The sequence below is a fragment of the Microbispora triticiradicis genome, from assembly GCF_005864065.1.
Classification (GTDB): Bacteria; Actinomycetota; Actinomycetes; order Streptosporangiales; family Streptosporangiaceae; genus Microbispora; species Microbispora triticiradicis.
The window spans coordinates 459693-517363 of sequence record NZ_VANP01000006.1 but is presented as its reverse complement, the minus strand read 5'-3'; the positions used below and the strand labels follow the sequence as shown (position 1 = coordinate 517363).

The 57671-nt window shown below is 72.7% G+C and carries 50 protein-coding genes and 1 pseudogene (1 of these 51 only partly in view); 31 read left to right on the top strand and 20 right to left on the bottom strand.

What is annotated here, in order from left to right; all coding sequences use genetic code 11:
- Positions 1-30 precede the first annotated feature (30 nt).
- The gene (locus tag FED44_RS19015) at positions 31-894 is read right to left on the bottom strand and encodes a helix-turn-helix transcriptional regulator (RefSeq protein WP_117409828.1); all 864 of its coding nucleotides are present in this window, start codon (positions 892-894) and stop codon (positions 31-33) included.
- Positions 895-1076: 182 nt separating this feature from the next.
- Between FED44_RS19015 and FED44_RS19010 the strand changes: the two genes are divergently transcribed.
- On the top strand, positions 1077-1937 hold the full coding sequence (locus FED44_RS19010) for an SDR family NAD(P)-dependent oxidoreductase (protein WP_117409827.1): 861 nt from the start codon (positions 1077-1079) through the stop codon (positions 1935-1937).
- 73 nt (positions 1938-2010) lie between these two features.
- Here FED44_RS19010 and FED44_RS19005 read toward each other — a convergent pair whose 3' ends face one another.
- On the bottom strand, positions 2011-4617 hold the full coding sequence (locus tag FED44_RS19005; RefSeq protein WP_138461468.1) for a helix-turn-helix transcriptional regulator: 2607 nt from the start codon (positions 4615-4617) through the stop codon (positions 2011-2013).
- Between the two features lie 484 nt (positions 4618-5101).
- On the opposite strand from FED44_RS19005, the gene FED44_RS19000 reads away from it, so the two are divergent.
- Positions 5102-7357 (top strand): MMPL family transporter, encoded by a 2256-nt coding sequence (locus tag FED44_RS19000; protein ID WP_138461467.1) that lies wholly within the window; start codon positions 5102-5104, stop codon positions 7355-7357.
- 45 nt (positions 7358-7402) lie between these two features.
- Here the strand turns inward: FED44_RS19000 and FED44_RS18995 are convergent, their stop codons facing one another.
- The 4 genes from FED44_RS18995 to FED44_RS38130 form a co-directional block, all read right to left on the bottom strand.
- Positions 7403-8770: a cellulose binding domain-containing protein gene (locus FED44_RS18995; RefSeq protein ID WP_244302058.1), complete on the bottom strand. Its 1368-nt coding sequence runs from the start codon at positions 8768-8770 to the stop codon at positions 7403-7405.
- A gap of 325 nt (positions 8771-9095) precedes the next feature.
- Positions 9096-11093, bottom strand: a complete 1998-nt coding sequence (locus tag FED44_RS18990) for a serine/threonine-protein kinase (RefSeq protein WP_138461466.1) — start codon at positions 11091-11093, stop codon at positions 9096-9098.
- 69 nt (positions 11094-11162) lie between these two features.
- The gene (locus FED44_RS38135) at positions 11163-11744 is read right to left on the bottom strand and encodes an amidohydrolase family protein (RefSeq protein WP_208759049.1); all 582 of its coding nucleotides are present in this window, start codon (positions 11742-11744) and stop codon (positions 11163-11165) included.
- Positions 11702-12445 carry an amidohydrolase family protein gene (locus FED44_RS38130; RefSeq protein ID WP_208759048.1) on the bottom strand — a complete coding sequence of 248 codons (744 nt, stop codon included), beginning with the start codon at positions 12443-12445 and terminating at the stop codon, positions 11702-11704. Before FED44_RS38130 ends, FED44_RS38135 begins: the two co-directional genes overlap by 43 nt.
- A 76-nt stretch (positions 12446-12521) precedes the next feature.
- On the opposite strand from FED44_RS38130, the gene FED44_RS18980 reads away from it, so the two are divergent.
- Positions 12522-13028 carry a MarR family winged helix-turn-helix transcriptional regulator gene (locus FED44_RS18980; RefSeq protein ID WP_117409821.1) on the top strand — a complete coding sequence of 169 codons (507 nt, stop codon included), beginning with the start codon at positions 12522-12524 and terminating at the stop codon, positions 13026-13028.
- Positions 13029-13134: 106 nt separating this feature from the next.
- Here the strand turns inward: FED44_RS18980 and FED44_RS18975 are convergent, their stop codons facing one another.
- Together FED44_RS18975 and FED44_RS18970 are read right to left on the bottom strand one after the other, a co-directional pair.
- The gene (locus FED44_RS18975) at positions 13135-14085 is read right to left on the bottom strand and encodes an SIS domain-containing protein (protein ID WP_138461465.1); all 951 of its coding nucleotides are present in this window, start codon (positions 14083-14085) and stop codon (positions 13135-13137) included.
- 42 nt (positions 14086-14127) lie between these two features.
- Positions 14128-15216, bottom strand: a complete 1089-nt coding sequence (locus FED44_RS18970; protein WP_138461464.1) for a hypothetical protein — start codon at positions 15214-15216, stop codon at positions 14128-14130.
- A gap of 123 nt (positions 15217-15339) precedes the next feature.
- Between FED44_RS18970 and FED44_RS18965 the strand changes: the two genes are divergently transcribed.
- Genes FED44_RS18965 through FED44_RS18950 form a run of 4 tightly spaced genes read left to right on the top strand, consistent with a single transcriptional unit; the run spans position 15340 to position 19103 of the window.
- A complete protein-coding gene (locus FED44_RS18965; protein WP_138461463.1) occupies positions 15340-16428 on the top strand; it encodes a polyamine ABC transporter substrate-binding protein in 1089 nt (362 codons plus the stop codon).
- A complete protein-coding gene (locus FED44_RS18960) occupies positions 16425-17291 on the top strand; it encodes an ABC transporter permease (protein WP_138461462.1) in 867 nt (288 codons plus the stop codon). Before FED44_RS18965 ends, FED44_RS18960 begins: the two co-directional genes overlap by 4 nt.
- A complete protein-coding gene (locus tag FED44_RS18955) occupies positions 17284-18057 on the top strand; it encodes an ABC transporter permease (protein WP_208759047.1) in 774 nt (257 codons plus the stop codon). Before FED44_RS18960 ends, FED44_RS18955 begins: the two co-directional genes overlap by 8 nt.
- Entirely contained in the window at positions 18054-19103 is a 1050-nt protein-coding gene (locus FED44_RS18950; protein WP_117409817.1) for an ABC transporter ATP-binding protein, read from the top strand. The genes FED44_RS18955 and FED44_RS18950 overlap by 4 nt, the downstream gene beginning before the upstream one ends.
- 11 nt (positions 19104-19114) lie before the next feature.
- Here the strand turns inward: FED44_RS18950 and FED44_RS18945 are convergent, their stop codons facing one another.
- Positions 19115-19732, bottom strand: coding sequence for a TetR/AcrR family transcriptional regulator (locus FED44_RS18945; protein ID WP_117409816.1), 618 nt, complete (start codon positions 19730-19732; stop codon positions 19115-19117).
- Between the two features lie 117 nt (positions 19733-19849).
- On the opposite strand from FED44_RS18945, the gene FED44_RS18940 reads away from it, so the two are divergent.
- From FED44_RS18940 to FED44_RS18930, 3 genes are read left to right on the top strand one after another with little or no spacing between them, the layout of a single operon-like run.
- On the top strand, positions 19850-21124 hold the full coding sequence (locus tag FED44_RS18940) for a glycosyltransferase (RefSeq protein WP_117409815.1): 1275 nt from the start codon (positions 19850-19852) through the stop codon (positions 21122-21124).
- Positions 21125-21167: 43 nt separating this feature from the next.
- The gene (locus tag FED44_RS18935) at positions 21168-22541 is read left to right on the top strand and encodes an NAD(P)/FAD-dependent oxidoreductase (protein ID WP_138461461.1); all 1374 of its coding nucleotides are present in this window, start codon (positions 21168-21170) and stop codon (positions 22539-22541) included.
- 10 nt (positions 22542-22551) lie between these two features.
- On the top strand, positions 22552-23949 hold the full coding sequence (locus FED44_RS18930) for an aldehyde dehydrogenase family protein (protein ID WP_138461460.1): 1398 nt from the start codon (positions 22552-22554) through the stop codon (positions 23947-23949).
- 16 nt (positions 23950-23965) lie between these two features.
- On the opposite strand, the gene FED44_RS18925 is transcribed toward FED44_RS18930, so the two are convergent.
- The gene (locus FED44_RS18925) at positions 23966-24646 is read right to left on the bottom strand and encodes a DNA alkylation repair protein (protein ID WP_117409812.1); all 681 of its coding nucleotides are present in this window, start codon (positions 24644-24646) and stop codon (positions 23966-23968) included.
- Positions 24643-25323 (bottom strand): TetR/AcrR family transcriptional regulator, encoded by a 681-nt coding sequence (locus tag FED44_RS18920; RefSeq protein ID WP_117409811.1) that lies wholly within the window; start codon positions 25321-25323, stop codon positions 24643-24645. Before FED44_RS18920 ends, FED44_RS18925 begins: the two co-directional genes overlap by 4 nt.
- Before the next feature lie 87 nt (positions 25324-25410).
- Here FED44_RS18920 and FED44_RS18915 point away from each other — a divergent pair, with 87 nt between their 5' ends.
- From FED44_RS18915 to FED44_RS18905, 3 genes are all read left to right on the top strand, one after another.
- Positions 25411-26787 (top strand): alkaline phosphatase D family protein, encoded by a 1377-nt coding sequence (locus tag FED44_RS18915; protein ID WP_138461459.1) that lies wholly within the window; start codon positions 25411-25413, stop codon positions 26785-26787.
- 87 nt (positions 26788-26874) lie between these two features.
- A complete protein-coding gene (locus FED44_RS18910) occupies positions 26875-28395 on the top strand; it encodes a glycoside hydrolase family 3 protein (protein ID WP_138461458.1) in 1521 nt (506 codons plus the stop codon).
- Between the two features lie 96 nt (positions 28396-28491).
- Positions 28492-29319, top strand: a complete 828-nt coding sequence (locus FED44_RS18905) for an ATP-grasp domain-containing protein (protein WP_138461457.1) — start codon at positions 28492-28494, stop codon at positions 29317-29319.
- Between the two features lie 44 nt (positions 29320-29363).
- Here FED44_RS18905 and FED44_RS18900 read toward each other — a convergent pair whose 3' ends face one another.
- Both FED44_RS18900 and FED44_RS18895 read right to left on the bottom strand, forming a co-directional pair.
- Positions 29364-30125 carry an SDR family oxidoreductase gene (locus FED44_RS18900; RefSeq protein ID WP_138461456.1) on the bottom strand — a complete coding sequence of 254 codons (762 nt, stop codon included), beginning with the start codon at positions 30123-30125 and terminating at the stop codon, positions 29364-29366.
- Positions 30126-30373: 248 nt separating this feature from the next.
- Positions 30374-30631 carry a hypothetical protein gene (locus FED44_RS18895; protein WP_133306211.1) on the bottom strand — a complete coding sequence of 86 codons (258 nt, stop codon included), beginning with the start codon at positions 30629-30631 and terminating at the stop codon, positions 30374-30376.
- A gap of 199 nt (positions 30632-30830) precedes the next feature.
- On the opposite strand from FED44_RS18895, the gene FED44_RS18890 reads away from it, so the two are divergent.
- From FED44_RS18890 to FED44_RS18880, 3 genes are all read left to right on the top strand, one after another.
- The gene (locus tag FED44_RS18890; RefSeq protein WP_117410488.1) at positions 30831-31583 is read left to right on the top strand and encodes a GntR family transcriptional regulator; all 753 of its coding nucleotides are present in this window, start codon (positions 30831-30833) and stop codon (positions 31581-31583) included.
- Between the two features lie 320 nt (positions 31584-31903).
- Complete coding sequence (locus FED44_RS18885) at positions 31904-32629, top strand: GNAT family N-acetyltransferase (RefSeq protein WP_117410489.1); 726 nt, start codon at positions 31904-31906, stop codon at positions 32627-32629.
- A 51-nt stretch (positions 32630-32680) separates the two neighbouring features.
- Positions 32681-33361, top strand: a complete 681-nt coding sequence (locus FED44_RS18880) for a copper homeostasis protein CutC (RefSeq protein ID WP_117410490.1) — start codon at positions 32681-32683, stop codon at positions 33359-33361.
- A gap of 12 nt (positions 33362-33373) precedes the next feature.
- On the opposite strand, the gene FED44_RS18875 is transcribed toward FED44_RS18880, so the two are convergent.
- The 3 genes from FED44_RS18875 to FED44_RS18865 form a co-directional block, all read right to left on the bottom strand.
- A complete protein-coding gene (locus FED44_RS18875; protein WP_138461455.1) occupies positions 33374-34960 on the bottom strand; it encodes an SAM-dependent methyltransferase in 1587 nt (528 codons plus the stop codon).
- 91 nt (positions 34961-35051) lie between these two features.
- Entirely contained in the window at positions 35052-36233 is a 1182-nt protein-coding gene (locus FED44_RS18870; RefSeq protein WP_138461454.1) for a DUF6986 family protein, read from the bottom strand.
- A 142-nt stretch (positions 36234-36375) separates the two neighbouring features.
- Complete coding sequence (locus tag FED44_RS18865) at positions 36376-37698, bottom strand: FAD-dependent oxidoreductase (protein ID WP_117410493.1); 1323 nt, start codon at positions 37696-37698, stop codon at positions 36376-36378.
- 224 nt (positions 37699-37922) lie between these two features.
- On the opposite strand from FED44_RS18865, the gene FED44_RS18860 reads away from it, so the two are divergent.
- Positions 37923-38408 (top strand): hypothetical protein, encoded by a 486-nt coding sequence (locus FED44_RS18860; RefSeq protein ID WP_244302056.1) that lies wholly within the window; start codon positions 37923-37925, stop codon positions 38406-38408.
- A gap of 176 nt (positions 38409-38584) precedes the next feature.
- Positions 38585-40339, top strand: a complete 1755-nt coding sequence (locus tag FED44_RS18855; protein ID WP_117410494.1) for a proline--tRNA ligase — start codon at positions 38585-38587, stop codon at positions 40337-40339.
- 44 nt (positions 40340-40383) lie between these two features.
- Here the strand turns inward: FED44_RS18855 and FED44_RS18850 are convergent, their stop codons facing one another.
- Both FED44_RS18850 and FED44_RS18845 read right to left on the bottom strand, forming a co-directional pair.
- Positions 40384-40962 carry a ferritin-like domain-containing protein gene (locus tag FED44_RS18850; protein WP_244302055.1) on the bottom strand — a complete coding sequence of 193 codons (579 nt, stop codon included), beginning with the start codon at positions 40960-40962 and terminating at the stop codon, positions 40384-40386.
- Positions 40955-41488 (bottom strand): hypothetical protein, encoded by a 534-nt coding sequence (locus tag FED44_RS18845; protein WP_117410496.1) that lies wholly within the window; start codon positions 41486-41488, stop codon positions 40955-40957. The genes FED44_RS18850 and FED44_RS18845 overlap by 8 nt, the downstream gene beginning before the upstream one ends.
- A gap of 160 nt (positions 41489-41648) precedes the next feature.
- Here FED44_RS18845 and rimP point away from each other — a divergent pair.
- The 13 genes and pseudogenes from rimP to dapB form a co-directional block, all read left to right on the top strand.
- Positions 41649-42131: pseudogene (gene rimP / locus FED44_RS18840) on the top strand (ribosome maturation factor RimP); the annotation flags it as partial.
- A gap of 113 nt (positions 42132-42244) precedes the next feature.
- Entirely contained in the window at positions 42245-43234 is a 990-nt protein-coding gene (nusA, locus tag FED44_RS18835; RefSeq protein WP_204287092.1) for a transcription termination factor NusA, read from the top strand.
- Positions 43218-43520 (top strand): YlxR family protein, encoded by a 303-nt coding sequence (locus tag FED44_RS18830; RefSeq protein ID WP_117410499.1) that lies wholly within the window; start codon positions 43218-43220, stop codon positions 43518-43520. The genes nusA and FED44_RS18830 overlap by 17 nt, the downstream gene beginning before the upstream one ends.
- Before the next feature lie 187 nt (positions 43521-43707).
- Positions 43708-46818, top strand: a complete 3111-nt coding sequence (infB, locus tag FED44_RS18825; protein ID WP_138461451.1) for a translation initiation factor IF-2 — start codon at positions 43708-43710, stop codon at positions 46816-46818.
- 72 nt (positions 46819-46890) lie between these two features.
- Positions 46891-47190: a DUF503 domain-containing protein gene (locus FED44_RS18820; protein WP_167521514.1), complete on the top strand. Its 300-nt coding sequence runs from the start codon at positions 46891-46893 to the stop codon at positions 47188-47190.
- 47 nt (positions 47191-47237) lie between these two features.
- Complete coding sequence (gene rbfA, locus FED44_RS18815; protein WP_138461450.1) at positions 47238-47732, top strand: 30S ribosome-binding factor RbfA; 495 nt, start codon at positions 47238-47240, stop codon at positions 47730-47732.
- Positions 47729-48775 carry a DHH family phosphoesterase gene (locus FED44_RS18810; protein WP_138461449.1) on the top strand — a complete coding sequence of 349 codons (1047 nt, stop codon included), beginning with the start codon at positions 47729-47731 and terminating at the stop codon, positions 48773-48775. Before rbfA ends, FED44_RS18810 begins: the two co-directional genes overlap by 4 nt.
- On the top strand, positions 48772-49659 hold the full coding sequence (truB, locus tag FED44_RS18805; RefSeq protein ID WP_111699760.1) for a tRNA pseudouridine(55) synthase TruB: 888 nt from the start codon (positions 48772-48774) through the stop codon (positions 49657-49659). The genes FED44_RS18810 and truB overlap by 4 nt, the downstream gene beginning before the upstream one ends.
- A gap of 127 nt (positions 49660-49786) precedes the next feature.
- Positions 49787-50731 (top strand): bifunctional riboflavin kinase/FAD synthetase, encoded by a 945-nt coding sequence (locus tag FED44_RS18800; RefSeq protein ID WP_111699771.1) that lies wholly within the window; start codon positions 49787-49789, stop codon positions 50729-50731.
- Between the two features lie 161 nt (positions 50732-50892).
- Positions 50893-51162, top strand: coding sequence for a 30S ribosomal protein S15 (rpsO, locus tag FED44_RS18795; RefSeq protein WP_111699759.1), 270 nt, complete (start codon positions 50893-50895; stop codon positions 51160-51162).
- 283 nt (positions 51163-51445) lie between these two features.
- A complete protein-coding gene (locus tag FED44_RS18790) occupies positions 51446-53791 on the top strand; it encodes a polyribonucleotide nucleotidyltransferase (protein ID WP_138461448.1) in 2346 nt (781 codons plus the stop codon).
- Entirely contained in the window at positions 53788-55098 is a 1311-nt protein-coding gene (locus tag FED44_RS18785) for a M16 family metallopeptidase (RefSeq protein ID WP_111699758.1), read from the top strand. The genes FED44_RS18790 and FED44_RS18785 overlap by 4 nt, the downstream gene beginning before the upstream one ends.
- Before the next feature lie 222 nt (positions 55099-55320).
- Positions 55321-56058 carry a 4-hydroxy-tetrahydrodipicolinate reductase gene (gene dapB / locus FED44_RS18780; protein ID WP_111699757.1) on the top strand — a complete coding sequence of 246 codons (738 nt, stop codon included), beginning with the start codon at positions 55321-55323 and terminating at the stop codon, positions 56056-56058.
- A gap of 48 nt (positions 56059-56106) precedes the next feature.
- Here the strand turns inward: dapB and FED44_RS18775 are convergent, their stop codons facing one another.
- Together FED44_RS18775 and FED44_RS18770 are read right to left on the bottom strand one after the other, a co-directional pair.
- Complete coding sequence (locus tag FED44_RS18775; RefSeq protein WP_138461447.1) at positions 56107-56979, bottom strand: 1,4-dihydroxy-2-naphthoate polyprenyltransferase; 873 nt, start codon at positions 56977-56979, stop codon at positions 56107-56109.
- A gap of 134 nt (positions 56980-57113) precedes the next feature.
- Positions 57114-57671: the 3' portion of a GNAT family N-acetyltransferase gene (locus FED44_RS18770; RefSeq protein ID WP_111699755.1), read on the bottom strand. The gene runs 45 nt beyond the window's last position; the window shows 558 of its 603 coding nt (coding positions 46-603); its start codon lies beyond the right edge, outside the window; its stop codon occupies positions 57114-57116.

Below are 57671 nucleotides of genomic sequence, written 5' to 3'. Positions count from 1 at the left end.
CCGCGCGCGCGAGGCCCAGTAGGGAGATCCCTAATGTCCGCGGCGAACCGCCAGGGTCTCGGCGGTCCAGCTCGCGAGAAGGTCCAGGGCGCGTTTCGAGGACGAGCCGGGTTCGGCGGTGTAGACGAAGAGCGTCGTCTCCGGGTCTCCGGGCAGGGAGAGGGTCTCGTACTCGACGGTCAGCTCGCCGACGAGAGGGTGCCGCAGGCGTTTGGAGCCGTGGGTGCGCTGGTGGACGCGGTGCTGCTCCCACCAGTGGGCGAACTCACGGCTGTGCTCGCGCAGGTCTGCGATGAGCGCGACGGTGGCCTGGTCGTCCGGGTCGCGGCCCGCGTCGAGCCGCAGGCTCTCGACCACGGCGCGTGCCTGGACCTCCCAGTCCACGAACAGCGATCGGGCGTCGTCGAGGAACATCCATCGCGCGTAGTTGCGCCGCCTCGGCGGCATCCGGTCGAAGTCCGTGAACAGCGCTTTCCCCATCGCGTTGGCGGCGAGCACGTCGGTGCGGCGGCCGAGGACGAGGGCGGGCTCGCCGTCGAGGGCGTCGAGGAGCTGGTAGAGCCCGGGGCGCACGCGCTGGACGCCGCGAGTTCGGCGCCGGACGGGGGCCGCGGTCATCCCCATGAGGTCGTGCAGATGCGCGCGTCCGGCGTCGTCGAGCCCGAGAGCACGGCCGATGGCCTCGACGACGGTCGTCGAGGGGACGATGCGCCGGCCCTGTTCGAGGCGTGCGTAGTAGTCGGTCGAGACTCCGGCCAGGAGAGCGACTTCCTCGCGGCGCAGGCCCGGGACGCGTCGCACGCGGCCGTCGGGGGGCAGGCCCGCCCGCGAGGGGTCGACCTGGCCACGGGCGCGTCTGAGGAAGTCGGCGAGCTCACGATTGGTTCCGGCCACGAATCCAGTGTCCACGCTGCCGCGCGGTCCTGGGTGGTCCGGTGCGTCCTAGGTTGCCCGGTGCGCGGTTGCGCAGGGCGCGATATGGACGTCCACGGCGGGTCGCGGCGAAGGAAGCTGGTGCTGTGCCGGTCCTGGGGGCCTCCCGGCCGGCGCCACTCGCGACATTCGAGAGGAACACCATGAGCTTCCCAGCAGACCGGCCTGCCACGTGGTTCGTGACCGGCACCTCGCGCGGCCTCGGCCTCGAACTGGTCAGGCAGATACTGGAGCGCGGAGACCAGGTCGCCGCGACGACGCGGTCGCCGGAGCGGCTGCTCGCCGCACTCGGCGGCGGGATCGAGATGTCGCGCCTTCTCCCGCTCACCGTCGACCTGCGTGACGAGGAGGCGGTCAGCCGGGCGGTCCGGGAGACCACCGGACGCTTCGGCGGTCTGGACGTCGTCGTCAACAACGCGGGCTACGGATTCCTGGCCGCGGTGGAGGAGACCGGGGACCGCGAGGTCCGCGACATGCTCGACGTCCAGGTCGTGGGCGTGTGGAACGTGCTGCGCGCCGCCCTGCCGATCCTCCGCGGGCAACGAGGTGGCCATATCGTCAACGTGTCCTCGATCCTGGGCCTGACCGCCGTCCCGGGCTGGGCCCTCTACTGCGCCGGGAAGTTCGCGCTGGAGGGGTTGAGCGAGGCGCTCGCCGCCGAGGTGGCGGAGTTCGGCGTCGAGGTCACCATCGTCGAGCCCGGCTACTTCCGCACCGATTTCCTCACCACGGACAGCCTCGTCCTGCCCGCGGAGACGACCGCGCACTACCCGGCCATCCGCGAGATGATCCTCGATCACCTGAAACTCCAGGGCAGCCAGCTCGGCGACCCGGTCATGGGCGCCCGCGCGATCATCGGGCGGGTCCTGGCCGGGGAAGGCCCGCTGCGGCAGTTGCTCGGTTCGGACGCCCACTCCTACGCCGTGGCCAAGGTCGAGGCCCTGCGGGCGAACGTCGAGGCCACCGCTCTCAGCGCGCCCGCCACCGACTTCCCCGCCGCCTGATCACGGCCAGCGTGTGCGGCATCTCGCCGGCGTCGTCCAGCCGCCGGGGACACGCCCGTGGCCAAGGGGCCGTTCACAGCTCGCCGCGCGCGACGGCCAGGGCGAGCTCCACGCGGGACCGCAGCCCGGTCTTGGCGTAGACCCGGGTGAGGTACACCTCCACCGTCTTGCGGCTGTAGTGCAGCTCCTCGGCGATCTCGGGGTTGCTCAGGCCGCCCGCGACCAGTTCGATGACGCGGCGCTCGCCCGGGGTGAGGCGGCCCTCGGGTTCGGGGACCATCCCGGCCTCCCGCAGGCGGCGCCCGGACATCTCCGCCCAGGGAGCCGCGCCGAGCCGGGTGAAGATGGTGTGCGCGCGGGGGAGCTGAGCCGTGTCGCCCAGCGCGCCGAGGATCAGCCGGGCGCGCGCCTCCTCGAACGGCAGGCCGTCGGCCCGGGCCCGCTCCAGCGCCGCGCCCGCCCGGGCGGGCTTGCGGAACGCCCAGCCCACCGCCAGGTCGGCGGCCAGCAGGGTCCGGGGGCTGCCGTTCGCCGACCGCTCGTCCAGCCGGGCGGCCGCCGCCCGGCAGGCCGCGCCGTCACCCGCCGATCCCGTGATGAACACCTGTACGGCGAGGGCCCGGTGCACCACGTCCGGCACGTCGCAGGCGAGCGCCCGGCCGAGTTCGCGCCGCGCCGCGGCGAGGTCGCCCCGGGCGTGTGCGAGGCGCGCGCGGAACGTGCAGCGCAGGCCGTCCTGCATGGCGCAGCCGGGCGGCGGCTCGGCGAGGACCCGCTCGGCCTCCTCCAGCCTGCCCTGGTCGAGGAGGATGTCGATCTCCATGTTGCGCAGCAGGGCGAGGTTCTCCAGCAGGCCCGCCTCGGCCAGCCCCCGGGCCGCGACCGCGATCTCCTGGAGCGCGCGGTCCCAGTCGCCGCCGAGCCGCCGGATGACCGCGACGGTCCGCACGTGCTGCCCGGCGATGTCGTGCCAGCCGAGCCCGCGGTGGATCTGCTCGGCCTGCTCCAGCACCTCGGCGGCGCGGGCACGCTGCCCGGCCGCCGCCAGCACGTGTGCCGCCGACTCCAGGGACGCGAGGCGGGCGCCGGGCGGCAGCGCGGCGGCGAAGGCGAGCAGCTCGTCGACCGCCCGCTGGGTCTCGGCCCAGTCGCCCCGCACCAGCGCGTGGATCGCCAGGCAGCCCACCGCGATCGCGCGGTCCTGCGGAGGGCAGTCGGCGACGCTCTCCCAGGCGCGGCGGGCGATGTCGCGGCTGGGGCGGCCCAGTTCCGCGCTGACCAGCGCCTGCTGGGCGAGCAGCGCCGAGGCGTCGTCGGCCTTCGGGATCTGGCGGCGGGCCACGTCGAGCGCCACCTCGTACCACCCCATGGCGTGCGCCGCGCCGACGGCGGTGTACGCGGCCTGGGTGCGGCGCCGCCCGGCGGGCAGCACGGCGAGGGCACGCTGGGCCGAGTTGAGCGCCAGCGCGGGCCGCGAGCCCTTCCAGTAGGCCAGGGCCTGCCTGGCCAGCAGCTCGCCCGGCTCGGGGGACAGCTCGGCGGCCTTGCCGTACCAGTGCGCGGCCGACAGCGGCGCGGTCCAGCGGGTCAGGTCGGCCGCCCGCAGCACCGCCGGCAGGGCCCGCGCGGGCGGGCCGGCCTCGGCCATGTGCGTGGCCCACTCCAGCACGCGCCGGGTGCCGGTCAGCCCGTCGCCTTCGAGCATGTCGGCGATGCGGCGGTGCACGTCCCGCCGCCCCGCGGGGCCGAGGTCGTCGTACAGCGCCTCGGCGACCAGCGGGTGGGCCAGGGCGTAGCCGTCGCCGCTCCGGGCGACCACGCCGTCCCGCACCAGGGCCTCGAAGGCGCGTTCGGCCTGCTCCGGGCGCAGCCCGGCCAGCTCGGCGAGCGCCGCCAGGTCGGCGGCCTCCCTGGTCCGCGACAGCGCGGCCAGCACGCGGGCGAGGTCGCGGCCGCCCCGGTCGCGCTGGAACAGCCGGCTGAGGATCGCGCCGCGCCGGGCCCCCGGGTCCGCCGAGCGCACCGCGCCGCCCTGCACCAGCGTCAGCACCGCCTCCTGCGCGAACCACGGGTTGCCCCGGCTCACCGCGTGGATCCGCCGCAGGACGGCGTCGCTCGGCGTACGGCCGAGCAGCGTGGTGACCAGTTCCGCCACCTCGGGCATGGTCAGCGGCTGGAGCCGTACGGACAGGTCCACGTCGAGAGCGGGCGGATGCCGCGCGGTGCCGAGGATGGCGACGGAGTCGTGCCGGTGCGGCAGGGCCCGCAGCACGCTCAGCGTGTCGGCGTCGGCGAGGTGGATGTCGTCGATGGCGAGGAGGGTGGGGCCGGGCAGCGACTCCAGGAGCCGGGCGGCCATCGCGCCGGGCGCGGCGGCGGGCTCCCCGAGCGCTGCCTCGTCGATCGCCTCCAGCAGGTCGGACAGGACGCCGGCCACCTCGCCGCGCAGCGAGCCCAGGGCGTCGACCAGGGGAGCGTAGGCCCGTCCGCCGTCCAGTTCCCGCGCCCGGCCGCGCAGCACGCGGAAGCCCTCCAGCCGCGCCGCCGCCTCGCCGAGCAGGCGGGTCTTCCCGATTCCGGGCTCGCCGACGATGAGGACGGTCCGGGGGGTGCTCGACAGGGCCGAGACCACCTGGCCGAGCGCGCCCGCGCGGCCCTCCCCGACGGCCGGTACGTCCACGGCTGGCCGTCACCCCCTTCACATCGGGTCCGCTGGTGTTCCTAGGACGCGGCATAAAGGTTGAACGTTCACACGAAATGTGACGCGCCCCGGCGGTGATCGCAAGGGGATATGGATATCAGAATTCGAACGCCGCGACGGCGGCGGCGGAGTCTGCCCGATCACCTGCGGGGGTGCGTTCGTGGGCCGGACCGCCCTTGACCGCGCCACACCCTGGGCGGCCCGGCGCGCACGCGGGTCACGGGGGAGGTATCGGCCCGGCGAGCCGCATGAAATGTTCTTTTCCGAACTCCGCGACCGCCTCGCCGGGAGACCCGGGCGGGGGGTCGCCGGCCCCGCCGATGTCGCCTGCGGGTAACCGGACCACCACGGTCACGTAGGGCGAAGGTGGCGTCCGCCCCCCGATCTCCTGCCTCTACCCTCGTACTGTGCGGCCGTAGGGTACGGCCGTCGTGACGTGCTACCCGGGGACGGACGGTCGACGATGAGCGGGCTTCTTGGGCGGCTCGGCGAATGGTGCGCTCGGCACGGCCTGCTCGTGCTCGCGCTGTGGGTCCTCGCGGCGGGGCTGCTGACCGCGGGCACGGTGGTGTGGGGCCGGCCGGTCAACAACAACGTGGCGATCCCCGGCACCGACGCGCAGCGGGCGCACGAGCTCATGCGCGAGGGCTTCGGCCCCGGGTTCGACCCGGGCGGGACCGTGCAGCTCGTCCTGTACACCCCGAAGGGCACACTGAACGAGAAGGCCCGCAAGAAGGCCGTCGAGCGGTCGATGGACGCCCTGCGGCGGACCCCGCACGTCGCCCAGGTGGAGACGCCGTACCGGGTGGGCGGCATGTCGCCGAGCCTGCGCATCGGCGTCATCACCGTGCGGCTGCGGGGACAGGACACCACCAAGATCGCGCAGACCTCCGAACAGCTCGCCGCCGCCGCCGCTCCGGCGGCCCGCGCGGGCATCGAGGTCGTCCCCTCCGACAGCTCCACTCCCGCCGACAAGCAGATCAAGACCGGCGTCAGCGAGGTCATCGGAGTCGTCGTCGCGCTGCTGGTGCTGCTGTTCGCCTTCGGCACGCTGGTCGCCGCGATCGTGCCGATCTTCACCGCGATCGTCAGCATCGGCGTCGGGCTCGGCCTCATCGGGCTGCTCGGCCACATCGTGGACGTGCCCTCGACGGCGTCCATCCTGGCCACGATGATCGGCCTCGGCGTCGGCATCGACTACGCGCTGTTCCTGCTGTCCCGGCACCGGGCGCTGCTGGCCCGGGGGGTCGCGGTGCACGAGGCGGTCCGGCGCACGGCCGCCTCGTCCGGCGGCGCCGTGCTGTTCGCCGGCGGCACGGTCGTGATCGCCCTGAGCGCGCTGATGCTCGCCGGGTTCCCGCTGCTGGCCACGCTCGGCTGGATCACCGGCGTCTCGGTCGTGTGCGCCGTGCTCACGTCGATCACGCTGGTCCCGGCGCTGCTCGGCATCCTCGGCCAGCGGATCAACGCGCTGCGGCTGCCGTTCTTCGGGCGCGCCGCCCGCCGGGACGGCCCGGCGACGGGCTGGACGAGGCTCGGCCTGTGGGTGGCGCGCCGCCCCTGGCGGGTGCTCGCCGTCACCGTCGTCGTGCTCGTGGCGCTCGCCGCCCCAGCCGTCACGATGAAGCTGGGCCCCCTCGACGACGGGTACGGCGACAAGGGCACGTCGGCCCGGCGGGCGTACGAGCTGATCGAGGCCGGTTTCGGCCCGGGGGCCAACGCCGGGCTCATCGCGGTCGCCGAGACGGACGAGAGGATCGCGGACTCCACGCCGCCCGACCCGCTCGTCCAGGTGCTGCGGCAGCGGATCGAGCACATCGAGGGCGTCGCGTTCGTCGCCGCGCCGATGGTCAACGACGACGGCCGCTCGGTGCTGTTCCAGGTCGTCCCCGACTACGCGCCGAGCGACCCGCGGGCCCTCGACGTGGTGAAGCGGGTGCGGGCCGTCCAGGTGCCGGGGGCGCGCCTGCACGTGGGCGGCGAGGTGGCCGGCATGGCCGACGCGGGCGACCGCATGATGAGCAGGACTCCGCTGGTCGTCGGCGTCGTCGTGCTGCTCAGCGCCCTGCTCCTGCTGCTGGCCTTCCGCGCGCCCCTGGTCGCGGTCAAGGCCGCGGTGATGAACCTCGTCTCCCTCGGGGCCGCCTTCGGCGCGCTGGCCGTGGTGTTCTCTCAGGGCCTGGGCAGCCGCGTGGTCGGCATGGACCCGCCGGTCTCGGCCGACGGGTCCTACCTCGCGACGCTGTTCTTCTCCGTGCCCATCGACACCTACGTGCCGCTCATGCTGTTCGCCGTGCTGTTCGGGCTGTCGATGGACTACGAGGTCTTCCTGCTGACCTCCGTACGGCAGGCCTACACGCGCAGCGGGGACAACCGCGCCGCCGTGGCCGAGGGGCTCGGGTCGACCGGTCGGGTCATCACCTCCGCGGCGCTGATCATGGTGGCGGTGTTCACCGCGTTCATCGCCTATCCCGATCCCCTCGTCAAGGTGTTCGGGGTCGGGCTCGCGGTGGCCATCGCGGTCGACGCCACCCTGATCCGGGGCTTCCTCGTGCCCGCCACGATGGTGCTGCTCGGCCGGCTCAACTGGTGGATCCCGCGCTGGCTCGACCGCCTGCTGCCGAACCTGTCGGTCGAGGGCCACGAGGAGGACGCTCCGCCCGCCGGGCCGGCGGAGCCCCTGCTCGTGGACGCCGGCCGGCACGCCCGGCGCCCCTGACCCCCTCGCCGGGTCCGGCGAGGGGGCGGGGCGGGGATGCCGGCGTCAGAAGTTCTTGCTGCGCACCGTCCACTGCGCCTTGGCCGCCAGGCCCGAGGAGCCGAGGATGTACGAGCGCGCCGTGGCGTTGCCGTTGAGCGTCATGTCCAGGAACTGGACCACGGCGGTCATGCCCTCGGTCATCTGCGAGCCGAAGATGAACCCGGTGTGCCCGGCCTGCGACTGCTCGGCCAGCACGGCCGGCACCCTGACCAGGTCGTAGTTGGCCCGGGTGTTGTCGTAGGCGATGTCGGAGGGCCCGCCGTCCAGGAACATCACCGGCGTGTGCAGCTTGGACAGCTCCGAGCGCGAGTAGCCGAACGAGCCGTCGGCGAACAACCCGCTGTCGAGGGAGACCACGCCGTCGACCCGCTGGTCCTGCCCGGCGATCAGCGCCTCAAGCCCGCCGCAGGAGTGCCCGGCGGTGGCCACCCGGGACAGGTCGAGACGCTGGTAGAGCGGCGAGCCGTTCCGGGCGTTCTCCCGCTCGGCCCAGCCGATCGCGTCGGTCAGCAGCGACGGGATCGGCGACCCGCTGTTCACCCCGTTCGGCGAGCCGTCGACCGACGCCGTGTCCACCACGACGAACCCGCGGGCCGCGATGAACGTCAGCGCCTGGACGACCTCGCTCCCGTTCGTGTGCGCGCAGGCCCCGTTGCCGAAGACCAGCACGGGCATCGTGCGCCCGACGGCGGAGGGGTTCGACGGGCGGAACACGGTGTATCGGTTGGTGCCGTACGCCCCCTCACGCGTGACCGGGAAGTTGTTGTTGATCATCGGGCGGTCCGGCGGCGTGGCACTCGGCGTCGGACTCGGACTCGGGCTCGGGCTCGGACTCGGGCTCTGCGAAGGGCTCTGCGAGGGGGTCTGGCTGGGAGTCTGACTGGGCGTGACGGTGGGGGAGGCGGTGGGGGAGGCGGTGGGGGAGGCGGTGGGGGAGGCGACGCCGCCGGTGCAGGTCACGCCGTTGAGGGCGAAGCTCGCCGGCTTCGGGTTCGAGCCGGTGAAGCTTCCGTTGAACCCGAAGGAGACGCTGCCGCCGGTGGGGATGGCGCCGTTGTAGGAGGCGTTGGTGACCGTGACCTGGGAGCCCGACTGGGTGTGGGTGCCGTTCCACAGCTGGGTGATGGTCTGCCCGGCGGGGAACGACCAGGTCAGCCGCCAGCCGTTGACCGGGTCACCCAGGTTCTGGATGCCGACGCTCGCGCCGAAGCCGCCCGGCCATTCGCTGGTCACCGTGTAGGTGACCTGGCATCCGGCCGTCGCCGCCGACGCGACGTGGACGCCGGCCACCCCGGCGCCGGCCGTCAGCAGCGCGGCGACGGCGGCGGCCGTCAGGCTCGACCGCCGGCGAAAAGAGCTGTCATGTCGCACAGGCTTTTCCCATTCTCCGAGTGGTACGTTTCTCCGCTGCTGCGCGTACGCGCTGGTGGGGACCGCCGACGGCGGCACGAATGCCTCATGTGAGCGTTAACAACTCGGACCGCCGATGCCCCCGGAAGGTGGTCTGGTGCGCTGAGCGCGAGCCAACCCGGGCGGACCCGGACGCGTCAACGAGGCGGAGTGCCCGCCGTGCTCACACCGTGCTCAGGCCGCGCTTGTGAAGGGCCGTTGACCTGGCGCTTCGCGAGCGCGGGCGGCGGGAGTCACCGCAAGGGCGAGGGGCGGCCGGTGAATATTTCACCGGTCCCGGCGAAACTCAGTCAGCGGTCCGGGGTTCTCCGGCCTCCGCGTTCCCGGGCGCCTCGGGACTCCGCGACACCCCCTGCTGTACCCCCTGTCGCGCCGTAAGCGGCGCGGTCTCCGGGCTCTGTGCCGCGGTCTGTGTTGCGCTCCGTGGCGTGTCCTGTGGCCCGTCCTGCGGCACGCCGGGAGTGCGCGGCCTGTCGGGACTCTGCGGCGCTTCGGGAGTCCGCGGCGCTTCGGGAGTCTTCGGTGGATCGGGAGTCTTCGGTGCGTCGGGTGTCCTGGGCACTCCGGGAGTTCCGGCCGGCACGGGGCTCTCGCGCGGGCCGGGGCTGTTGCCCGGGACGACCGGAGACACGTCCGGCTTGGGGCACCGGGGACCGGCGACGGTCCTGGTCGCCACGCTCGTACCGGCGCCTCCCCGCGCGGCCGGGACCGTGGACACCTCGACCCTGCGGTGCACGGTCGTCCCGCACGCGGGGGAGGGGAAGGGCTGCTGGAAACCCATCCGGTAGGAGGTGGCGCCCCGTAGCGCGATCGTCTGCGGCGGAGCGGCGACGAGCGCGGCGGGCGACGGCCCGGAGGCGAACCGCGCGGTGAGCAGCACCCGTCCCGTCGTGCTCGCCCGCACGTCGACCAGCACCGCCTGGCCGTCGAACGAGGTGATGCCGAGCCCGGTCACCCGCGGCGGGGCGGGGCTGGGAGACGGCGCACGGCTCGGGGACGGCGCCTGGCTCGGGGACCTCGTCGCGCTCATGTGGGAGGGGACGGGCCCCGCCGTCCCGGGCGCCGCCGAGGACCCGCCGCCGGTGCCGGTGTCGCCGTCCGTGCCGCCTCCGGACGCGCCGCCGACGTCCTCGGGAGTGGGGTCCGCGGGGCCGGGGCCGTACGAGTCCGTGGCCCCGGGCGGAACCGGACCGGCCGTGTCCGGAGGCGGCGCGGCGGGAAGGCTGTGCGGCGGGGGCGGCGTGAGCAGGGTGCCCTGCGCGACCGGCATCTGCCGGTTGGCGGCGACCACCGCCGCGGTCACCACGGCCGCCAGCACGACCGCGCCGAGGGCGAAGCGCGGGGCGAAGCGGGTCAGCCGCTCGGCGAGCACGGTCCGGGCGAGCGACGTGGACACCTCGACCGGCACCGCCGGAGTGGCCAGGGGGAACGTCAGCGCGAGCAGGGTGGCCAGTTCCGCCAGGTGACGGCGGCCGCGCTGCTCCCAGTCGGGGCCGTAGGCCGAGGTCGCCGCCGTCTCCAGGTCGGCGACGAAGGCCCGGGCGGTCGGCGGCCGGTCGGCCGGGTTCTTGGCCATGCCCCGCACGACCAGGGCCCGCACCGGAGCCGGCACGTCCCCGGCCGGGACGGGCGCGCTGCGGTGCAGCATGCGCAGCACCGCCATGTCCTGCGCGCGGTACGGCCTGCGCCCGGTCAGGCACTCGTAGAACACGCAGGTGGCGGCGTAGACGTCGGTGGCCGGACCGGCGGGCCCGCCGTACCACTGCTCGGGCGCCATGTACGGCGGGGTGCCGGCGGGGGCCTCCGGCGTCCCGCTCGGCGTGGCGATGCCGAAGTCCGACAGCTTGCTCGCGCCGTCGGCCTGGACCAGCACGTTCTCCGGCTTGTAGTCCCGGTGGACGATGCCCGCGGCATGCGCGGCCGACAGGCCCGCCAGCGAGCCCTTCAGCACGACCAGCGCGGCCTCGGGACTGGTCGAGCCGTGCTCGGCGAGGATCCTGCGCAGGGAGACGCCGTCGACGAGCTCCATGACGATCGCCGCGCCGTCGCGCGCCTCGACGTACTCGTACAGGCGCACGACGTTGGGGTCGTTCAGCTCCACCATGACCCGGGCCTCGTGCCGGAACCCGGCCAGGAAGTGCGGATCCCGGCGCAGTTCCTCGCGCAGATACTTGATCGCGACGTAGGCGCCGGTGGTCGTGTAGGTCGCCAGCACGACCCGCCCGGCGCCGCCCGCGCCGAGTTCCCGTACCTCCCGGTAGCCCGGTACCGACCAGGCCCTCATGACGCCCCCTTGAATCCGCCCTGACTCAAGGTCTCACCCGAAAGGGCGGTTGTCACCGGAGCAAAAAAGTCACCTCGTGGATGTAGTCCCGGCCCGCGCGGTCACCTGCCGGGCCGCGCGTATGGCGAGATTCCGGGCGCGGTCCACGTCCACGCCCACCAGCCGGCCCCCGCGCTTGACGACCCGCCCGGCGACCAGCACGGTGTCGACGGCGGCGGTGTCGGCCGCCGTGACGATCGCGGCCACCGGGTCGTGCACGGGTGCGAGGCCAGGGGCCGAGGCGTCCAGGATCACGATGTCGGCCTGCTTGCCGGGGCGCAGCGAGCCGGTCCTGCCGTCCATGCCCAGTGCGGCCGCGCCCTCGATCGTGGCCATGCGCAGCATGTCCGCCGCCGTGAGAGCGGGCGCGCCGGGGCGGGCGCGTCCGGTCGCGAACCCGGCGCGCATCACCGAGAACATGTCGCCGGGGACGTCGGTCACCGTGTCCACGCCGAGTCCCGTGGTGATCCCGAACGACCGCAGCCTGCCGGTCTCGGGGTGACCGTGCCCCATCTGGGACTCCACCGCCGGGGCCACCGAGGCCGTGCCGCCGCTGCCGGCGACCAGCTTCAGCGACTCGTCCGGAACGCCGTTGCAGTGCACGAACAGCACGTCCGGGCCGAGCAGGCCGCGTCGTGCAGCCGCTCGACCGGGCCCTCGCCGGTGGCGTGCAGACTGAGGCGCAGGCCGAGGTCGCGGGCGAGCGCCCAGTCGGCACGCGCCGCCTCCACCGAGCCGTAGACCGGCCCCCAGGCCGCGAAGGCGGGGGTGACCAAGCCGTCGTCGGACGGCAGGAGCGCCGAGCGGACCCGCCGCACCTCGTCCTCGAAGCGGTCGGCGTCGCCGGTCCCCCGATGGGCGTACCCGAAGACCGCCCGCACGCCGGACTCGCGCAACGCCTCGACGGCCGCGTCCGTGTGGTCAGGGGTGAGCTGGATGTGCGACCAGTCGTACACGGTGGTGACGCCGGCGTTGAGCGCCTCGATCGCGCCCCAGAGATTGGCGGCGTACACGTCCTCCGCGCGGAACGCCGGGGTGAGGACGCCGACGACCAGGTCGAGGTACGCGCCGAGCGTCGCGTCGGCCGCGATGCCGCGCAGCACGCTCTGCCACACATGGCGATGGGTGTCCACGAAGCCCGGCAGCACGATGCCGCCGGCGGCATCGATGATCTCGGTGTGCTCCCCCCGGTCGTCCGGACGCGGGCCGACCGAGACGATGACGCCGTCCCTGACGACCACGGCCGCGTCCGGCACGACGTGCGGATGCGGGTCGGTGTCCACGACGGTGCCGTTGACGATGATCGTTCTCACGGAAGTCCCTCTTTCAAGAATGCTTTTCAGAAAGCTTTATGAAAAGCTATCACCGTGAGGGATTAGGCTCAACCTCATGCGACAGCGGGACCGGGTCGACGAGATGATCGAGGGATGGCGGGCCGAACTGCCGGAGGCGGCCACCGTCCAGTTGGAGATCGTCAAGCGCGTCGGCAGGCTCAAGGCCCGCGTCGAGGAGGTCACGCAGGCGGTGCTCGCCCGCTACGGCCTGACGTACGCGGAGTTCGACGTGCTCGCCACACTCCGCCGGGCCGGCCGGCCGTACCGGCTCAAGCCGGGCAGGCTCGCCTCCCACCTGATGCTCACGACCGGGGGAACGAGCAACATCCTGCAGCGGCTGGCCGGCGCGGGGCTGGTGGAGCGGGAGCCCGATCCGGCCGACGGACGCAGCTCATGGGTCCGGCTGACTCCGCTCGGGGTCGAACGGGCCGAGGAGCTGTCGCTGGCCACGACCGAGGCGCACCGGGAACTGCTGGCGGACGTGCCGGAACCGGCCGCACGCGCCCTGGCCGACCTGCTCAGGGACGTCCTGCTCGCCTTGGGCGACCGCGCCCGGTCCTGACCGCCACTGCCGCCTCGCGGCGTTCCGGCTCGCCGGCAGGCGATGCCGGTCCGGTGGCCGCGGTCCCGGGCGGCGCGGGGCGGAGAGCCCGCGGCGCCGAGGATTGTCACGTGGTCGCGCGCCCCCAGAGCGCGGCGGCGACGAGTTCGGGTACCAGCGTCTCGGTGAGCAGGGCGACGCCCGGGTCGTCGTCGTGCCGGTACCGCACCGCCGCCGCCTGCCCCTCGGCCTCGCCGCCGACCGTGAGCACCCGCGACCCACGCTGTCTGATCCACTCCATCGCCTGGTCGTCGTACCGCGAGCCGGGGAACAGGACGGCCCGGTAGTCACAGGTCTTGGTGAGGTAGACGTCCACGTGCGCCCAGTCGCCCGTCTCGCACGCGTCGGCCTGGCGGCGCGGGCCCTCGCGGAACATCAGCGCCGACTGCTCGGCCGACGACAGCCGCTCGGCGGGGGCGATCGTGTAGACGCCGTGCGGCCCGTCGAGCAGCGCCACGGCGTCCGCGAGCCACTCCGGCCGCCGTTCCAGGAGGTCGGCGGTGGCCTCCACGGCCCGGCGTACGAGGCCCGCCACGGCCGTGGGGCCCTCGGCGAGCGTGAGCAGGAGGGCGAGCGTGTGCTGGAATGTCCGGCAGGCGACGCCGCCCCGCTCCTCGCCCGCGAGCATCGGCACCACCAGGTCGGCGCCCTCGGTCACCGGGGAGCCGGGCCGGTTGGTCAGCGCCACGACGAACGACCTGCCCGTGTGCCGGGCCAGGGCGTCGAGGGTCTCCCGGCTGCCGCCCGACGCCGAGACGACGACGGCGGCCGTCCGAGGGCCGGGCGGGGTGGCGAGCGCGGCGGAGGCGTACTCGGCGACCGCGTCCACCCCGGCCGCCCGCAGCCGCGCCGCCGCCACTCCCGCCGCGTAGCGGGAACTGCCCATACCGAGGAAGACGATCCGGTCGAACCGCCGAGCCAGCCCCTCGAACGGGTCGCCGGCGTCCAGCAGCCGGGCCAGCGCGGCCAGCGCGGCCGGTTTGGCCTCCAGGTCCTCCCCGAACAACGTCGAGTTCACCGGCTCCACCCTCTCTTCACGCGGGCCGCTCACACGGGCCGCTCATGCGAACCAGGACCGCAGCACGCCCATCGGGGCGTACCGCCAGCGCGGCAGGTGCCGGGCGGCGTAGATCAGCTCCCGGCACTCCTGCTCCACCTCGAACGGCCGCAGCAGTGACGCGTCGAGCAGGCCGGACCGTCCGGCTTCCGTCAGGGTCCGCGTGTAGGCCGTCCGAAGTCTCCGCCGCGAAGAGACGGCCCAGGCGGCCGTCGCGGCCGGGTCGGCGGACCTCCGCCTGACCGCCACCTGTCCGGCGTGGTCCACACTCGTGGTGAGCTGCGCGAGGTCGCGGGCGGCCGGCTGGTACGGATCGGCGCCCGCCACGGTCGGGTTGCCGTCGAAGTCGACCACCGCGTAGCCGTCCCGCCACCGCAGGATCTGCCCCACGTGCAGGTCGCCGTGGATGCGGATCAGCGGTGTGGCGGCGAGCGACGCGAGGGGCTCCAGTTCGCGCCGCAGAGCCTCGGCCCGTTCCGCCAGCCACGCGCCGTCCTCGCCGTCCGTCAGCGTCAGCGCCTCGCGCAGCGCCTCCTCGGCCCGCTCACGCCACACACCGGTGCCGGACGGCGACAGCCGTACGGGGTCGGGGAAGACCGCGGACGGGGCGGCCATCGCGAGGTGCAGTTCGGCGGCGAGGGAGCCGATCTCGGCGGCGAAGTCCGTGCCGCCCGCCTCGGCCTCGTCGACGCACCACTCCCAGCCGTCCCGCGCCTCCGGCAGGTACGCGGTCACCAGGGCGACCAGCGCGTCCTCCCAGTAGACCGCGGCGTACGGCGTGGCCGTACGGGCGAAACCGGTCAGATGGGCGAGCAGGGCGGGCGCCGGGTGCGGGGCCCGCGAGGGCCGGGGGAACCACTTGACCACCACGGTCTCGCCCGCGATCACCGAGTGGTTGGTCTGGTCCACCGTGATCGGCCGCTCCCCGGGCGGCACCGGCGGCAGTGGCAGCAGCGCGCGCACCGAGAAGGGCGGCGGAGCGGCCCCCCGCGCCAGGTCGCGCACAACGCGCTCGGTGACGCCGTCGCCCGCCTCCAGCGCGAGGACGCCGTCCGGCCCCTCGGTCACCCGAGGCCAGCGGGACCCTTCCACTCGATCTCCTGAACATGGATTCAATACGGAAACAAAAGCTGAGGTAGACGTAATTATCAAAGTCTTGTCTATGTTGAGCTGTCCTGCAACACTGGCCGCCATCCTCACGCAAGGGAGCTCCCCATGACTCGTCGCGTGCCCGTCGTGGCCTCCGCCTGCCTGGCGTTCGCTCTGACCGCCTGCGGCGGAGGTTCGCCGGCCGACTCCGCGCCCGCGGCCCTCGACGCCAAGGCGGACCTGTCCAAGCAGAGCCTGACGATCTCGATCTGGGACGGTTACAGCCCGAAGGACCTTCCGGAGCGGGTGAAGGCCAAGCTCGGGTTCGACACCAAGGTCGCCATCCACGACACGAACGAGACGATCGTGGCCAAGCTGACCGCCGGCGGCGACAGCGGCATCGACGTGGCGTTCGTGTCCGGTCAATACGCGCAGGCGCTCAACGCGCAGGGCCTGCTGGAGCCCATCCACCGCGAGCTGATCCCGAACCTGAAGAACCTCTACCCCGAGGCGTCGCAGCTCGCCTACGACAAGGGCAACGCCTACTCCGTCCCGTACACCTGGGGCACCACCGGGCTGTGCTATCGCAGCGATCTGGTGAAGACCCCGCCGACGAGCTGGAACGACCTGCTCGACCCGGCCCCCGAGCTGAAGAAGAAGATCACGATGATGACCACCGAGCGGTGGCTGGCGCTGCCCGCGCTCAAGCTGCTCGGCGCCTCGGTCAACACCGCCGACCAGTCGGTGCTCGACAAGGCCAAGGCGATGCTGCTGAAGGTCAAGCCCGACCTGCTGGCCTACGACGACACCACGTTCGGCGACCGGCTCAAGTCCGGCGAGGCCGTGATGGTCGAGGCGTGGGACGGCTGGTGCCCGACGTCGGAGAAGAACATCGAGTTCGTGGTGCCGAAGGAGGGCAGCGACCTCTGGGCGGACACGATGGTGATCCTCAAGAGCTCCAGGAACAAGGAGGCGGCGCACGCCTTCGTCAACTACATCCTCGACCCCGAGGTGCACGGCTGGGTGCCCGCGAACATCCTCTACAGGATCCCCAACAAGGCGGCCATGGACAAGGTCGACCCGAAGCTGCTCGAGAGCTACCCGACGCTGGCGGAGCCGCCGTCCGAGCTGCTCAAGGGTGAGAGCCTGGTCGACCTCGGCGAGGCGTCCACCGCGTACACGCGCCTGTCCACCGAGGTCTCGGCGGCGCAATGACGGCCCGACAGCCCGTCCGCGTGCTCGGGAAGGCGTCCGGCCGTCTCGCGACGATGGGGCCCGGGTTCGGCTTCCTGACCGTCTTCCTGCTGGTCCCGCTGGCGCTGGTGCTGAGCTACACCGTGTTCCGGCGGGGCCGGTTCGGGGGAGTGGTCCACGAGCCGACCGGGGAGAACTTCGCCCGCCTCGCCGACCCGCTCTACCTCGAGGTGGTGGCCGGGTCGGTGAAGCTCGCGGCGATCACGACGCTGCTCGCCCTGTTGCTCGGCTACCCCACGGCGTACCTGATCGCGAGGCTGCCCGCCCGGTGGAAGGTGATCGCCCTGGTGGCGGTCGTGCTGCCGTTCTGGACGAACTTCCTCATCCGCACGTACGCCTGGATCGTGCTGCTCAACTCCGAGGGGCCCGTGAACTCCGGTCTGAAGGCTCTCGGGCTGGGACCGGTGGAACTGCTCTACACGGACGGCGCCATCGTCGCCGGGCTGCTCTACGCCTACCTTCCGCTGATGATCCTCCCGCTGTATTCGGCCGTGGAGCGGCTGGACCCGGAGCTGCGGGAGGCCTCGGCGAACCTCGGGGCCCGGCCGGCCAGGACGTTCTGGTCGGTCACGCTCCCGCTGTCGCTGCCCGGCGTGCTGACCGGATGCGTGTTCGTGTTCGTGCCGAGCCTGGGCAACTTCGTGATCCCGGAGCTGCTCGGCGGCGGGCGCCGGATCATGGTCGGCAACCTCATCCGCGACCAGTTCCTCAAGGCCCGCGACTGGCCGTTCGGGTCGGTGCTCGCGCTGGCCGTCGTCGCCGTGCTCGTGCTGCTGCTGTTCGCCCAGGCGTGGGCCGCGCGGAGGGCGGGGCGGGGTGCGTAAACACGGCTGGCTCCGGCTGCCCTTCTGGCTGACCTATCTCTTCCTGTACGCGCCGATCGTCGTGCTCGTCATGATGTCGTTCAACCGGAACAGGTCGCCCTACACGTGGGGAGGCCTGTCCCTCGACTGGTACGGCAGGCTGGCGGGCAACGCCTCGATCCGCACCGGGCTGGTCAACACGCTGATCGTCGCCCTCGGGTCGACGGCGCTGTCCACGGTGCTCGGCACGCTCCTCGCCGTCGGGCTGGCCCGCCACACCCGCTCGCGGCTGCTCGACGCCCTCTCGACGCTGCCCGCGATCCTGCCCGACCTCGTCATCGCGATCGGACTCCTGGCGTTCTACTCCGCGATCAAGCTGACGCTCGGGCTGCACTCCGTGCTGATCGCGCACACCGTCTTCGGCATGGCCTTCGTCGCGGCCGTCGTCCGGGCCAGGCTCGGCGGAATGGACACGTCGCTGGAGGAGGCGTCCCGAGACCTCGGCGCGGCCCCGCTGACGACGTTCGTGAGGATCACGCTGCCCACGCTCGCCCCGGGCATCGTCGCGGGCGCGCTGCTCGCCTTCACGCTCTCGCTGGACGAGTTCGTGATCGCGTTCTTCACCGCGGCTCCGTCGGAGCCGACGCTGCCGATCGTCATCTACTCCATGGTGAGGTTCGGCGTGACCCCCGAGATCAACGCGCTGGCGACGCTGCTGCTCGCGGTGAGCTTCACCGTCGTGATCGTCGCGCAGCGCCTGACCAGGCTGACCGAGGCACTGAAATGACTCTCATCTCCATCGACGGCGTGAGCCGCCGGTTCGGCGAGGTGACCGCGCTCGACTCGGTCAGCCTCGACATCCGGCAGGGCGAGTTCTTCGCCCTGCTGGGGCCCTCCGGCTGCGGCAAGACCACCCTGCTGCGGATCCTCGCCGGGTTCGAACAGCCCGACATCGGCTCGGTGCGCCTCGACGGGGCCGACCTGCTCGCGATTCCCGCGCACCGCCGCCCGGTCAACCTCATGTTCCAGTCGTACGCCCTGTTTCCGCACATGAGCGTGGAGAAGAACGTGGCGTACGGCCTGGAGCGGGAGCGGCTGCCCCGTGCGGAGATCCGGGAGCGGGTCGCCGCGGTGCTGGAGACCGTCGGCCTGGCCGCGCAGGCCCGGCGCAGGCCGCACGAGCTGTCGGGCGGGCAGCGCCAGAGGGTCGCCCTGGCCAGGGCCGTCGTCAAGCGTCCCCGGCTGCTGCTGCTCGACGAGCCGCTGAGCGCGCTGGACAAGAAGGTCAGGTCGGAGATGCAGCTCGAACTCAAGCGGCTGCAGCACGAGGTCGGCATCACGTTCGTCGTGGTCACCCACGACCAGGAGGAGGCCATGTCGCTCGCCGACCGGATCGCGGTGCTGAACGGCGGCCGGGTCGAGCAGGTGGACACCCCCGTGGACCTCTACGAACGGCCGCGCACGCCGTTCGTGGCCGGCTTCATCGGGGCGAGCAACCTGTTCACCGGCAGGGCGACCGGCAAGGGGCTGGACGTGGACGGGCTGGGCGTGCTGCCCGCGCCCGCGGGGCCTGTGGAGGGCGGGACGGCGATGCTCGCCGTACGGCCGGAACGGATCCGCCTCGGCCCGGTCACGGACGGCCGGGGCGCGCTGCGGGGCAGGGTCGTCGACGTCAGCTTCTACGGAGGCGTCTCCCATGTGGCGTTGAGCGTGGCGGGCCACGACCGCACCGTGCTCGCGGCCACGCAGGGGCGGGCCAGGGTGGAGGCCGGCGCCGAGGTCGCCCTCTCGTGGGACGCCGACGACGGCGCGCTCGTCCCCCTGACCCCGTGAGGCCGCCGGGGTCAGGGGCCGTCGGCGGGCCTGAGCGGGTTGCCCGTGGCCAGGCGGGCGTAGTCGAGGATCAGCTCGACGGCCCTGTCCGGGTCGATCGAGTGGTGCCGGGCGATGACGCGGTAGCCGTACGCGTCCTCCAGGGCGACGAGGTTGCGGGCGATGGTCTCGGAGTCGTGCGCCAGCGTGAAGACGCCGTGGGCGGCGCCCGTCTCCAGGACCGTCTGGTACATCGACACCTGCCGGTCGAACAGGGTGGTCAGCAGCGTCGCGTAGACACGGTTGCGGCCGGCGGCGCCGCCGAGCTCGCACAGCAGGCGCACACCCGCGTCGTCCGGGCCGTCGGGCAGGCCGGAGCGGATCGTGATGATGAGCTTCTCGGCCGGGTCGGAGACGCCGCCGATCTTCTTCATCCGCCGCTCGTAGAAGCGCTCCATGCCGGCGTGATGGGCCTCGATCAGCAGCTCGCGCAGGTCGGGGTAGTGGTAGAGCACCGCGCCGGAGGTGAGCCCCGCCTCCTCGGCGATCTGGTTGAGGTGGACCCCCTCGGCACCGTGCTGGATCATCGCCCGGTGGGCCGCGTCGATGAGGTCGAGACGCCGGTCCGCTTTGCTCTTGCGCTGTGCCATCCCACCCCTGCCATTGCATCCACATTCAATCGGGCGCCACGATACCGCTCCAACCCTTGACGGGTGTAGTGAGTCGGTATTTGAATCTCGATTCAACTAGCTGCAGAGGAGCCTCGAATGACGGCCACGCCCTTGACGATCCTGTTCATGCCGGAGAGCGCCTACGGGCCGACGAACAACTGCGTCGGGATCGGCGACGTCCTGCGCCGCCGTGGCCACCGCGTGGTGTTCGCCGCCGAGGCGTCGTGGAAGGGCAAGCTGGAGGCGCTGGGCTTCGAGGAGGACCTCGTCGACCTGGCACCGCCCGCGGAGGAGGAGCAGGATCCGGGCCAGTTCTGGAAGGACTTCATCCGCGACACGGCGCCCGAGTACCGCAAGAGCACGGCCGAGCAGCTGGAGACCGTGACCAAGCCGATCTGGGACGCGCTCGTCGACGGCGCCAGATACTGCGAGCCGCAGCTCAAGGCCATCATCGAGCGGGTGCGGCCGGACGTGATCGTCGAGGACAACGTGGTGGCCTTCCCCGCCCTGGTGACGGCGGGCGTCCCGTTCGTACGGATCGTGTCGTGCAACCCGCTGGAGGTGAAGGGCCCCGGCGTGGCCCCGCCCTTCTCGGGCCTGCCCGCCGACGGGACGGGCTGGGCGGAGTTCCGGGCCGAGTACGACCGGACCCACCGTGAGGTGTGGGAGTCGTTCAACGAGTGGGTGGTCGCGCAGGGCGCCCCGCCGCTGCCGGACCTGGAGTTCATCCACGAGGGCGACGCGAACCTGTACGTGTACCCCGAGATCGCGGACTACGTGGCCGACCGGCCGCTGGGCGGATCCTGGACCCGGCTGGACTCGTCGGTGCGGGAGACCGACGATGACTTCACACTCCCGGACATCCCGGGCGAGGGCTCGCTGATCTACTTCTCGCTGGGGTCGCTCGGCTCGGCCGACGTCGAGCTGATGCGCCGCGTGATCTCGGTGCTGGCCCGCACGCCGCACCGGTACATCGTCTCCAAGGGCCCGCTGCACGAGGAGATCGAGCTGGCTCCCAACATGTGGGGGGCCGAGTTCGTCCCGCAGACGAAGATCATCCCGCTGGTCGACCTGGTGATCACGCATGGCGGCAACAACACGACGACCGAGGCGTTCCACTTCGGCAAGCCCATGATCGTGATGCCGCTGTTCTGGGACCAGTACGACAACGCCCAGCGCGTGCACGAGACCGGGTACGGCGTCCGCCTGGACACCTACCGCTTCACCGACGACGAACTGATCGGGGCCATCGGCGAACTGCTGGGCGACCAGGCCCTGCGGGACCGGCTCGCCGCGGCAGGCGAGGAGATCCGCCGCCGGGACGGCCTGCGGGTGGCCGCGGACGTCATCGAGAACGTCGCGGCGAAGTGAGCCGTCCGGTGAGCGGTGGGACCATCGACATCGAGGACGCCGCGTGATCGAGGACGCCGCTCCCCGGGTCTTCTGGACCGACCGGCCCGGGGCGCCCGGCCCCTACGAGCCGCTGCACGGCCGTACGACGGCGGACCTGCTGGTCGTCGGCGGCGGATTCACCGGCCTGTGGGCAGCCGTGCTGGCCAAGCAGGAGAACCCCGCCTGCGACGTCGTCCTCGTGGAGGCCCGCTCCGTCGCGTACGGCGCGAGCGGCCGCAACGGCGGGTTCGTCGCCGACTCCCTGACCCACGGCATCGGCCACGGGGCGCGGCTGTGGCCGGCGGAGAACGCGGCGCTGCTCGCGCTCGGCCGGGCGAACCTCGCGGCCATCGCCCGCTTCGTCGACGACCACGGCATCGACGCCGACCTCCGCCTGGTCGGCAAGACCACGGTCGCGGTCGCGCCCCACCAGGTGGAGGAGCTGAGGCGGGCCGAGAAGCTGCACCGCGAGCACGGCGAGGACGCGGTGTTCCTCGGCCGTGACGAGATGCGCGCGGACGTCGACTCGCCCACCTACCTCGCGGGGCTCCGCCTGCGCGGCACGGGCGGCCTCCTCGACCCCGCCGGCCTCGCGTGGGGACTGGCCCGCGTCGCGGCCCGGCTCGGCGTCCGTGTCCACGAGGGCACCGAGGTCACCGCGCTGACCCGGACGCGGACCGGCGTGGAGGCCAGGACGGGAGGCCGGGCGGTGGTGCACGCCGGGCAGGTGCTGCTGGCCACCAACGCCTTCCCCTCACCCCTGCGCAGGCTGGGCCTGTTCATGCTGCCCGTCTGGGACTACGTGCTCGTCACCGAGCCGCTGTCGGCCGAGCAGCGGGCGTCGATCCGGTGGCCGGAGGGTCAAGGCCTGACCGACGCGGGCAACCAGTTCCACTACTACCGACTCACCCGGGACGACCGCGTCCTGTGGGGCGGGTACGACGCGATCTACAACTTCGGCGGCGGGGGATCGGAGCAGCGCGACGCCTCGCACGAGCGGCTCGCGCGGCACTTCTTCGCGACGTTCCCGCAGCTGCGCGGCCTGCGCTTCACGCACAGGTGGGGCGGCGTGATCGACTCGACCAGCCGGTTCACCCCGTTCTTCGGCACGGCCATGGGCGGGCGGCTGGCCTACGCCCTCGGATACACCGGCCTCGGCGTCGGCGCGTCCAGGTTCGGCGCGCTGGTCGGCCTCGACCTGCTGGCCGGGCGGTCCACCGCGCGGACGAGGCCGCGCATGGTCCGCCGCCACCCGGTGCCGTTCCCGCCGGAGCCGCTGCGCTGGCCGGTGGTGGAGCTCACCCGCCGCGCACTGGCCCGCGCCGACGACAACGAGGGCCGCCGGGGCCCCTGGCTGCGGGTGCTCGACCACCTCGGCATCGGCTTCGACAGTTGAGGAGGACCTCATGACGAAATTGATCAATCCCGCCGACGGCCAGGTCATCGAGGACGTGCCCGACACCCCGCTCGACGGCGTGACACGGGCCGTACGCGCGGCCCGGGAGGCCTTCGAACAGTGGCGCGAGACGACGCCGGGTGAGCGTGCGCTGGTGCTGCTGCGACTCGCGGACCTCGTCGAGCGGGACGCCGGGGAGCTGACCCGGCTGGAGGTCGAGGAGACCGGCAAGCCCGCCGCCGTGTTCCGGGACGGCGAGCTGCCGTTCGCCGTCGACAACCTCCGGTTCTTCGCCGGCGCGGCCAGGTCCCTCGACGGCACGGGCGCGGGCGTGTTCAGCGCGGGATACACGTCCGTGCTGATCAAACGGCCGATCGGGGTGGTGGGCGCGATCGCGCCGTGGAACTTCCCGTTCATCATGGCGGTCTGGAAGATCGGCCCGGCCGTCGCCGCGGGGAACGCCGTCGTGATCAAACCGGCGCCCCGGACGCCCCGCGCCACGCTGCGGCTCGCCGAGCTGTTCACCGAGGCCGGGGCCCCGGAGGGCCTCGTGCGGGTGGTGACCGGCGGCGCCGAGGTGGGGCGGGCCCTGGTGACCGATCCCGGCGTGGACATGGTCAGCGTCACCGGGTCCACCGCGACCGGCCGCGAGGTCATGCGCGGAGCGGTGGACGGCCTCAAGCGGGTCCATCTGGAGCTGGGCGGCAAGGCGCCCGCGCTGGTGTTCGGCGACGCCTCGCTGGAGGACATGGCGGCCGGGGTCGTCATGGGCGCCACCTACAACACCGGCCAGGACTGCACGGCCGCGACCAGGGTGTACGTCGAGAGGTCGCGGTACGCCGAGGCGGTCGAGGCGCTGCGGGAGACCGTCGCCCGCGTCCGGCCGGGCGACCCCTGGGCGGCCGACGCCGACATCGGCCCGCTGATCAGCGCCGAGCACCGCGAGCGGGTCCACGGCTTCGTGACCAGGGCGTCAGGCCGCGTCGTCCACGGAGGCGGCCCGATCGACGGCCCCGGTTTCCACTACACGCCCACGCTGATCGCCGACGCCGACCCGGAGAGCGAGATCGTGCGGAGCGAGGTCTTCGGCCCGGTGCTGGTGGCGATGCCTTTCGACGGCGAGGACGAGGCGGTGCGGCTCGCCAACGCCACGCCGTACGGGCTGGCGTCGTCGGTGTGGTCCACGGACGTGGCCCGCGCGCTGCGCGTCTCCCACCGCCTGGACGTGGGCGTGACGTGGGTGAACGACCACCTGCCCATCGCCTCGGAGGCCCCGCACGGCGGCGTCAAGGGCAGCGGGTTCGGCAAGGACATGAGTCAGGAGGCCGTGCTGGAGTATTCGGTCACCCGGCACCTCATGATCAAGCACGCGGCCCCGGATGCGCGCGACTCCTTCCGTCCGGCCTGAGCGGCCCCCCGGCGGCCTACGCGCCGGGGAGGTTCCGCAGCGCCTCGCGGCGGCTCAGCCCGCTGAGGCCACGGTGCTTCACGTAGCGGAGCACCTCCTGCGGGTTGGTCCTCGCGTACTCGCGCAGCGCCCAGCCGATGGCCTTGCGGGCGAAGAAGTCGGTGTCCGACAGGCTCGGCTCGATGCATGCGTAGAGCAGGTGGACGTCGGTGCCGTCCTTGAAGGAGTTCTGGCACAGGATGGCGGCGCGCCGTTTCCACAGGTCGGCGTCGTGCGCCCACTCCAGCACCAGGCGGCGCATGCTCTCCGGGTACAACCGCAGCAGCGTGCCGATCCGGTGGATGGCGATGTCGTCGACGAAGTCCCACCAGGCCCCGGTGACGATCATCTCCTCGTACATCGGGATCGTGTACAGCGTCTGCCAGGACCGGTAGAACCGGTGCGCGGACAGTTCGATCGCGGCGTAGCGCTCCTCGCGGTACTCGGCGTCGCGCCACAACGCCAGCACCGCCCTGCGCCACTCGGGCGCGCTGTCGAGCCGGTGCTCGGTGAAGAGCCGGCGCAGCAGGGCCCGCCGCGGCACGGCCGTGACCCCGAGGAACGGCATCTCCGACTTCATGTACGCCCGCATGGACAGGGCGCGCGCGGGGTCGGCGGCCTCCGTCAGCGCGAGGCGTACCGCCTTGTGCAGTGTCATGACGGCCGGCTCGCCCGCTCGCCGGTCGCAAGACCGTCGAACAGGAGCTTGACGAAGTGGTCGGCGAGGTGGTCGGTGTCGAGCCTGCCGCCGGGGCGGAACCAGCGCACGGTCACCCAGATGGTGTCGCGGATCATCCGGTAGGTCAGCTTGGGGTCGACGTCGTCGCGGAACTGGCCGGCGGCCTGACCGGCCCTGATCTGCTCCACCCACATGCGCTCCACCTCGTCCTCGGCGCGCAGCAGGTAGTCGAACCGGTCGCCGGGCAGCGAGCGCAGGTAGTTCCAGTCGTTCTGCATGACGGTGATGGCCGCCCGGTGCGGCTCCAGGGTGCCGAAGCCGATGCGGACCATCTCCGCCAGGACCGAGTGGGGATCGCCGCGGCGTTCCAGCACGGCCCGGTAACGGGTGATCAGATCGTCCAGGAAGGTGCGCAGCACCTCGTCGACGATCGTCTCCTTGGAGTCGAAGTGGTGGTAGAGGCTGCCGGAGAGGATGCCCGCCTCCAGCGCGATCTCCCGTACCGTGGTGGCCTGGAAGCCCTTGCGTGCGAACAACTCGGCGGCGAGTCTCACGAGGTGCTCGCGTCGTTCCGACGCCGGCCCGGCCACGCCGCGCCTCGCCCTGACCGGCACGGCCGTGCCGCCGGAGTCCTTACGCTGGTTCACGGCTCCCATTATGGCCGTCGAGCAAGGGCTTGTTCGCAACTCTCGCCGTACGTGACCTCCCGGCATGACCGCCGCCGGTACGGCAGGATCGGGCACATGGCGAAATTGCAGTATCCGTTCACCTTGGGGGTGGCGTCGGGCGAGCCCTTATCCGACGGACTGATCCTCTGGACCCGGCTGGCTCCCGAGCCGCTGCATCCGGCGCGGCCCGGCGGCATGCCGGACAAGGCGGTGACCGTGCGGTGGGAGATCGCCGAGGACGAGGCGTTCCGGAAGATCGTGCAGTCCGGCACCACGCCCGCGCAGCCCGACTGGGCGCACAGCGTGCACGTGCGGGTGGCCGGGCTGCGGCCCGGGGCCGACTACTTCTACCGGTTCTCCGCCGAGGGCCACGTGAGCCGCGTGGGCCGCACCAGGACCGCCCCCGCCGCGGGTTCGACCGGCCCCGTCCGCTTCTGCTTCGTCTCCTGCCAGCGTTACGAGCACGGTCACTTCACCGCGCTGCGCCATCTCGCCGCCGAACGGCCCGATCTGGTCCTCCACCTCGGCGACTACATCTACGAGTACGGCAAGCCGAAGAACCCCGGGCCCGGCCGCTGGGTGCGCCCGCTGGAGTCGGCGGCCGAGTGCACCACGCTCGCCGGGTACCGCAACCGCTACGCCCGCTACAAGCTGGACCCCGACCTGCAGGCCGCGCACGCCGCCGCGCCGTGGCTCGCGATCCCCGACGACCACGAGGTCCGGGACAACTGGGCGGGCGCGCTGCCGGGTGACGGAAGCGCCTCCGCCGCCTTCCTCAAGCGCCGGGCCGCCGCCTTCAAGGCGTACTACGAGCACCAGCCGCTGCGGGTGCGCCCGTCCGGCGCGAGCCTGCAGAACCACCGCTGGCGGCCGTACGGGCGGGTGGCCGACTTCCTGCTCGCCGACACCCGGCAGTACCGCCAGGGACGCGACATGCTCGGCCCCGAGCAGGAGAAGTGGCTGCTGGAACGGCTGCGCGGCTCGACGGCCCGCTGGAAGGTGCTGGCGCAGGCGGTGTTCTTCTCCCAGCGCAGGTTCCCGCTCGAACCCGTCAGCGCCGACGCGTGGGACGGCTACCCCGACTCCCGCGCCCGCGTGCTCGCCGCCGCCCCGGACGGGCTGGTCGTGCTGAGCGGCGACGTGCACAGCGCGTACGCCTGCGACGTGCGCGTGGACTGGGCGGACCCGGCCTCCCGCGCGCTCGGCGCCGAGTTCGTCGGCCCCTCGGTGACGAGCATGCCGGGCATCACGGACGCGAGCAAGATCCTCGACATCAACCCCCACATCGCCTTCTTCGACAGCCGGCACGGGTACGTGTCCTGCACGGCGGACATGACCGGTTTCCGGGCCGACTACCGGGCGGTCGACTTCGTAAACCGGCCCGGCGCCCCGCTGACCACGATCGCGGGCTTCGAGGTGAGGGAGAACCGGCTGCACCGCACCGATCTCTGAGCCGCCGGGCACGTCCCGGGGCTGGCAAATAGGAAAGTTTCCTATTAGATTGCGGGGCATGCCTGAGCGATGCCCTGTGGACGCAGCATGAAGCGAAGCCCTGACCTGCTCCGTCTGGCCGACACGGTCCTCCTGCCCGGCTTCGCCGGGACCACCGCCCCCGACTGGGTGCGGCGGCGGCTCGCGGGCGGCCTCGCCGGCGTCGTGCTGTTCTCGCGGAACGTGGACACCCCGGCCCAGCTCGCCGCCCTGACCTCGTCGCTGCGCGCGGAGAACCCCGACGTCGTGATCGGCATCGACGAGGAGGCGGGGGAGGTGACGCGGCTGGAGGCCCGCACGGGCAGCTCACGGCCCGGCAACTACGCCCTCGGCGTCGTGGACGACGTGGAGCTGACCGAGCAGGTGGCCCGGGACATCGGGCACGACCTGCGTCAGGCCGGGATCACCATCGACTTCGCCCCGGCCGCGGACGTCAACTCCAACCCGGACAACCCGGTCATCGGCCTGCGCGCGTTCGGCGCCGCCCCTGGGCTCGTCGCGCGGCACACGGCCGCCTGGATCCGCGGCCTGCAGTCCACCGGCGTCGCCGCCTGCGCCAAGCACTTCCCCGGGCACGGCGACACGTCCGTGGACTCCCACCACGGGATCCCGCGGGTGACCGCCTCGCGTGAGGAGCTGGCCGAGGTCGAGCTGTTGCCGTTCCGGGTGGCGATCCGGGAGGGGGTGCGCTCCATCATGACCGGTCACCTGCTCGTGACGGCCTACGACGAGGAGCGGCCGGCCACCCTGAGCCCCCGCGTCCTCACCGGCCTGCTCAGGCGGGAGCTGGGCTTCGAGGGCCTGATCGTCACCGACGGCATCGAGATGGCCGCCGTCTCCGGCCGGTACGGCCTGGGCGGCGCGAGCGCGATGGCCGTGGCGGCCGGGGCCGACGCCGTCTGCGTGGGCGGGGAGAACGCCGACGAGGCGACCCACGCGCGCATCCGCGACGCGATCGCCGACGCCGTGACGGAGGGATCGCTGACGGAGGAGCGGCTCGCCGACGCGGCGGCCCGGGTGCGCGCCCTGGCCGCCTGGCGGGCCGGGGCGGAGCCGGGGGACGCCGTGCCCGGCGAGATCGGGCTGGCCGCCGCCCGCCGGGCGCTGCGGGTCACCCTGCGCGGGCCGGCCGGGACGCTGCCGCTGGCCGCGGCGCCCCACGTGGTGGAGCTCGCGCCGGAGACCAACCTCGCGATCGACAAGGGCATGCCGTGGGGCGCCGGGGAGCCGCTGGGCAAGCTGCTGCCGGGCACCACGGTCACCCGCCTGCGCGAGGAGGACGTGCGCGCGGAGGACGGGCGGGGGGCGCGCGAGCCGGGCGACGGCGTCGCCGCCGCGATCCTGCGCCAGGCGGCCGAGCGGCCTCTCGTCGTCGTGGTCCGGGACGCCCACCGGCATCCCTGGCAGACGGACCTGCTGGAGCGCCTGCTGGCCGCCCGGCCCGACGGCGTCGTGGTCGAGATGGGGCTGCCTGGCCGTACGGACCTGGGGGCGGTCCACATCGCCACGCACGGCGCCGCCAGGGTCTGCGGCCAGGCGGCGGCCGAGGTCCTCGCCGGCCTCGGCTGAGGGCGCCCGAGCAAGCGGCGGGGGAGGGCGGGCGGCGGCCCGGCGGTGTGACACGCGCCGTAGCATGGGCGCCGACGCATCGCTGATGGGAGCTTCATGAAGGTCGCCTACGTCACCGCCGACGATACGGTGAGCCGCCACGACGACGAGCGGGAGACCGCCCTCGCCGCCTGGTTGGGGGCCGGCATCGAGGGGGCGCCGGTGAACTGGCGCGACCCCCGGGCCGACTGGTCGGAGTTCGACGCGGTGGTCGTCCGCTCCGCCTGGGACTACATCGAGCGGCGGGACGAGTTCGTCGCCTGGGCCCATCGGGTGGAGCGGGTCACGCGGCTGTTCAACCCGGCGGCGGTGCTCGAATGGAACACCGACAAGACCTACCTGCGCGCGCTCGGCGTGCCGACCGTGCCCACCTTCTGGCCCGAGCCGGGCGCCGGACTGCCCGAGTGGGACGAGTACGTCGTCAAGCCGGCCGTCTCGGCGGGGGCCCGCGACACGACCCGCACGGCTGATCGGGACGCCGCCGCAGCGCACGTGGCCCGGCTGCTCGACGAGGGCCGCACGGTCATGGTCCAGCCGTACCTCCCGTCCGTGGAACTGGAGGGGGAGCTGTCGCTGCTGTACTTCGGCGGCCGGTTCAGCCACGCCGTACGGCGGCATCCCATGCTCAGCGGCGTCGAGGCCACGGCGGAGAACCGCGCCACCCTGCGCGACCCCGACGACGACCAGTTCGCGCTGGCCGAGCGGGTGCTGGCCGCCGTCCCGCCGGACCTGCTGTACGCCCGGGTGGACCTGGTCAGGATGCCGGACGGCGAGCCGGTGCTGATGGAGGTCGAGCTCACCGAGCCGTACCTGTTCCTGCGGGACGAGCTGGCCGCGCCGGACCTGTTCGCCGAGGCCCTCGCCGAGGCGCTCAAGGCGGGCTGACCCCGCGGCCAGGGCCCGTGGTTCAGCCAGAACGGGCCCGTGGTTCAGCCGTGCGTCGATATGCCCCCGTCCACCGGGATGACGGCCCCGGTGAGGTACGAGCCGGCCCGTGAGGCGAGGAAGACGGCCGCGCCCGCCATGTCGTCGGGCCGGCCGATCCGCCCCAGCGGCACGCCGCTCTCGATCGCGCCGCGCATCTCGGGGTCGTCGAGCGCGAAGGCCATCATCTTCGACTCGAACGGCCCGGGGGCGATCGCGTTGACGGTGATCGACTCCTTGGCCAGCCGATGCGCCAGGTGCCGGGTCAGCATGTGGACGCCCGCCTTCGCGGCCGAGTAGGCGTAGTTCTCCATGAACGGCACCCGCAGCCCGTCGACCGACCCGATGTTGATCACGCGGGCAGGGTCGTCGGGCGAGGCGGCGGCGCGCAGCAGCGGCAGGAACCGGCGGGTGAGGAAGAAGACGCCCTTGACGTTGATGTCCCAGAGCTTGTCGAAGGCGTGCTCGGGATACTCCTCCAGGGGCGCGCCCCAGCTCGCCCCGGCGTTGTTGACGAGCACGTCGAGCCGGCTCTCCCGCTCCTCCACCGCCTGCGCCAGCGTCTCGACGCCCTCGGGGGTCGACAGGTCGGCCCGGACCGCCGGGCAGCCCAGCTCCGCGGCCGTGGCCTCCAGCTCGTCCCGCTTGCGGGAGGAGATGTAGACGGTGGCGCCCGCGTCGAGGAATCCGCGCGCGATCATCTTGCCGATTCCCCGGGAGCCGCCCGTCACGACGACCGTCTTGCCTTCCACCGAGAACAGAGTCATGAGAGAAGCGTACCGACCGGTCGGTTCCCGGCTGGTGCCGCGTGGCGACGGAGTCGAGTCCGGCGGCGCGGGTCAACGGCGCGGGTTAACGGTGGCGGGGGCGGGCGGGGGGGGGGGGCCCCCCCCGGCGCGCGGCGCCCCCGCGCGCGGGCCCCCCCCCCCGGGGGGGGGGGGGGGGCCCCCGCCCGCCCGCGCTCCGCCCCGGCGCGAGGCCTCGACCCCGGCGAGGGTTGGGGTCGAGACCTCGTTCATTCGCACGGAGTCTCTGGGGAGAGGCCGTCGTCGTCCGGCCGCTCCGGCGTGCGGTGGTGCCGCATGATCAGGCGTGTCGCGCCGTCGGGGTCGTCGGAGGGGTGCGTGATGAGGAAGTCATCCTCATGCCACACAAACGACCCGTTCCTGCACCAGACCGTCAGGTCGGTGGATACCGACAGCACGGACATGCCGTTCCCGTTGCTCTGGTAGGTGTGGGTGAACCCCTGCCGGTGCAAGGCGTAGCGCAGCATCCGCGTCGCCTCGCAGGGGTCCCGCCAAGGCAAGTACGGCGTGCCCGCACGGACCGCTAGCACTTGCCCCACCTCCATTGGATGGATTTGTACCAACGTTTGGATAATGCGCGGCCCGGAGGGCTCCGGTCAAGGGGTTGTTTCCCGGTAGACCGAGATCCTCTAGATTTGTTGGAACAAAAGGGTGGATTGAGGAAAGATGGCACGATCGTCGCTCTATCAGCAGGTGGCCGCCGAGGTGCGCAGAGCCATCTACGCGGGCGAACTCGCGCCGGGGGACCAGATCCCGACCGAGACCGACCTCATGGAGGCGCACGGGGTCAGCCGCAACACCGTACGGCTGGCGCTGGGTGAGCTGGAGAACGAGGGTCTCATCCTGCGGATGCGCCGGCGTGGAACGTTCGTACGCGAGCGCCGTCCCCTCCTCATGCGGCCCCAGGACGAGTTCCTCGCGCACGACCAGGAAGAGCCGCGGTTCGACGCGTTCGTCCACGCCGTCCGGTCCGAGGGCCGTACGGCCGACCAGCGGATCGAGGTGTCGATCGTCGAACCGCCCGAGGACGTGGCGACCCGCCTCGCCCTCGCCGACGGCGCCCTGGCCGTGGTGCGCCGCCGCCTGCGGTTCGTCGACGCCCAGCCGTTCAACACGCTGGACTCGTACTTCCCCCTGGAGATCGTGGGGGGCTCCGAGATCGCCCGGCCGGGGGACATCACCCGCGGAGCCAACAGGGTGCTGGAGGAGCTCGGGCACCTGCAGACCCGCGTGGTCGACGACCTCTCGGCCCGCATGCCCACCTCCGACGAGTCGGCGCGGCTCCAGCTGGAGCCCGGCACCCCGGTCGTCGTCCACACCCGGGTCGGCTACGACGCCGACGACACCCCGGTCCGCGTCGCCGTGTCCGTGCTGCCCGCGGACAAACATCTGATCCGATACGAGCTGGAACGTCATTGACGAGGCCCCGGCGCCCGCTCCCCTGAGCGGGCGTCCCAGGCCGAGCCCTCCTCCGGGGGGCGCTCACCTCCTGTGCGCCGGCCCGTCCGGCCGCCGTGCGGATCCCCGTGCCGATCACTACCGTGCCGGTTCCCGTCCCGATCGCCGTTCCGATCGCCGTTCCGATCACTGTGCCGTCTCCCGGGGGCGCTCCCGCCGCTGGCCTCGCCGCACCCGCGCGCCCTAGCGAGGCCTCGCCGTCCCCGCGACGGACGCTGTACGGCGTCTCGCCGTCACTCTGAGTGATCAGATCATCCCCCTCGGCACGAAAGGAATCAGGCATGCCTGCGAACACCCTGGATCTTGTTACGGAACTCACGCTGCGTCGCGCCACCCCCGCCGACCTTCCGGGGGTCCTCGTCCTGCTGGCCCGCACCGCCGGCTGGCTGAACGGTCTCGGCGTACGGCAGTGGCCCGCCGCGGGCTTCCCCGCCGAGCGCATCGCCCCGCTGATCGGCGAGGGGGTCATGTACCTGCTCGACGCCGGAGAGGACGCGGAGACCGTCGACGGCGCCGCCCGCGTGCCCGCCGCCACGATCGCGGTGGACGGCCACGCCGACGCGGAGTTCTGGACGCCGCGGGACCGGCCCGGCGACGCGCTGTACGTCCACAAACTGGCCGTGCACAGGTCCTTCTCGGGCCAGGGCCTGGGGGAGACGCTGCTCGACTGGGCCGGTCTGCGGGCCGCCGTCCAGGGCCGGCCGTACCTGCGCCTCGACTGCGCGAAGGACAACGCCCGGCTGCAGGCGTACTACCGCGGGGCGGGCTTCCGGCACGTCCGCACCGTCGACCTGCCGCACCGCGCCTCGGGGGCGCTGTTCGAGCGGGACGCCTGCGCCGTGCTCTCCGGCTGGGACCGTTCCGAGCACGCCGAACCGGCACGGCCGGGGCAGCGGCGGCGGCCGGAGCGCCGCGTTCCGCTGGTGCCGGCCCCGCGCGGGGGTCACGGGACGCAGCAGTTGCGCGTTCTTGACATCACGGCACACAACGAGTTGATCGAGTGCTGAACAGGGCGGATGCCGTGAGGCGCCGCAAAGGGACCCGATACTGTTCACATCATGACGGGATCCCTCCTTGAAGTGATCGCGCTCGATCTGCGTGACGCCGTGGCCGCCGAGGAGGGTGGGGCCGACCGCCTGGAGGTCGTGTCCGACATGGGCTCAGGCGGGCTCACCCCCTCGGCGGATCTCGTCGCGGCCATCGCCCGCGAGTGCGGACTGCCGCAGATGATCATGCTCCGCCGCGACGCCGGGTTCACGGTGAGCCCGGAGGAGCTCGACCGGCTGCGCCGCGACGTGAAGGAACTGACCGAGGCGGGCGCGGCGGGGTTCGTCTTCGGATTCCTCTCCGAGGACGGGTCCGTGGACGTGGAGGCGACCCAGGCGCTCATCCACGCCGTCTCGCCGCTGCCCTGGACCTTCCACCGCGCGGTGGACCATGCCGCCGACGTGCGGGCCGCGTGGCGCGCCGTACGGCTGCTGCCGAACCTGGCGACCGTTCTCACGTCGGGGTCGCCCGAGGGCGTCGGCAGCGGCCTGCACGTCCTGCGGACCCGGGCGGAGGCGGGGGACGCCTCGCTCGTGCTCGCCGGCGGCGGCCTGCGCGAGGCGCACGTCCCGGCGCTGCTCGACTACGGCATCCGCGCCTTCCACGTGGGAGGCGCGGTGCGGGGCTCCTGGCAGGAGCCCGTCGACCCCAGCCGGGTCAGGCACTGGCGCCGCCTCGTGGACCGGCTCTGAAGCCCGGCGCCGTCAGGCGCGGCGGCGCGCCACCAGGACGGCGTCCCGGATCGTGATCTCGTGCCCCTCCGGGTCCTTCGCCGTGCGCGGCCGCGCCTCGGCGGCCGTCACCTCCCAGGCGGCCGGGTCGAGCGAGGCCGCGATCTCCTCGGCGGTGAACATCGCCTGCGGGAAGTGCGGCCGGTGGGGCACGGTCAGCAGGTCGAGCGGGTGGTGCCCGACGATCAGCAGGGTGCCTCCCGGCGCCACGGCGGCGGCCAGCCGGGCGTACAGCGCCCGCCGGGTCTCGCCCGGCAGGTGCATGTAGTGCGCCGACACCAGGTCGTACGCCCCCTCGGGGAGCGGGTGGTCGCGCAGGTCCGCGTGGAGCCACTCGATGCGGGCCGCGACCTCGGGACCGGCGTCGGCGGCGTGGGCGGCGGCCCGCTTCAGCGCGGTGGCCGAGATGTCCGTCCCGGTCACCCGCCAGCCGCGCTCGGCGAGCCACACGGAGTCGGCGCCCTCGCCGCTGCCGACGTCGAGGGCCCGCCCCGGGGGCAGATCGGCCGCCTCGGCGACGAGTTGCGGGTTCGGGCGGCCGCTCCAGACGGCCGGCCGGGACCGGTAGCGCTCCTCCCAGGCGGCCTCCTCGAACATCGTGCCCATCTGATGCCGGTAGGCGTCGACCTCCGCCGCGGTCTCCTCGGCGACGAGGTCCATGTTGATCGCCGCGCCGGCGCTCAGGCCCGCCGCGGCGGCCATGATCACCTGTGCCATCACGTCAGCCGTGTTGCCCGCCACCCAGACGCCGGGCACGGCGGTGGCCCCGGTCGGCTCCGCGGGGATCCGGCTGCCGACCACCTGACCGCGGGCCTCCACCTCCACCGGCGTGAGCCCGAGCGACCGCGCCACCTCGGCGCGGGCGGTGAACAGCGGCGCGACGACGACCGCGTCGAGCGCGATCACGTCCCCCGAGGCCAGGCGCACCCCGCTGATCGCGTCGCCGGTCACCTCCACCGCCGTGACCGGGCCGTCTGCGACGGCGATCCGGCGCGCCGCGAGCCGCTCGGCGTCCTCCTCCGTCAGCGGCACGGCGTGATGGTTCAGGAACACCACGTCATCGGTCCACTGCCGCCACAGGCAGGCCTGATGGACGGCGTGCGGCCCGGTGGCCAGCACCCCGATCCGCCGGTCGCGGACCTCCCAGCCGTGGCAGTACGGGCAGTGCAGCACGTCGCGGCCCCACCGTCCGGCCAGACCGGGCACGTCCGGAAGCTCGTCCGCGAGCCCCGTCGCGAGCAGCAGCCGTCGCGCCCGGAGCGCACGCCCGTCGTCGAGCGTCACGAGGAAACGGCCGTCGTCCTCCCGCGCCGCCCTCGCCACGCGGCCGTCGGTGATCTCACCGCCGTACGCCTCGACCTCCGCGCGCCCGGCCGCCAGCAACTCGCCGGGCGGCGTGCCCTCCCTGCCGAGGTAGTTGTGCACGTGTGAGGCCGGCGCGTTGCGCGGCCGCCCGTCGTCGACCACCAGCACCGGCCGTCTCGCCCGGGCCAGCGCCAGGGCGCCGCTGAGCCCGGCCGCGCCGCCGCCGATCACGATCACGTCATATGTCCCGTCCACCCGAATCTCCTCTCGCATCGCTCCGGTCACGATGCGACATGATCGGCGGGACTGCCAAACAACGTTGCCGATATGGCAAAGACGGACGCGGTCAGCCGAGGGCCTGGTCGGCCCGGGCCAGCGCGGCGGCCAGCGTCCGGACGGTGGCGGGCTCGTCCAGCACCCCGCCCGCCGCGGCCCGCCGCTCCTCCCACGCATGCACCCGGTCGGCGTACTTCTCGTAGCAGGCGAGATGGAACGCGTAGACGGTCGTGAAGCGGCTGACGAGATGGGAGGGATGCATGTCCCAGCCCTGGTGGAAGCCGTGGGACAGCGAGTGCGCCACCAGCGCCGAGTGCCTGCGGAGCAGGGCGTGCACGTCGGCGGCCGAGTCCGAGGCCGGCGCCGCGGCGAGGGAGCCGTCCGACAGTTCGACGCCCGTGCCGGCGAGCGCGGTCCGCATGACGTGCCTGGCGTGATCGCATGCGGGATGGTCGAGCCGCTGCTCGTCCGGGGGCAGCCCGACCGCCGCGGTGTAGTCGAACACCCCGAAGTGCGCGGCCGCGAGCCGCCCGCCGAGCGACGGCACCAGGCCGGCCGACCGCTGCAGGATCAGCACGGTCTGCGGGGCCTCCACCTGCATCTCGAAGCGCAGCGTCCCGGAGGGCAGCGCCAGCGCGCGCTCCAGCGCCTCCAGGCAGCGGGCGAACTGCCGGAGGTAGTCCTCCATGAGGACCTTGGGGAACGTCACCGTGAACCCGTCCGGAAGCCGCCCGGCCCGCCGTACGACCTCGGTGAGGAAGATGTCGAGCGTACGGACCGAGCGGTGCGGGTCGCCGTCGGCGAACGACTTCACCCGCAGCCCCCACCGGCGCGGCAGCGTGCCCGCGCGGTGCATCTCGGCGACCGCCGCGGCGGCGGACTCGGCGTGCCGGTCCTCCTCCTCCGGCGCGCGCACGCCGTACCCGTCCTCGAAGTCGATCCGCAGGTCCTCGATGGGCTCGTTGTGGAGCTTGCGGCGGACCCGTTCGTGCACCGGCCGGGCCAGTTCGAGGTCCAGCCCGAACAGCGCGGCCAGCTCGCCCGGCGTGAACAGCAGCCGGTTGAGCAGGTCAGCGGCGGCGTGCCGCCATTCGTGGACGACCTCCGCCGTGACCCGGTCCGCCGGCACGTACACGGTGTGCACCGGCTGCCACGCCGGCTCCTGGCCCGCGGGGTAACGGGCGAGCTGGTCGCGGTAGACGCGGTCGAAGCCGTCGAGCAGCCCGTCCAGGCCGGTCAGCGTCGTCTCCATGGGGACGATCCTCGCAGAGTCCCGGCACGGGCGACTTCATCATCGCAGCTGCCCGATCTCGTGCCCGGGCGCGACGGCGCCCGCTACCACCGGCCGGGGTACTGGAACTGACCTCGTCGGCCACGCGCCGCCCGACGGGCGCTCAGGAGGGCGTTCCCCCGTGCGCGAGACGGCCGCAGGCGCCCAGCATGGCGTCCCTGCCCACCAGCTTCACCCGCTCGCCCCGCTTGAGGTTCTCCGCCAGCGCCGCCTCCGCGGCCTCGATCCCGAGCCAGTCCTCGTACGTCACCGGGCGCACGCCGCGCGCGGCGAGCAGGTCGTCCAGCCGGACCGTGGCGGTCCCCGGCGTCACCTCGGCGAGCAGGGTGCGCACGGTCTCCGCGGCGTCGGACTTGTTGGTCCCGATCACCCCGGTCGGTCCCCGCTTCAGCCAGCCCGCGACGTACTGCCGGTCGGTCACCTTCCCGGCGACGTTGGGCACCGTCATCGCCCGCGCGTCGAAGGGCACCCCAGGCAGCGCGACGCTCCGGTAGCCGACCGAGCGCATCACCATGTCCGCCGGGATCGTCTCGAACTCGCCGGTCCCGACGACCCGCCCGTCCTCCAGGCGGGTCCGCTCCAGCCGTACGCCCTCGACCCGGGAGATTCCGAGGATCTCCACCGGGCGCAGCCAGAAGCGCACCTCCAGACGGCGCGGCCGGTCGGCCGGCTCGCGCTCCGACCACGACCGCAGCACGTCCACGTTGCCCTTGACCTGCCGGGACAGGGCGGTCAGGTCGGCGGTCCCGATTTCGTGAGGGAAGGTCAGGACGTCGGCGTTCAGCAACTCGCCGAGCTCGCGCAGCTCCTTGAGGGTGAACTTGGCGTGCTCCGGGCCGCGCCGGCCGACCATGTGGATGCGCCTGACCCGCGAAGCGGCCAGCCGGTCGAGCACCTCCTCGGGCACGTCGGTGCCACGCAGTTCGTCGGCGGTCTTGGCCATGATCCGCACCACGTCCACGGCGACGTTGCCGACGCCGATGACGACGACGTCCTCGGCGTCCAGGGAGAAGGTGTCCGGCGGGACGTCGGGGTGGCCGCAGTACCAGTTGACGAAGTCCGTCGCGGCGACGCTGCCCGGCAGGTCCTCGCCCGGGATGCCGAGCTGCCTGTCGACCATCGCGCCGGTGCAGTAGACGACGGCGTCGTAGCAGGACAGCAGGTCGTCGGCCGAGACGTCCGCCCCGAGTTCCACACCGCCGAGGAAGCGCACCCCGGGCGTCTCCAGGACGCGCCGGAGGTATCCGGCGATCGACTTGATCGACGTGTGGTCGGGCGCGACGCCGTACCGTACGAGCCCGTAGGGCGTCGGCAGGCGTTCGAGCACGTCCACCTCGACGGGGTCGTGCGACTGTTTGACCAGTGCCTCGGCCGTGTAGATCCCGGCCGGGCCCGACCCGACGATCGCGACGCGCAGTGTCACCATGGCCTCCCGGCAGCGGCGGCGTCTCTGTCTTTGATTCTTTATCATCGGCGGCGGCCGTGTCACCGGAACGCCATGCCGAGGCACCCGACTGTGATCCGTGTTGTGATGATTCGTGGGGTTGCGGCGACCCGGCGGCCGCGATCAGAGTGATGCCCGTGGGCTCTGGGGCTAAAAGACGGGGAAACCCGCGGACGAGACGGCCGGGCGGTGGGACCCTCCCTGACATGAGGGGACTGCGCGGGGGGCAGGACGAGCCCGGGGCCTCGCCGGCCACGGTCCGGGGGCCGCGGAACGATCCAGGCGACGGCCGCCGCTACGAGGCGCTGGGCCGGGTCATGGCCGCGCTGTCCGGCGAGGCGGAGACACTGGAGGCGTGCCGCGACCTCACCTGGTGGCGGACCACCGACCACTCCTGGCAGGTCGAGTGGCGCGACGGCCCGCAGGCGGCGGAGGTGGCGGCGCTGCTGGTCGAGCGGATCGGCGAGCCGGGTCCCGAGGCCGCGCCGACCGCCCCGGCCGGTCCCGCGACCGCGTCGACCGCCGTGATCGACGTGATGGGGGTGACCTTCGTGCTGCGGGCGATCGACCCGTTCGGGATGGAACGGCTGCGGTCCAGGCCGGGCCTGTGGCGGCTGTCGGCGGTGCTGGACGGCCCGGCGGGCGCCGGGGAGCGGTCGCGCCAGCACTGGGAAGAACTTCTCGGCGGCTGAGCGGGGGCGCGCGTGGAGGGGAGGCGGCGGGTGTCCCGAGTCGATAGCCTTGGAGCACATCGTCTTCGTCTCCCACGCCGCCGCCGGGGGTCCGCGAGGAGATCCGCGCCGGGGTCTCCGGCCGCGGCGATCCGGAGGAGGCGTGGCGGGAGACCTCTCACGAGCAAGGAGTAGCCGTGCTGCTGCGTATGTCGACCCTGTTCCTGCGCACCCTGCGTGAGGATCCGGCGGACGCGGAAGTGCCGAGCCACAAGCTGCTCGTCCGCGCCGGCTACGTCCGCCGGGTCGCGCCCGGCATCTACTCCTGGCTGCCCCTCGGCAAGATCGTGCTGGAGAACGTCGCCCGGGTGGTCCGCGAGGAGATGGACCGGATGGGCGCGCAGGAGGTGCTGTTCCCCGCGCTGCTGCCCCGCGACTACTACGAGCCCACGGGCCGCTGGACCGAGTATGGCGACACGCTGTTCCGCCTGAAGGACCGCAAGGGCGCCGACTACCTCCTCGGGCCGACCCACGAGGAGATGTTCACCGACATGGTCAAGGGGGAGTACTCCTCCTACAAGGACTATCCGGTGACGCTGTACCAGATCCAGACCAAGTACCGCGACGAGGCGCGTCCCCGGGCCGGCATCCTCCGGGGCCGCGAGTTCGTGATGAAGGACTCCTACTCCTTCGACCTCGACGACGACGGCCTGAAGCGGTCCTACGAGATGCACCGCGACGCATACATCCGCATCTTCGACCGCCTCGGCATCGACTACCGGATCTGCTTCGCCATGTCGGGCGCGATGGGCGGATCGGCCTCAGAGGAGTTCCTCGCGCCCTGCGCCACCGGTGAGGACACCTTCGTGGCCTGCCACAACTGCGGGTACGCGGCCAACGCCGAGGCGGTCGTCACGCCCGCGCCGCCCGCGGTGACCGCCGAGCAGCCGGCCATGGAGGTCCTCGACACGCCCGGCACGCCGACGATCGAGTCGCTGGTGACGTACGTCAACGAGCGGTACGGCCTGGGCGTCACCGCGGCGGACACGCTGAAGAACCTCGTCGTCAAGGTCCGCACGCCGGGCTCCGACGAGGTCAGGACCGTGATCGTCGGCGTCCCCGGCGATCGCGAGGTGGACTTCAAGCGCCTGGAGGCCGCGCTCGCGCCCGGCGTGCCGGAGATCTTCGAGGCCGAGGACTTCGCCCGCCACCCGGGCCTGGTGCGCGGCTACATCGGCCCGCAGGTGCTCGCGGACCTCGGGATCACCTACCTGGTCGACCCCCGCGTCGTCGCCGGCTCGGCATGGGTGACCGGCGCCAACGAGCCGGGCAAGCACGCCGCGCACGTGGTCGTGGGCCGCGACTTCCAGCCCGACGGCACGATCGAGGCCGCCGAGGTGCGCGCGGGCGACTCCTGCCCCCGCTGCGCGCACCCGCTGTCCATCGACCGCGGCATCGAGATCGGCCACATCTTCCAGCTCGGCCGAAAGTACGCCGACGCGGCCCACCTCGACGCGCTCGGGCCGGACGGCAAGCCCATCCGCATCACCATGGGCTCGTACGGCGTCGGCGTGTCCCGGGCGGTGGCGGTGCTGGCCGAGCAGCGGCACGACGAGCTGGGCCTGGTGTGGCCCAGGGAGGTGGCCCCCGCCGACGTGCACATCGTGGGCACCGGCAAGGAGAACCAGATCGAGGTGGCCAGCGAGCTCGCCGAGAGCCTGGAGGCGCGGGGACTGCGCGTGCTGGTGGACGACCGTCAGGGCGTGTCGCCGGGCGTCAAGTTCAAGGACTCCGAGCTGCTGGGCGTGCCCACCGTCCTGATCGTCGGCCGTGGGCTGGCCCAGGGTGTGGTGGAGCTGCGCGACCGGGTCGCCGGGACCAAGGAGGAGATCCCGCTGGACCAGGCCGTCGACCGCGTCCTCGCCGCCTGCCTCCCCGCCTCTCCCGCGTGATCTTCGTGTAGCCGGTAGGGCCGGGTCCCGGCCCTACCGGGCGATCACGACCCGGAGGGAGTGGCGTCGGGGAGTTCGGCGTCGGTCTCTGCGGCGCCGCTTTGTGTGGCGCCGGTCGGTTCGCCGCCGGGCGGCCCGGCTTGAGTGGGACCGGCGTCGCGGCCGGGCATGCCGGGGAAGGCGCCGATCTCCGGCTGCCAGCCGTACGCGCGTGTCGCGCTCTCCTGCGCAGCCAGCGCGGCGAGCCGCCGCAGGGCGGGATCGCGGTCGGCGGCGAGCTCCAGATAGGCGGTGACGACCCGCTGCTCCACGAGCACCGCCAGGCGCACCGCGTCGGACGGCGTGCGCACCTCGAACGGGAGGCCGTAGGAGGGTCCCGGCTCGGTGGGCGTGCCGCCGCGCTGGGTGATGAGCGTGCGCAACTGGTCGCGCCGTGCCCGGTGGGCGTCGAAGGCCGCCGTCGCCCGGGCGCGCAGCCCGCCCTTCGTCCGCCCGCCGACGACTCCGTAGGCGTACACGGCGGCGTACTCGGCGGACAGGGCCCGGCCGAGGGCACCGACGGAGGGCTCCGCGGCCGTACTCACAGCCGGGCTCACGACGGGCGGGGTCGCGGGTTCAGCCACGCAGTCTCCCCAGGGCGACGACATGGACGGCCTCGCAGGCGCCGATGCTGGCCAGAAGCTGGGCGAGGGCGGGCGAGGCCGTGGCGGTCTGCGCGGGACGCGCCGCCGCCGCGGTCCGTTCGGCGTCCCTCAGCGCTTCTACGGAGACTTCGGGCGAGCCGTCGGAGGGCGATCCGGACGGTGCTGCGACCGGTGATCCGGAGGACGACGGGGCCGGCGTCGTCGGAGCGTTCCCGGCGGGCAGCAGCGCGCGCAGCGCCCGCGCGTGAGCCGCGTGCCGCTGCCGGAACGGCTCCAGCGCGGCGGCCCGGCCGGGCAGGGCGGCGACCGCGCGCCCGTACAGCGACACCAGCCGCTCCTTGTCCGCGATCAGCTCGCCGATCAGCACGGTCTGCGGGTCCGGAGGGGGTGGTGCGGCGGGCTTGCCCGGGCCGCTCGAACAGCCTCCCGCGGCGGCCAGGCCCGCCGCGGCGGCGACGCCCAGCAACGCGCGTCTGGTCACCCGTGCCCCGCCGCCGTCCTCCACGAGACAGCATCGTACGGCGCGCCGCCCACTGGTCCCCGCCCGTGACCGTGATGATCGTGTGCGTGTCGGATCGTCGCCCGGGTGTGGCGCAGTTTCCACCTCCCGGTGTCGATAGGCTGTTGGCACATCGGGCGAGTTACACGGTCATAGGGAGGTCGGCATGGGCAGCGATGCTCGACGCGGCCGCCTGGTCGAACTGCTCGGCCCGGTGGTCGCCGCCGAAGGGTTCGACCTGGAGGACGTGACGGTCACGCCGGCGGGCCGCCGGCGGCTGGTGCGCGTGGTGGTGGACCGGGACGGCGGCGTGAGCCTGGACGACGTGGCCGACGTGAGCCAGTCCGTCTCCAAGCGGCTCGACGAGGTGGACGTGCTCGGCGGCAGCGCGTACGTCCTGGAGGTCACCTCCCCCGGCGTGGACCGGCCGCTCACCGAGCCGCGCCACTGGCGCCGGGCGCAGGGGCGGCTGGTGCGGGCGGAGCTGCGTGACGGCACCTCGGTGGAGGGCCGCGTTACCGGCGCGGACGAGTCCGGTGTGGAGCTGGACGGCGCGCGCGACATCGCCTACGGCGAGCTGGTGCGCGGCCGTGTGCAGGTCGAGTTCAACCGGCGCGACGCCGGTCTCGAAGACGAACTCGACGACGAACTTGATGACGAACTTGATGACGAACGTGACGAGGACCTCGATGTCGACGAGGACATCGCCGACGCCGCCGGCACCGGCGACGAGGGCTAGGGGGGAGCCTTGTGGACATTGACATGAGCGTCCTGCGCAGCCTGGAGCGGGAGAAGGACATCTCCTTCGACCTGGTCGTCAAGGCGATCGAGGACGCGCTGCTGATCGCGTACTTCAGGACCGAGGGCGCGGCGCAGAAGGCGCGCGCCGAGCTGGACCGCGACACGGGCCACGTGGTGATCTGGGCGGCCGAGCTGGGCGAGAACGGCGACGTCGTGCGCGAGTACGACGACACCCCGTCCAACTTCAGCCGGATCGCCGCCACCACGGCCAAGCAGGTGATCCTGCAGCAGCTCAGGGACGCCGAGGACGAGATCAACTTCGGCGAGTTCGCGAGCCGCGAGGGCGAGCTGGTGGCGGGCGTCATCCAGCAGGGCAAGGATCCGCGGGTGGTGCTGGTCGACCTCGGCAAGATCGAGGCGATCCTCCCGCACAACGAGCAGGTCCCCGGTGAGGAGTACGCGCACGGCGAGCGCATCCGCTGCTACGTCGTCCAGGTGAAGAAGGGCCCGAAGGGCCCGTCGGTCACCCTTTCGCGCACCCACCCCAACCTGGTGAAGAAGCTCTTCGCGCTGGAGGTCCCGGAGATCGCCGACGGCACGGTGGAGATCGCGGCCATCGCCCGGGAGGCGGGTCACCGCACCAAGATCGCCGTACGGTCGCGCAAGCCGGGCGTCAACGCCAAGGGCGCGTGCATCGGCCCGATGGGCTCGCGGGTGCGCAACGTGATGACGGAGCTGCACGGCGAGAAGATCGACATCATCGACTGGTCCGAGGATCCGGCCGAGTTCGTCGGGAATGCCCTGTCTCCCGCGCGTGTTTCCCGTGTCGAGGTGGTCGACGCCGATGGCCGCATGGCGCGCGTCATCGTGCCCGACTACCAGTTGTCCCTGGCCATCGGCAAGGAAGGGCAGAACGCCCGCCTCGCCAACCGGCTGACCGGCTGGCGGATCGACATCCGGCCGGACACCGAGCAGGCCCCTGCTGATCCCGCCGATGCGTCGGCGAGGTAAGCTGGAATACGGTTGCCGGGCAGTCCCGCTGAGAACGTGTGTGGGCTGCCGGGTTCGCACGGTAAAGTCCGAGTTGCTCCGCCTGGTCGTGGTCGAGGACGTCATCGTCCCCGACGTGCGAGGACGGCTCCCGGGACGCGGTGCCTCGATGCATCCGTCCCCGCGCTGTCTGGAGCTCGCCGAGCGTCGGCGGGCGTTCCCTCGCGCGTTTCGCGCGCAGGGGCCGCTTGACACGTCGCTCTTGCGGGATCACCTGGAGGGGTTGACGCCGGAGCGGTCCGGGTGAATGGTTACCGCTGGTCCCCGGTATCGGCTCCGGGAATCAGGGCACGACGTAATTGTCATGTAGGACGCCGAGTTGATGGGCGGAGTCAGATTGCTATGAGCGCCTGATGAGCACGCGGCGATGAGTACGTTCAGGTAGCGACGGTCCGGCGGCACTGCAAGCCTCCCGGGCCGAGTTAGGGAGTGCAGTGGCGAAGGTCCGGGTATACGAGCTCGCCAAGGAGTTCGGGGTCGAGAGCAAGGTCGTCATGGCCAAGCTCACCGAAATGGGCGAGTTCGTGAGGTCGGCGTCCTCGACGATAGAGGCGCCGGTCGTCCGCAAACTGACCGAGGCGTTCAAGGGTGACGCCTCCAAGGGCGGGGGTAGGCCCGCCCGTCCGGCGCAGCCGAAGCCTGCGCCCAGGCCGGCTTCAGAGAGCCAGGTCAACGGTGGCGCCCCGCAGGCGCCCGTTTCCCAGTCCGGCGACACGGTCGCGAGGCCGGGCCCGAAGCCGGGTCCGCGACCCGCTCCGCGTCCGGTTCCGATGCCTCACCCGCCGGTTTCCCAGCCGGAGGCGGCGCGCCCCGAGACGCGCCCCGAGGCGACTCGTCCGCAGGGGCCCCGTCCGGACGCCCCGCGTCCCGCGGCATCAGGTCCGGCCTCAGGTCCGCGGCCGGGTGGCGCCGGGGCGCCCAAGCCGGGCCCGAGGCCTGCGCCGGCGCCGCGCCCGGGTGGCGCGCCCGCCGGTTCCGGTGCGCCGAGCGGCGGCGCCCCGCGTCCGGGTGGGCCCAAGCCGGGCCCGCGCGGCCCGCGTCCGGGCAACAACCCGTTCTCCTCGACCGCCAGCGGCATGGGGCAGCGCCCCGCGCGGCCCGGCGGCCGTGACGGCGGACGTCCCGACCGAGGCGACCGTCCCGACCGTGGAGACGGCGCTCCTCGTGAGCCGCGCCGTGACGGCGGCCGCGACGGCGCCATGCCGCGTCCGCCCGCCGCGCGTTCCGGCGCTCCGGGCGCGGGTGGTCCGCGTCCCGGCCCCGGGGGTCCGCGTCCCGGTCCGGGCATGGGCGGTCCCCGCCCGGGCCCCGGCGCCGGCGGTCCGCGTCCCGGGGGTCCGCGTCCGAACCCGATGATGATGCCCCAGGGCCGTCCGGCCGGGCCGGGCGGCGGAGGCCCGCGTCCCGGTGGTGGCGGCGGCCGTCCCGGTCCCGGTGGCGGCGGTGGCCGTCCGGGTGGCGGCGGCGGTCGTCCGGGTGGCGGCGGCTTCGGCGGCCCGCGTCCCGGTGCCACGACCGGTCGTCCCGGCGGGCCGGGCGGTGGCCCCGGTGGCGGCGGTGGCGGCGGCGGCTTCGCCGGTCGTCCCGGTGGTGGTGGCGGCCGTGGCCGCGGCGGTGGCACGGCGGGCGCGTTCGGGCGTCCGGGAGGCCGTCCGACCCGTGGCCGCAAGTCCAAGCGCCAGAGGCGCCAGGAGTTCGACAACATGCAGGCCCCGGCGATCGGCGGCGTGCAGGTCACCCGTGGCGGCGGGCAGACGATCCGCCTGCCGCGGGGTGCGTCCCTGGCGGACTTCGCCGACCGGATCGGTGCGAACCCGGCCTCGCTCGTGCAGATCATGCTGCACCTCGGCGAGATGGTGACCGCGACCCAGTCGGTCAGCGAGGAGACGCTCCAGCTTCTGGGTGCCGAGCTGGACTACGACGTCCAGGTCGTCAGCCCGGAGGAGGAGGACCGCGAGCTCCTCGAGTCCTTCAAGATCGAGTTCGGTGAGGACGAGGGTGACGAGGGCGACCTCGCGCCGCGCCCGCCGGTCGTGACCGTCATGGGTCACGTCGACCACGGTAAGACGAAGCTGCTCGACGCGATCCGCCACACCAACGTGGTGGCCCGCGAGGCCGGCGGCATCACGCAGCACATCGGCGCCTACCAGGTGGGGACCACCCACGAGGGCGAGCCGCGGAAGATCACCTTCATCGACACCCCGGGTCACGAGGCGTTCACCGCCATGCGTGCCCGTGGTGCGCAGGCCACCGACATCGCGGTGCTGGTGGTCGCGGCCGACGACGGTGTGAAGCCGCAGACGATCGAGGCGCTGAACCACGCCCAGGCGGCGGACGTGCCGATCGTGGTGGCGGTCAACAAGATCGACAAGGAGGGCGCGGACCCGACCAAGGTGCGGGCCCAGCTCACCGAGTACGGCCTGGTGGCCGAGGAGTTCGGTGGGTCCACGCTCTTCGTGGACATCTCCGCCAAGCAGGGCATCGGCATCGACGGCCTGCTGGAGGCGATCCTGCTGACCGCGGACGCCGAGCTCGACCTGCGGGCGAACCCGGACATGGACGCCCAGGGCCTGGCCATCGAGGCGCACCTCGACAAGGGCCGCGGCCCGGTGGCGACCGTGCTCGTGCAGCGCGGCACGCTGCGGGTGGGCGACTCGATCGTCTGTGGCGAGGCGTTCGGCCGCGTCCGGGCGATGCTGGACGACAACGGGGAGACGGTCGATGAGGCCGACCCCTCGCGTCCGGTCCTGGTCCTCGGTCTGACCGCGGTCCCGCGCGCGGGCGACAACTTCATCGTCGTCGGCGACGACCGGATGGCCCGTCAGATCGCCCAGCAGCGGGCGGCCCGGCAGCGCATCGCCGACATGGCCAGGTCCGGCCGCCGGCGTACTCTCGAGGAACTGTTCAAGGACCTCGAGAAGGGCCAGGTCGACGAGCTCAAGCTCATCATCAAGGGTGACGTCTCCGGTTCCGTCGAGGCCCTGGAGGACGCGCTGCTCAAGATCGACGTGGGCGAGGAGGTCAAGCTCCGCGTGCTGCACCGCGCCGTCGGTGCCATCACGGAGTACGACGTCAACCTCGCGATCGCCGACGACAACGCGGTCATCATCGGCTTCAACGTGCGGCCCGAGGTCCGGGCGCGCGACCTCGCCGAGCGCGAGGGCGTCGACATCCGGTACTACTCGGTCATCTACCAGGCGATCGAGGAGATCGAGGCGGCCCTCAAGGGCATGCTCAAGCCGGAGTTCGAAGAGGTCAGGACCGGCACGGCCGAGGTCCGCGAGGTCTTCAAGGTTCCGAAGATCGGCAACGTCGCCGGTTCGATCGTCCGTACGGGCGTGATCACCCGCAACAGCAAGGCACGGCTCATCCGCGACGGTGTCGTGGTAGCCGACAACCTCACCGTCTCGTCGCTGCGCCGCTTCAAGGACGACGCGACCGAGGTCCGCGAGGGCTTCGAGTGCGGTATCGGTGTCGGTTACAACGACATCAAGGTCGAGGACGTCATCGAGACGTTCGAGATGCAGGAGAAGCCGCGCGTCTGACGCATCGAGCCGCCGCCCCCGCACGTGTGCGGGGGCGGCGGTCGGTCGTCTTCACCGTGGTGAGACACACACATGTTCATCGGTGCACTTACTCTTGACGTCCTGCTCGGCGACGTCCGCTCGCTGAAGCAGAAGCGCTCCGTGGTCCGGCCGATCATCGCCGAGATCCGGCGGCGTTTCCCCGCCGTCGCCGTGGCCGAGGCGGGGCATCTCGACCTGCACCGGCGCGCCGAGATCGGCGTGGCCGTGGTGTCGGAGTCGGCGGCCAACTGCGACGAGGTGCTGGACGCCTGTGAGCGGGTAGTCGCCTACCACCCCGAGATCGAGCTGCTGTCGGCGCGGCGGCGGCTCTTCAACGACCACGAGGAATAGACGGCCGGGCCCCCGCGTCAGCCGTACAGATACGAGGGAGCGTGAGCATGGACGCAGCGCGTGCCAGAAAGCTGGCCGACCGCATCCAGCAGGTGGTGGCGGAGATGCTGGAGCGGCGGATCAAGGATCCGCGGCTGGGGTTCGTCACGGTGACCGACACCCGGGTCACCGCGGACCTGAGCGACGCGACCGTCTTCTACACGGTCTTCGGTTCTGAGGCGGAGCGGGCCGACTCGGCCGCCGCGCTGGAGAGCGCCAAGGGCATCATCCGCTCCGAGGTCGGCCGCCAGACCGGCCTGCGGCACACCCCCACCCTTTCGTTCGTGCACGACCCGCTCCCCGACAACGCCCGCCACATGGACGACCTGTTCGCGCTGGCCAGGGCCAAGGACGCAGAGGTCGCCAAGCAGGCCGAGAGCGCGGAGTTCGCCGGGGAGGCCGACCCCTACCGCTTCGAGGACGACCTCGACGCCGAGCCGGACGAGGCGGTCGAGGAGGGCGAGGAGGAGCCCAGCGACCGCGCGGGACGCCCCGCCCGGTGACCGCGACCGAGACCGCGATCGGCGAGCCGGACTGGCGGCGGGCGGCCGACCTCGTCCAAGGCGCCGGCACACTGGCGCTGGCCTGCCACGTCTCCCCGGACGGGGACGCCCTGGGCTCGATGCTGGGCCTCGGGCTGGCGCTGGCGCGGTCGGGGAAGAAGGTCGTGGCGTCCTTCGGCGACCGGATGTTCGAGGTGCCCCGGCTGCTGCGGTTCCTGCCCGGCCAGGACCTGCTCGTGGAGCCCGCGGCCTACCCCGCCGAGCCGGAGCTGATGATCACCTTCGACGCGTCCACGATGGAGCGGCTGGGCCTGCTCGCGCCGCACGCGGGCAAGGCCGGGGAGCTGCTCGTGATCGACCACCACGTGTCGAACACCAGGTTCGGGACGGTCCACCTGGTGGATCCTTCGGCCGCCTCCACCACGATGGTGGCCGAGGAACTGATCCACCGGCTCGGGCTGCCGGTGGACCGATCCGTCGCCACCTGCCTGTACGCGGGACTGGTGACCGACACCGGCTCGTTCCGGCACTCCGTCACCACACCGGCCGCCCACGCCATGGCGGGCCGGCTGCTGGAGACCGGGCTCCGCCCGGAGGAGCTCGCCAGGGAGCTGTGGGACCGGTCGCCGTACGCGTACCTGCCGGTGCTGGGCGCGGCGCTCGGACGGGCCACGCTGGAGCCGGACGCCGCGGGCGGCCACGGGCTGGTGTGGACCTACGTGACCCGCGCCGACCGCGCCGCCCAGGGCCTGCCGTACGACGAGGTGGAGGGCGTGATCGACGTCGTGCGCCGGGTCGACGAGGCGGAGGTCGCGGTCGTGCTCAAGGAGGACGACGCCGGCGGCTGGAACGTCTCGACGCGGTCCAAGGGCGTGGTCGACGTGGCCCGTGCCTGTGCCGCCCTCGGCGGCGGCGGGCACGCGCGGGCCGCGGGGTTCTCCTCGGCGCTGGCCGTGGCGGACACGATGGCCGCCCTGCGCCCCCTTCTCACCCCGCCCCCTCCTCACCTGCCCCCTCCTCACCCGCACAGGACCGAGCCGTGACAAGAAGGACCCCGCCGCCGAGCGGGCTGATCATCGTGGACAAGCCCGCGGACTGGACGTCCCACGACGTCGTGGGCAAGATGCGCGGCATCGCCGGCACCCGCAAGGTCGGCCACGCCGGCACGCTCGACCCGATGGCGACCGGCGTGCTGGTCATCGGCGTGGAGAAGGCGACCCGCCTCCTCGGGCACCTCGCGCTGACCGAAAAGGTGTACGAGGCGACGATCCGCCTCGGGGCCTCGACCAACACCGACGACGCCGAGGGCGAGGTGACCGCCACCACTCCCGCCGGCCATGTCACCGACGAGGACATCCGGGCGGGCGTCGCCGCGCTCACCGGCGAGATCATGCAGGTGCCGCCGCAGGTGAGCGCCATCAAGGTGGACGGGGAGCGGGCCTACAAGCGGGCCCGGGCGGGGGAGGAGGTCGCCCTGGCCGCCCGGCCGGTCACGGTGCGCGCCTTCGAGATCGGGGAGATCAGGCGGACCCCGGAGACAGTGGACCTGGACGCGGTCGTCACGTGTTCCAGCGGCACCTACATCCGGGCGCTGGCCCGCGACCTCGGCGCGTCGCTCGGCGTCGGCGGCCACCTCACCCGGCTGCGCCGCACCCGGGTCGGCCCGTACGGCATCGAGTCGGCCCGCACGATCGAGGACCTGGCCCGCGAGTGTGTGATCATGCCGATGGCCGACGCGGTGGCGGCGGCCTTCCCCCGGCGGGACGTGGCGGAGGAGGAGGCGCGGCTGGTCGCGCACGGCGGGCGGCTGCGCGCGGCGGGTCTCGGGCCGGGCCCGGTCGGCGTGTTCGGGCCGGACGGCGCGCTGCTGGCGCTGGCCGAGGAGCGTGACGGGGCGGCCCGGCCCCTGGTGGTCTTCGTCTCCTGAGACCGGGGCTGATTCCCGCGCGGCCGCCCGGGCATGGCAGGCTGTCTACTGCGCGCGAGGGCGTCCGGGAGGGCGATCCGGGCCGCCTCGCCGGAGGCGGGGCACATGGATGCGAAGCGAGGTCGAGGTGCAGAGCTGGCACGGGCTGGACGAGGTCCCGCAGGACTGGGGCAGGTCCGTCGTCACCATCGGCGTGTTCGACGGTGTCCATCTCGGTCACCAGCGCATGGTGACGCGAACGGTCGGCATGGCCGGTGAGCTCGGGCTGCCGGCCGTGGCCGTGACCTTCGACCCGCATCCGGAGGAGGTCGTCCGGCCGGGTCACCAGCCGCCGCGCCTCACCACCACCCCCCGCCGGGTCGACCTGCTCTTCTCGCTCGGCGTCGACGCGGTGTGCGTGCTGCCGTTCACGCTGGAGTTCTCCCGCATGACGCCGGACGAGTTCGTGCAGACCGCCCTGGTCGACCGCCTGCACGCGGCCGGTGTCGTGGTGGGGGAGAACTTCCGCTTCGGCCACAAGGCGGCGGGCGACCTGGAGACGCTGCGCACGCTGGGGGAGAAGTACGACTTCACGGCCGAGGGGGTGCCGCTCGTCAGCGACGGCGAGGCCATCTCCTCCACCCGGATCCGCGAGCGGCTCTCCATCGGTGACGTCGCGGGCGCGGCGGCCCTGCTCGGCCGCCCCCACCGGGTGGAGGGCGTGGTGGTCCGCGGCCACCAGCGGGGCCGCGCGCTCGGCTTCCCGACCGCCAACGTCGAGTCGCCGCAGCAGACCGCCATCCCCGCCGAGGGCGTCTACGCCGGGTGGCTGGAGTGCTTCCAGTCCCCCTCGCCGTACGAGGGGGAGCGCTGGCCCGCCGCGATCTCGATCGGGACCAATCCCACCTTCGACGGGGTGGAGCGCACGGTCGAGGCGTACGCGCTGGACCGCGACGACCTCGACCTGTACGGCGCGCACGTGGCGGTGGACTTCGGCGAGCGGCTGCGCGACACGCTCAGGTTCGACTCGATCGAGGCGCTGATCGAGCAGATGCACCAGGACACGGCACGGGCCCGCGCGTTCACGTCGTGACGCACCGCGACGGAGTGCCCCCGGCACCTGGTAGGGTTGTATGTCAGCCATGTTCGGGTGGTGTTCTCCACCCCGGCTGTCTGTCACGGCGACTGTAGGCACGCACGGTCGTTCGCGGGCTCGAAGTGTCGCGCGTGCCATCTCACCAGAACGGAGAAGCAGTGTCGCTCGACGCCGCTACCACCAAGACCATCATCAGCGAGTACGGCACCACCGAGGGTGACACCGGGTCCCCGGAGGTTCAGATCGCGCTTCTCAGCAGGCGGATCAGCGACCTGACCGAGCACCTGAAGACCCACAAGCACGACCACCACAGCCGTCGTGGTCTGCTCCTGCTGGTCGGCCGGCGCCGCCGGCTGCTGAAGTACCTGCAGGCCAAGGACATCACCCGCTACCGCTCCCTGATTGAGCGGCTGGGCCTTCGCCGATAAGGTGAGGAAGGAGCGGCGATTCCTCGCCGCTCCTTTTCCATAACCAGGCCACAATGGCCTGAGCAAGACAACTGAAGAGCCGAGACACAGTGCCCCGCGTCCGCAAGCAAGCCGCAGCGCGATCCCGCGGCGTGAGAGGGCCGGTCCTCGGTAGTGGCCCCCGGTCGGCACGGCGACAGCCGTGCGGACGGACCGGGCGCTTCGATCGAAGACCGGCACTGCACCTGAACGGGGAGCCCGGCAACCGAGACGCGGGAGACCGATCCGAAGAAGGAGGTCCCCCGTGGAGGGTGTCCACAGCACGGAGGCCGTTATCGACAACGGCCCCTTCGGCACGCGTACGATCAGGTTCGAGACCGGCCGGCTGGCCCGGCAGGCCGCCGGCAGCGCGGTCGCGTACCTGGACGACGAGACCATGATCCTGTCCGCGACCACCGCGTCCAAGCATCCCAAGGAGAACCTGGACTTCTTCCCGCTCACCGTCGACGTCGAGGAGCGGATGTACGCGGCGGGCCGTATCCCCGGCTCGTTCTTCCGCCGGGAGGGCAGGCCGTCGGAGGACGCGATCCTCACCTGCCGCCTCATCGACCGGCCGCTGCGCCCGTCGTTCGTCAAGGGTCTGCGCAACGAGATCCAGGTCGTCGCGACGATCATGGCTCTGCACCCCGACCACCTGTACGACGTGGTCGCGATCAACGCGGCGAGCATGTCCACGCAGCTCGCCGGGCTGCCGTTCTCGGGCCCGATCGGCGGCGTGCGGGTCGCGCTCATCGACGGCCAGTGGGTGGCGTTCCCGACCCACGTCGAGCTTGAGCGCGCCACGTTCGACATGGTCGTCGCCGGCCGCACGCTCGCCGACGGCGACGTGGCGATCATGATGGTCGAGGCCGAGTCGACCCGCGACACGCTGAAGCTGGTCGCCGAGGGCGCGGTCGCCCCGACCGAGGAGGTCGTGGCCCAGGGCCTGGAGGCCGCCAAGCCGTTCATCAAGGTGCTCTGCGACGCGCAGTCCAAGCTGGCCGAGGTCGCCGCCAAGGAGACCGCCGAGTATCCGATCTTCCTCGACTACCAGGACGACGCCCTGGAGGCCGTGACCGCCGCCGTGAAGAGCGAGCTGGCCTCGGCGCTGACGATCGCCGGCAAGCAGGAGCGCGAGCTGGAGATCGACCGCGTCAAGCAGCTCGCGGCCGAGAAGCTGCTGCCCGACTTCGAGGGCCGCGAGAAGGAGATCGGCGCGGCGTTCCGGTCGCTGACCAAGAAGCTCATGCGCGAGCGGGTCATCAGCGAGGGCGTCCGCATCGACGGCCGCGGGCCCAAGGACATCCGGCAGCTCAACGCCGAGGTCCACGTCGTGCCGCGGGTGCACGGCTCGGCCCTGTTCGAGCGCGGCGAGACCCAGATCCTGGGCATCACCACGCTGAACATGCTGCGCATGGAGCAGATGATCGACACGCTCAATCCCGAGCGGACCAAGCGCTACATGCACAACTACAACTTCCCGCCGTACTCCACGGGTGAGACGGGCCGCGTCGGCTCGCCGAAGCGCCGGGAGATCGGTCACGGCGCGCTGGCCGAGCGGGCGCTGATCCCCGTGCTGCCCACGCGCGAGGAGTTCCCGTACGCGATCCGGCAGGTGTCGGAGGCCGTCGGGTCGAACGGCTCGACCTCGATGGGGTCGGTCTGCGCCTCCACGATGGCGTTGCTCGACGCGGGCGTCCCGCTCAAGGAGATGGTCGCGGGCATCGCGATGGGTCTCATCGGCGAGGGCGAGAACTTCGTCACGCTGACCGACATCCTCGGTGCCGAGGACGCGATGGGCGACATGGACTTCAAGGTCGCCGGCACCAAGGACCTGATCACCGCGCTCCAGCTCGACACGAAGCTGGACGGCATCCCGGCCCACGTGCTCGCCGCCGCGCTGAAGCAGGCGAGGGGCGCCCGGCTGGCGATCCTCGACGTGATGCAGGAGGCCATCGACGCCCCGGCGGAGATGAACCCGACCGCGCCGCGGATCATCACGATCAAGGTCCCGGTCGACAAGATCGGCGAGGTCATCGGCCCCAAGGGCAAGATGATCAACCAGATCCAGGACGACACGGGCGCCGAGATCACCATCGAGGACGACGGCACGATCTACATCGGCGCCACCGACGGCCCGTCCGCCGAGGCCGCCCGCACGCTGATCAACGGCATCGCGAACCCGCACATGCCGGAGGTCGGCGAGCGCTACCTGGGCACGGTCGTCAAGATCGCCGCGTTCGGCGCGTTCGTCTCGCTGCTCCCGGGCAAGGACGGCCTGCTGCACGTCTCGCAGATCCGCAAGCTGCACGGCGGCCGGCGGATCGAGAACGTCGAGGACGTCATGAACGTCGGCGAGAAGATCCAGGTCGAGATCGCCGAGATCGACTCGCGCGGCAAGCTCTCGCTGGTCCCGGTCGAGGTGGTCGAGAAGGAGGCGGCCGAGAAGGCCGCCCGTGCCGAGAACGGCGCCGCGGAGGACGGCGGCGCCGAGGAGACCGGCGCCCCGGCCGCCGAGGCCGCCGCCGCGCCGCAGGAGGAGGAGCAGCCGCGGACGCCGCGCCGCAGCCGCAGCCGCACCCGCGGCGGGCGGGACGAGCGCAACTCGTGACGACCGAGACGCTGTTTCCGGGCAAGGAGGGTGCGGGGGTCGTCCGCCGCACCGTCCTGCCCGGCGGCCTGCGGGTCGTGACGGAGACGATGCCGACCGTGCGCAGTGTCGCGGTCGGCATGTGGGTGGGCATCGGCTCGCGTGACGAGGCCCCCGAGCACATGGGGGCCACCCACTTCCTGGAGCACCTGCTCTTCAAGGGCACGCCCACCCGGGACGCCATGGAGATCTCGGCGTCCATCGAGGGCATCGGCGGTGAGATCAACGCGTTCACCGCCAAGGAGTACACCTGCTACTACGCCCGGGTGCTCGACGAGGACCTGCCGCTGGCGATCGACGTGCTCGCCGACGTGGTGACCTCCTCGCTGGTAACCGAGGAGGACGTGGAGTCGGAGCGCGGCGTGATCCTGGAGGAGATCGCCATGCACGACGACGATCCCTCCGACGTGGTGCACGAGCAGTTCTCCACCGAGTTGTACGGTGACACGCCGATCGGCCGTCCGATCCTCGGCAACGAGGACTCGATCAACGCGCTCACCCGTGACCGCATCCGCGAGTACTACCAGCGGTTCTACGTCCCGCCCCGCACCGTGGTGTCGGTGGCGGGCAACGTCGACCACGAGCGGGTGGTCGCGCTGGTCGCGGCGGCCTACGAGCGGGCGGGCGCGCTGGGCGGCTCCGCCGCGCCGGCGCAGCCGCGCATCGGCGGGCCCGGCGTGGACGTCCGGAGCGGCGTCCGGGTGCTCGACCGGCCCACCGAGCAGGCCAACCTGGTCCTCGGCATGACCGCCGTCTCCCGCAACGACGACCGGCGCTTCGCCCTCGGCGTCCTGAACGCGGCGCTCGGCGGCGGCATGTCGTCGCGCCTGTTCCAGGAGATCCGGGAGAAGCGCGGCCTGGCCTACAGCGCCTACAGCTACACCTCCCAGTACGCCGACACCGGCCAGTTCGGGATCTACGTGGGCTGCCTGCCCTCGAAGATCGACGATGTGCTGAAGATCTGCCGCGACGAGCTGGGCCGGGTCCTGACCGAGGGCATCTCGCCCGAGGAGATCGCCCGCGGCAAGGGCCAGATGCGCGGCGGGCTGGTGCTCGGCCTCGAGGACACCGGATCGCGCATGTCCAGGATCGGCAAGAGCGAGCTCGTCTACGAGCGGCTCATGACGGTGGACGAGGTGCTGGGGCACATCGAGGCGGTCACCCCCGAGGAGATCGCCGCGGTCGCCCAGGACGTCCTCAACCGGCCGCTGACGCTCGCCGTCATCGGGCCGTACGCCGACAAGGACTTCGGCTCCGCCATCGCCTGAGCGCGTCGTGAGGCCGTCGTAAGCCTGTCACGAGCCCGCGTCGCGGGCTGTGGAGGCCGCGTGTGGTGCAGCTCGCACCGCACGCGGCCTCTTGCGTTTCCCGTGCGCACTTCCCCTGGCCGCACTTCCCCATCCACGCTCCCCGCCCGTGCCTCCCGTCTGTGCCTCCCGTCTGTGCCTCCCCTCCGCCGTCACGGCCGCCGGGCGCTATAGCCTTGGCGCGTGATTAAGGTCGGTGTTCTGGGCGCCCGAGGGCGCGTGGGTGTGGAAGTGTGCAAGGCCGTCACCGCGGCCGACGACCTGGAGCTCGTGGCGGAGGTCGACAAGGACGACAAGCTCGACGCGCTGAGCGGCGCGGAGGTGGTGGTGGACTTCACCCACCCCGGCGTCGTCATGGACAACCTCGAATGGTGCATCTCCCACGGCATCCACACGGTCGTCGGCACGACCGGGTTCGACGAGGGGCGGCTGGAGACCGTGCGCGGCTGGCTGGCCGCCAATCCGGGGACCAACTCGCTCATCGCCCCGAACTTCGGCATCGCCGCCGTGCTGATGATGCACTTCGCCGCGCAGGCGGCCAAGCACTTCGAGTCGGTCGAGATCGTCGAGCTGCACCACCCGCACAAGGCCGACGCGCCCTCCGGCACCGCCCGCCGTACGGCCGAACTGGTGGCGCGGGCGCGGCGTGAGGCGGGTCTCGCTCCGTCTCCCGACGCGACCTCCACCGCGCTGGAGGGCGCCCGGGGCGCGACCGTGGACGACGTCCACGTGCACGCGGTGCGGCTCGCGGGGCTCATCGCGCACCAGGAGATCATCTTCGGCGGCGAGGGGGAGACCCTCACGATCCGGCACGACTCGATGAGCCGCGCCTCGTTCACGCCCGGCGTCCTGCTGGGCGTACGGCGGGTGGGAGGCCTCGACGGCCTCACCGTGGGCCTGGAGCACCTCCTCGACCTGTAGCTGCGCCGTACCCGGCGGGCAGGGTGGTCCCCTGCCCGCCGCGGGCGGTCAGAACAGGGCCAGGCCGAGGGCGAACAGCGCGCCGAAGACGAGTTGCAGGCGGCCGGTCTGCTGCAGGGTCGCGATGAGGGCGGGGCCCGTCGCGCCCGAGCGGACCGTCCTGACGGGGGTCACCACGAGGGGGAGCGCGAGCACGGTCAGCGCGGCGAAGGGCCGCACCGGCACCAGGGCGAGCGCGCACACGAACGGCAGCACCAGGGCCGCCGCGTAGGCCAGCCGGGTCCGGGTGTCGCCCAGCACCACCGCCAGCGTGCGCTTGCCGGACGGCCCGTCGGTCACGATGTCGCGCAGGTTGTTGACCACGAGGAGCGCGCAGGCGAGCAGCCCCACGGGCACCGCCGCGGCCAGCGACAGCCAGGTCAGGTGTTCCACCTGCACGTACGTCGTGCCGGCCACGGCCACGAGGCCGAAGAACACGAAGACCGAGAGCTCGCCGAGCGCGCGGTAGCCGTACGGGCGGGATCCACCCGTGTAGAACCAGGCGGCCAGGATGGACGCGAGGCCGACCAGCAGCAGCCACCAGGCGCGGGTGGCGACCACCAGCACCAGCCCCGCGACGGCGGCGGCGAGGAAACAGGCCAGGGCGGCGGCGAGCACCCGCTTCGGCGCCGCGACGCCCGAGCCGACCAGCCGCAGCGGTCCCACCCGGTCCTTGTCGGTGCCCTTGACGCCGTCGCTGTAGTCGTTCGCGTAGTTGACGCCGACCTGCAGCGCCAGCGCGACGAACAGGGCGAGCAGGGCCCGCCACCAGACCGCGCCGTCGTGCGCGACCGCGACGCCGGTGCCGACGGCGACCGGGACGACGGCGGCGGGCAGCGTGCGGGGGCGTGCGCCCGCTAACCATTGAGCTGGGGTGGCCACGTGACTCCCTTTTCCTACCTCTGCGTAGCCGGTGAAGGCGTCACCAGTCTGGCCAATCCCCTGCGGAGTGCCGACAGCGGGGTTGGCGGACGGGACGGGCGGCGGCGGGAGGCGGGCGAAGTTGACGCGAGTGGTCAGCTGATGTCGGTGGTCAGGCGGATCATCCGGATCGGGCGGCCCATGTCGAGCACGCGCTCGGCCTCGTCCTCGCCCCAGCCGGCCGACTCCAGGAAGCCGAGCATCTGGTGGTTGTCGGCGAAGACCCAGGTCACGACCGTGCTGTAGCCGTCCTCGCGGAGGTGGTCCACGGTGGCGTTGAGGAGTCTGCTGCCGTGCCCGCGCCTGATGTGGTTGGGGTCGACGAGCAGCGTCATCAACTCGGCCGTCGTGGCCGGATGGAGGTCGGGATCCTCGGCGGGTCCGTGCGAAGCCAGCCCCACGACCCGGTCGGAGGCGCGCTGCGCCGCGGTCGCCAGAATCCCGCCGGGCCCGAGCGCGGTGAACGCGTCGGTGTCGGGCACCACCCGCTCGACGGCGACGAGCAGGCGGTGACGCGGCGTGGGCGGCGAGAGGATCGCCTCCTCCCACTGGCGGCGCCACATCTTCTCCGCCGCCGGACCCGTCATGTGCTCCAGCGGGACCGGTGGCAGGAAGTCGCGGTAGACCGCTCTCCACGCCCGGATCTGGGTGCT

Excerpts from the sequence above, each read along its gene's own strand:
- FED44_RS19010 (WP_117409827.1), top strand. The coding sequence starts at position 1,077 with ATGAGCTTCCCAGCAGACCGGCCTGCCACGTGGTTCGTGACCGGCACC.
- FED44_RS19000 (WP_138461467.1), top strand. The coding sequence starts at position 5,102 with ATGAGCGGGCTTCTTGGGCGGCTCGGCGAATGGTGCGCTCGGCACGGC.
- FED44_RS18990 (WP_138461466.1), bottom strand. The coding sequence starts at position 11,093 with ATGAGGGCCTGGTCGGTACCGGGCTACCGGGAGGTACGGGAACTCGGC.
- FED44_RS18980 (WP_117409821.1), top strand. The coding sequence starts at position 12,522 with ATGCGACAGCGGGACCGGGTCGACGAGATGATCGAGGGATGGCGGGCC.
- FED44_RS18965 (WP_138461463.1), top strand. The coding sequence starts at position 15,340 with ATGACTCGTCGCGTGCCCGTCGTGGCCTCCGCCTGCCTGGCGTTCGCT.
- FED44_RS18960 (WP_138461462.1), top strand. The coding sequence starts at position 16,425 with ATGACGGCCCGACAGCCCGTCCGCGTGCTCGGGAAGGCGTCCGGCCGT.
- FED44_RS18950 (WP_117409817.1), top strand. The coding sequence starts at position 18,054 with ATGACTCTCATCTCCATCGACGGCGTGAGCCGCCGGTTCGGCGAGGTG.
- FED44_RS18945 (WP_117409816.1), bottom strand. The coding sequence starts at position 19,732 with ATGGCACAGCGCAAGAGCAAAGCGGACCGGCGTCTCGACCTCATCGAC.
- FED44_RS18940 (WP_117409815.1), top strand. The coding sequence starts at position 19,850 with ATGACGGCCACGCCCTTGACGATCCTGTTCATGCCGGAGAGCGCCTAC.
- FED44_RS18930 (WP_138461460.1), top strand. The coding sequence starts at position 22,552 with ATGACGAAATTGATCAATCCCGCCGACGGCCAGGTCATCGAGGACGTG.
- FED44_RS18925 (WP_117409812.1), bottom strand. The coding sequence starts at position 24,646 with ATGACACTGCACAAGGCGGTACGCCTCGCGCTGACGGAGGCCGCCGAC.
- FED44_RS18920 (WP_117409811.1), bottom strand. The coding sequence starts at position 25,323 with ATGGGAGCCGTGAACCAGCGTAAGGACTCCGGCGGCACGGCCGTGCCG.
- FED44_RS18915 (WP_138461459.1), top strand. The coding sequence starts at position 25,411 with ATGGCGAAATTGCAGTATCCGTTCACCTTGGGGGTGGCGTCGGGCGAG.
- FED44_RS18910 (WP_138461458.1), top strand. The coding sequence starts at position 26,875 with ATGAAGCGAAGCCCTGACCTGCTCCGTCTGGCCGACACGGTCCTCCTG.
- FED44_RS18905 (WP_138461457.1), top strand. The coding sequence starts at position 28,492 with ATGAAGGTCGCCTACGTCACCGCCGACGATACGGTGAGCCGCCACGAC.
- FED44_RS18900 (WP_138461456.1), bottom strand. The coding sequence starts at position 30,125 with ATGACTCTGTTCTCGGTGGAAGGCAAGACGGTCGTCGTGACGGGCGGC.
- FED44_RS18895 (WP_133306211.1), bottom strand. The coding sequence starts at position 30,631 with ATGCTGCGCTACGCCTTGCACCGGCAGGGGTTCACCCACACCTACCAG.
- FED44_RS18890 (WP_117410488.1), top strand. The coding sequence starts at position 30,831 with ATGGCACGATCGTCGCTCTATCAGCAGGTGGCCGCCGAGGTGCGCAGA.
- FED44_RS18885 (WP_117410489.1), top strand. The coding sequence starts at position 31,904 with ATGCCTGCGAACACCCTGGATCTTGTTACGGAACTCACGCTGCGTCGC.
- FED44_RS18880 (WP_117410490.1), top strand. The coding sequence starts at position 32,681 with ATGACGGGATCCCTCCTTGAAGTGATCGCGCTCGATCTGCGTGACGCC.
- FED44_RS18870 (WP_138461454.1), bottom strand. The coding sequence starts at position 36,233 with ATGGAGACGACGCTGACCGGCCTGGACGGGCTGCTCGACGGCTTCGAC.
- FED44_RS18865 (WP_117410493.1), bottom strand. The coding sequence starts at position 37,698 with ATGGTGACACTGCGCGTCGCGATCGTCGGGTCGGGCCCGGCCGGGATC.
- FED44_RS18860 (WP_244302056.1), top strand. The coding sequence starts at position 37,923 with ATGAGGGGACTGCGCGGGGGGCAGGACGAGCCCGGGGCCTCGCCGGCC.
- nusA (WP_204287092.1), top strand. The coding sequence starts at position 42,245 with ATGAGCGTCCTGCGCAGCCTGGAGCGGGAGAAGGACATCTCCTTCGAC.
- FED44_RS18830 (WP_117410499.1), top strand. The coding sequence starts at position 43,218 with ATGCGTCGGCGAGGTAAGCTGGAATACGGTTGCCGGGCAGTCCCGCTG.
- FED44_RS18820 (WP_167521514.1), top strand. The coding sequence starts at position 46,891 with ATGTTCATCGGTGCACTTACTCTTGACGTCCTGCTCGGCGACGTCCGC.
- rbfA (WP_138461450.1), top strand. The coding sequence starts at position 47,238 with ATGGACGCAGCGCGTGCCAGAAAGCTGGCCGACCGCATCCAGCAGGTG.